The 57,020-nt window shown below is 72.1% G+C and carries 49 protein-coding genes (1 of these 49 running past the window's edge); 14 read left to right on the forward strand and 35 right to left on the reverse strand.

Going from position 1 to position 57,020, the window contains the following annotated elements; genetic code table 11:
* Positions 1-49 precede the first annotated feature (49 nt).
* On the forward strand, positions 50-937 hold the full coding sequence (locus AC07F3_RS06985) for a YceI family protein (RefSeq protein ID WP_479111224.1): 888 nt from the start codon (positions 50-52) through the stop codon (positions 935-937).
* Between the two features lie 148 nt (positions 938-1,085).
* Here the strand turns inward: AC07F3_RS06985 and AC07F3_RS06990 are convergent, their stop codons facing one another.
* On the reverse strand, positions 1,086-1,334 hold the full coding sequence (locus AC07F3_RS06990) for a hypothetical protein (protein WP_479111226.1): 249 nt from the start codon (positions 1,332-1,334) through the stop codon (positions 1,086-1,088).
* Positions 1,335-1,413: 79 nt separating this feature from the next.
* Between AC07F3_RS06990 and holA the strand changes: the two genes are divergently transcribed.
* Complete coding sequence (gene holA / locus AC07F3_RS06995; protein WP_114035312.1) at positions 1,414-2,400, forward strand: DNA polymerase III subunit delta; 987 nt, start codon at positions 1,414-1,416, stop codon at positions 2,398-2,400.
* A 280-nt stretch (positions 2,401-2,680) separates the two neighbouring features.
* Here the strand turns inward: holA and AC07F3_RS07000 are convergent, their stop codons facing one another.
* From AC07F3_RS07000 to AC07F3_RS07025, 6 genes are read right to left on the reverse strand one after another with little or no spacing between them, the layout of a single operon-like run.
* Complete coding sequence (locus AC07F3_RS07000) at positions 2,681-2,866, reverse strand: acyl-CoA carboxylase subunit epsilon (RefSeq protein WP_479111228.1); 186 nt, start codon at positions 2,864-2,866, stop codon at positions 2,681-2,683.
* Positions 2,867-2,875: 9 nt separating this feature from the next.
* Positions 2,876-4,450, reverse strand: a complete 1,575-nt coding sequence (locus AC07F3_RS07005; RefSeq protein ID WP_479111913.1) for an acyl-CoA carboxylase subunit beta — start codon at positions 4,448-4,450, stop codon at positions 2,876-2,878.
* Positions 4,443-5,513, reverse strand: a complete 1,071-nt coding sequence (locus tag AC07F3_RS07010; RefSeq protein ID WP_479111230.1) for a Gfo/Idh/MocA family protein — start codon at positions 5,511-5,513, stop codon at positions 4,443-4,445. Before AC07F3_RS07010 ends, AC07F3_RS07005 begins: the two co-directional genes overlap by 8 nt.
* Positions 5,506-6,963, reverse strand: coding sequence for an NDP-hexose 2,3-dehydratase family protein (locus tag AC07F3_RS07015; RefSeq protein WP_479111232.1), 1,458 nt, complete (start codon positions 6,961-6,963; stop codon positions 5,506-5,508). Before AC07F3_RS07015 ends, AC07F3_RS07010 begins: the two co-directional genes overlap by 8 nt.
* Before the next feature lie 50 nt (positions 6,964-7,013).
* Positions 7,014-8,315, reverse strand: coding sequence for a lipopolysaccharide biosynthesis protein RfbH (gene rfbH, locus AC07F3_RS07020; RefSeq protein WP_479111234.1), 1,302 nt, complete (start codon positions 8,313-8,315; stop codon positions 7,014-7,016).
* 39 nt (positions 8,316-8,354) lie between these two features.
* Positions 8,355-9,380 carry an NAD-dependent epimerase/dehydratase family protein gene (locus tag AC07F3_RS07025; protein ID WP_479111236.1) on the reverse strand — a complete coding sequence of 342 codons (1,026 nt, stop codon included), beginning with the start codon at positions 9,378-9,380 and terminating at the stop codon, positions 8,355-8,357.
* A 122-nt stretch (positions 9,381-9,502) separates the two neighbouring features.
* On the opposite strand from AC07F3_RS07025, the gene AC07F3_RS07030 reads away from it, so the two are divergent.
* A complete protein-coding gene (locus AC07F3_RS07030; RefSeq protein WP_479111238.1) occupies positions 9,503-10,126 on the forward strand; it encodes a dTDP-4-dehydrorhamnose 3,5-epimerase family protein in 624 nt (207 codons plus the stop codon).
* Positions 10,127-10,575: 449 nt separating this feature from the next.
* On the opposite strand, the gene AC07F3_RS07035 is transcribed toward AC07F3_RS07030, so the two are convergent.
* The 5 genes from AC07F3_RS07035 to AC07F3_RS07055 all read right to left on the reverse strand — a co-directional run bounded on the left by AC07F3_RS07035 (position 10,576) and on the right by AC07F3_RS07055 (position 16,136).
* Positions 10,576-12,180, reverse strand: coding sequence for an FAD-dependent oxidoreductase (locus AC07F3_RS07035; protein WP_479111240.1), 1,605 nt, complete (start codon positions 12,178-12,180; stop codon positions 10,576-10,578).
* A complete protein-coding gene (rfbB, locus tag AC07F3_RS07040) occupies positions 12,177-13,193 on the reverse strand; it encodes a dTDP-glucose 4,6-dehydratase (protein WP_479111242.1) in 1,017 nt (338 codons plus the stop codon). Before rfbB ends, AC07F3_RS07035 begins: the two co-directional genes overlap by 4 nt.
* Complete coding sequence (locus AC07F3_RS07045) at positions 13,190-14,257, reverse strand: glucose-1-phosphate thymidylyltransferase (RefSeq protein WP_479111244.1); 1,068 nt, start codon at positions 14,255-14,257, stop codon at positions 13,190-13,192. Before AC07F3_RS07045 ends, rfbB begins: the two co-directional genes overlap by 4 nt.
* A gap of 82 nt (positions 14,258-14,339) precedes the next feature.
* Complete coding sequence (gene ssuE, locus AC07F3_RS07050; protein WP_479111246.1) at positions 14,340-14,915, reverse strand: NADPH-dependent FMN reductase; 576 nt, start codon at positions 14,913-14,915, stop codon at positions 14,340-14,342.
* 78 nt (positions 14,916-14,993) lie between these two features.
* A complete protein-coding gene (locus AC07F3_RS07055) occupies positions 14,994-16,136 on the reverse strand; it encodes a MupA/Atu3671 family FMN-dependent luciferase-like monooxygenase (RefSeq protein WP_479111248.1) in 1,143 nt (380 codons plus the stop codon).
* Positions 16,137-16,734: 598 nt separating this feature from the next.
* Here AC07F3_RS07055 and AC07F3_RS07060 point away from each other — a divergent pair.
* Together AC07F3_RS07060 and AC07F3_RS07065 are read left to right on the forward strand one after the other, a co-directional pair.
* Positions 16,735-18,258, forward strand: coding sequence for a class I adenylate-forming enzyme family protein (locus AC07F3_RS07060; RefSeq protein WP_479111250.1), 1,524 nt, complete (start codon positions 16,735-16,737; stop codon positions 18,256-18,258).
* Positions 18,259-18,298: 40 nt separating this feature from the next.
* Positions 18,299-18,562 carry a phosphopantetheine-binding protein gene (locus AC07F3_RS07065; protein WP_479111252.1) on the forward strand — a complete coding sequence of 88 codons (264 nt, stop codon included), beginning with the start codon at positions 18,299-18,301 and terminating at the stop codon, positions 18,560-18,562.
* A gap of 1,036 nt (positions 18,563-19,598) precedes the next feature.
* On the opposite strand, the gene AC07F3_RS07070 is transcribed toward AC07F3_RS07065, so the two are convergent.
* The 10 genes from AC07F3_RS07070 to AC07F3_RS07115 all read right to left on the reverse strand — a co-directional run bounded on the left by AC07F3_RS07070 (position 19,599) and on the right by AC07F3_RS07115 (position 33,321).
* On the reverse strand, positions 19,599-20,765 hold the full coding sequence (locus AC07F3_RS07070; RefSeq protein WP_479111254.1) for a nucleotide disphospho-sugar-binding domain-containing protein: 1,167 nt from the start codon (positions 20,763-20,765) through the stop codon (positions 19,599-19,601).
* Positions 20,653-22,485 (reverse strand): MFS transporter, encoded by a 1,833-nt coding sequence (locus AC07F3_RS07075; RefSeq protein ID WP_479111256.1) that lies wholly within the window; start codon positions 22,483-22,485, stop codon positions 20,653-20,655. Before AC07F3_RS07075 ends, AC07F3_RS07070 begins: the two co-directional genes overlap by 113 nt.
* A complete protein-coding gene (locus AC07F3_RS07080) occupies positions 22,482-23,651 on the reverse strand; it encodes a nucleotide disphospho-sugar-binding domain-containing protein (RefSeq protein ID WP_479111258.1) in 1,170 nt (389 codons plus the stop codon). The genes AC07F3_RS07075 and AC07F3_RS07080 overlap by 4 nt, the downstream gene beginning before the upstream one ends.
* Positions 23,639-24,805, reverse strand: coding sequence for a nucleotide disphospho-sugar-binding domain-containing protein (locus AC07F3_RS07085; RefSeq protein WP_479111260.1), 1,167 nt, complete (start codon positions 24,803-24,805; stop codon positions 23,639-23,641). Before AC07F3_RS07085 ends, AC07F3_RS07080 begins: the two co-directional genes overlap by 13 nt.
* Positions 24,793-27,948, reverse strand: coding sequence for an AMP-binding protein (locus AC07F3_RS07090; protein WP_479111262.1), 3,156 nt, complete (start codon positions 27,946-27,948; stop codon positions 24,793-24,795). The genes AC07F3_RS07085 and AC07F3_RS07090 overlap by 13 nt, the downstream gene beginning before the upstream one ends.
* The gene (locus AC07F3_RS07095) at positions 27,945-29,147 is read right to left on the reverse strand and encodes a nucleotide disphospho-sugar-binding domain-containing protein (protein ID WP_479111264.1); all 1,203 of its coding nucleotides are present in this window, start codon (positions 29,145-29,147) and stop codon (positions 27,945-27,947) included. Before AC07F3_RS07095 ends, AC07F3_RS07090 begins: the two co-directional genes overlap by 4 nt.
* A gap of 137 nt (positions 29,148-29,284) precedes the next feature.
* A complete protein-coding gene (locus AC07F3_RS07100; protein WP_479111266.1) occupies positions 29,285-29,998 on the reverse strand; it encodes an ABC transporter permease in 714 nt (237 codons plus the stop codon).
* A complete protein-coding gene (locus AC07F3_RS07105; RefSeq protein WP_479111268.1) occupies positions 29,998-30,924 on the reverse strand; it encodes an ABC transporter ATP-binding protein in 927 nt (308 codons plus the stop codon). The genes AC07F3_RS07100 and AC07F3_RS07105 overlap by 1 nt, the downstream gene beginning before the upstream one ends.
* A 43-nt stretch (positions 30,925-30,967) precedes the next feature.
* Positions 30,968-32,134, reverse strand: coding sequence for a nucleotide disphospho-sugar-binding domain-containing protein (locus AC07F3_RS07110; protein ID WP_479111270.1), 1,167 nt, complete (start codon positions 32,132-32,134; stop codon positions 30,968-30,970).
* The gene (locus AC07F3_RS07115; RefSeq protein ID WP_479111272.1) at positions 32,119-33,321 is read right to left on the reverse strand and encodes a glycosyltransferase; all 1,203 of its coding nucleotides are present in this window, start codon (positions 33,319-33,321) and stop codon (positions 32,119-32,121) included. The genes AC07F3_RS07110 and AC07F3_RS07115 overlap by 16 nt, the downstream gene beginning before the upstream one ends.
* 216 nt (positions 33,322-33,537) lie before the next feature.
* On the opposite strand from AC07F3_RS07115, the gene AC07F3_RS07120 reads away from it, so the two are divergent.
* The 3 genes from AC07F3_RS07120 to AC07F3_RS07130 are packed head-to-tail and all read left to right on the forward strand — an operon-like array spanning position 33,538 to position 36,103.
* Positions 33,538-34,605: a ketoacyl-ACP synthase III family protein gene (locus AC07F3_RS07120; protein WP_479111274.1), complete on the forward strand. Its 1,068-nt coding sequence runs from the start codon at positions 33,538-33,540 to the stop codon at positions 34,603-34,605.
* A 34-nt stretch (positions 34,606-34,639) separates the two neighbouring features.
* The gene (locus AC07F3_RS07125) at positions 34,640-35,401 is read left to right on the forward strand and encodes an NAD-dependent epimerase/dehydratase family protein (RefSeq protein ID WP_114035335.1); all 762 of its coding nucleotides are present in this window, start codon (positions 34,640-34,642) and stop codon (positions 35,399-35,401) included.
* 33 nt (positions 35,402-35,434) lie between these two features.
* Positions 35,435-36,103, forward strand: a complete 669-nt coding sequence (locus AC07F3_RS07130) for an antibiotic biosynthesis monooxygenase (RefSeq protein WP_479111276.1) — start codon at positions 35,435-35,437, stop codon at positions 36,101-36,103.
* A 65-nt stretch (positions 36,104-36,168) separates the two neighbouring features.
* Here AC07F3_RS07130 and AC07F3_RS07135 read toward each other — a convergent pair whose 3' ends face one another.
* The 7 genes from AC07F3_RS07135 to fabG form a co-directional block, all read right to left on the reverse strand.
* Complete coding sequence (locus AC07F3_RS07135) at positions 36,169-37,431, reverse strand: FAD-dependent oxidoreductase (protein WP_479111277.1); 1,263 nt, start codon at positions 37,429-37,431, stop codon at positions 36,169-36,171.
* On the reverse strand, positions 37,428-38,258 hold the full coding sequence (locus AC07F3_RS07140) for an aromatase/cyclase (RefSeq protein ID WP_479111279.1): 831 nt from the start codon (positions 38,256-38,258) through the stop codon (positions 37,428-37,430). Before AC07F3_RS07140 ends, AC07F3_RS07135 begins: the two co-directional genes overlap by 4 nt.
* Before the next feature lie 11 nt (positions 38,259-38,269).
* Positions 38,270-39,301: an aldo/keto reductase gene (locus tag AC07F3_RS07145; protein WP_479111281.1), complete on the reverse strand. Its 1,032-nt coding sequence runs from the start codon at positions 39,299-39,301 to the stop codon at positions 38,270-38,272.
* A 44-nt stretch (positions 39,302-39,345) separates the two neighbouring features.
* A complete protein-coding gene (locus tag AC07F3_RS07150; RefSeq protein WP_479111283.1) occupies positions 39,346-39,963 on the reverse strand; it encodes an antibiotic biosynthesis monooxygenase family protein in 618 nt (205 codons plus the stop codon).
* Positions 39,964-39,979: 16 nt separating this feature from the next.
* Positions 39,980-41,503 (reverse strand): class I adenylate-forming enzyme family protein, encoded by a 1,524-nt coding sequence (locus AC07F3_RS07155; RefSeq protein WP_479111285.1) that lies wholly within the window; start codon positions 41,501-41,503, stop codon positions 39,980-39,982.
* Complete coding sequence (locus tag AC07F3_RS07160; protein ID WP_479111287.1) at positions 41,496-42,446, reverse strand: aromatase/cyclase; 951 nt, start codon at positions 42,444-42,446, stop codon at positions 41,496-41,498. The genes AC07F3_RS07155 and AC07F3_RS07160 overlap by 8 nt, the downstream gene beginning before the upstream one ends.
* Positions 42,447-42,521: 75 nt before the next feature.
* Positions 42,522-43,319: a 3-oxoacyl-ACP reductase FabG gene (fabG, locus tag AC07F3_RS07165; RefSeq protein ID WP_479111289.1), complete on the reverse strand. Its 798-nt coding sequence runs from the start codon at positions 43,317-43,319 to the stop codon at positions 42,522-42,524.
* 166 nt (positions 43,320-43,485) lie between these two features.
* On the opposite strand from fabG, the gene AC07F3_RS07170 reads away from it, so the two are divergent.
* Entirely contained in the window at positions 43,486-43,929 is a 444-nt protein-coding gene (locus AC07F3_RS07170) for a nuclear transport factor 2 family protein (RefSeq protein WP_479111291.1), read from the forward strand.
* Positions 43,930-44,312: 383 nt separating this feature from the next.
* Here the strand turns inward: AC07F3_RS07170 and AC07F3_RS07175 are convergent, their stop codons facing one another.
* The 6 genes from AC07F3_RS07175 to AC07F3_RS07200 all read right to left on the reverse strand — a co-directional run bounded on the left by AC07F3_RS07175 (position 44,313) and on the right by AC07F3_RS07200 (position 49,772).
* Positions 44,313-44,570: an acyl carrier protein gene (locus tag AC07F3_RS07175; protein ID WP_114035343.1), complete on the reverse strand. Its 258-nt coding sequence runs from the start codon at positions 44,568-44,570 to the stop codon at positions 44,313-44,315.
* Positions 44,571-44,610: 40 nt separating this feature from the next.
* Positions 44,611-45,858, reverse strand: coding sequence for a ketosynthase chain-length factor (locus AC07F3_RS07180; RefSeq protein ID WP_479111294.1), 1,248 nt, complete (start codon positions 45,856-45,858; stop codon positions 44,611-44,613).
* Positions 45,855-47,126: a beta-ketoacyl-[acyl-carrier-protein] synthase family protein gene (locus AC07F3_RS07185; RefSeq protein WP_479111296.1), complete on the reverse strand. Its 1,272-nt coding sequence runs from the start codon at positions 47,124-47,126 to the stop codon at positions 45,855-45,857. Before AC07F3_RS07185 ends, AC07F3_RS07180 begins: the two co-directional genes overlap by 4 nt.
* Positions 47,127-47,186: 60 nt before the next feature.
* A complete protein-coding gene (locus AC07F3_RS07190; protein ID WP_479111298.1) occupies positions 47,187-48,026 on the reverse strand; it encodes a thioesterase II family protein in 840 nt (279 codons plus the stop codon).
* A complete protein-coding gene (locus AC07F3_RS07195; RefSeq protein ID WP_114035347.1) occupies positions 48,023-48,793 on the reverse strand; it encodes a cyclase family protein in 771 nt (256 codons plus the stop codon). The genes AC07F3_RS07190 and AC07F3_RS07195 overlap by 4 nt, the downstream gene beginning before the upstream one ends.
* A 160-nt stretch (positions 48,794-48,953) precedes the next feature.
* On the reverse strand, positions 48,954-49,772 hold the full coding sequence (locus tag AC07F3_RS07200; RefSeq protein ID WP_469834167.1) for an AfsR/SARP family transcriptional regulator: 819 nt from the start codon (positions 49,770-49,772) through the stop codon (positions 48,954-48,956).
* A gap of 297 nt (positions 49,773-50,069) precedes the next feature.
* On the opposite strand from AC07F3_RS07200, the gene AC07F3_RS07205 reads away from it, so the two are divergent.
* The 5 genes from AC07F3_RS07205 to AC07F3_RS07225 form a co-directional block, all read left to right on the forward strand.
* Complete coding sequence (locus AC07F3_RS07205; RefSeq protein ID WP_479111300.1) at positions 50,070-50,234, forward strand: hypothetical protein; 165 nt, start codon at positions 50,070-50,072, stop codon at positions 50,232-50,234.
* Positions 50,234-52,516 carry a TOMM precursor leader peptide-binding protein gene (locus AC07F3_RS07210; protein ID WP_479111302.1) on the forward strand — a complete coding sequence of 761 codons (2,283 nt, stop codon included), beginning with the start codon at positions 50,234-50,236 and terminating at the stop codon, positions 52,514-52,516. Before AC07F3_RS07205 ends, AC07F3_RS07210 begins: the two co-directional genes overlap by 1 nt.
* A 57-nt stretch (positions 52,517-52,573) precedes the next feature.
* Positions 52,574-53,215, forward strand: coding sequence for a hypothetical protein (locus tag AC07F3_RS07215; protein ID WP_479111304.1), 642 nt, complete (start codon positions 52,574-52,576; stop codon positions 53,213-53,215).
* 386 nt (positions 53,216-53,601) lie between these two features.
* Positions 53,602-55,665: a sensor histidine kinase gene (locus tag AC07F3_RS07220; RefSeq protein ID WP_479111306.1), complete on the forward strand. Its 2,064-nt coding sequence runs from the start codon at positions 53,602-53,604 to the stop codon at positions 55,663-55,665.
* Between the two features lie 66 nt (positions 55,666-55,731).
* Positions 55,732-57,020, forward strand: the 5' portion of a protein-coding gene (locus AC07F3_RS07225) for a sensor histidine kinase (protein WP_479111308.1). 1,195 nt of this gene lie beyond the right edge of the window; 1,289 of the gene's 2,484 nt are visible here — the first part of the coding sequence; its start codon is at positions 55,732-55,734; its stop codon lies off the right edge, out of view.

Consider the following 57,020-nt stretch of genomic DNA (forward strand, 5'->3'; position numbering starts at 1 on the left):
CCCCCTGCGCGGCCCGGCAGATACTTCTTCGCACGGGGGTGCGTGCACAGTGTTCAGCCGCTGGTTCGGCAAGAGCTCGGCCGGTTCTCCGCTCCGTACCGGGCCCCTGGCCGGGCTCACCGTCCCGTCGACCGCGGGCGTGCTCAGCTGTCGTGTGCTGGATCCGGTCAGCGAGCCCGTGCAGCGGGCCGAGTTCGTGGTCAGCGACGCGTCCGGGCGCAGGGTCGTGGGCGGGGAGACCGACCCGTTCGGGACGGTGGTCACGACGGTTCCGGCGGGTGAGTACCGGCTGGCCGTCACCGCCGAGGGCTATACGCCCTTCCACGGCAACGCCACGGTCACCGCGGGCGGGCTCGCCGCGCTCGGCGACGTCACGCTCCAGGTGGCCGCCCCGCCCGCGCTGCCGGACGCGGGCGAGTGGGAGCTCGACCCGACGCACTCTCAGATCGGCTTCACCGCGAGCCACATCGGACTGGCCCGCATCCACGGCCGGTTCAACACGTTCGCGGGGGCCATCCGGATCGGGGAGCGCATGGAGGGGTCCGCGATGCACGTCATCATCGACACCGCCTCCATCGACACCGGCGTCAAGATGCGCGACGACCACCTGCGGTCGGGCGACTTCCTGGACGTCGCGAGCTATCCGACGATGGAGTTCTACAGCGACCGCTTCGTGCACCGGGGCGGTGGCCGCTGGGCGATCATCGGCGGGCTCACACTGCACGGCGTGAGCCGTACGGTGACCCTGGACACGCAGTACCTGGGCCTGGGGACCGGGCTCGGCGGCGAGACCCGGGGCGCCTGTCGGGCCAGTACCGAACTGCACCGCGAGGACTTCACGCTGACCTGGCAGACCATGCTGGCCCGCGGGATCGCGGCGATCGGTTCCTCGATCTCGATCGACCTCGACATTCAGATCGTGCCGAAGGCGGGCTGACGCTCGACGTCCAGGTCGGCCGCGCCGTCCGCGCCGTCCGCGTCTGCCGTGCGGTTCGGGTCGTCCAGCCCGGTCGCGGAGGAGACCTGCGCTCGGTTTCCGGACCGTGCCGAAGTCGGCAGGCACCCAGGTCGTACCGGCGGGCGGATCAGGGGGATTCGAGCCAGCCCTCGTGCTCGGCGGCCAGGGCGTCCAGGGCCTCGGGGTCCAGGCGGGCGGCGGGATCCTCCACGACGACCAGCCATTGGGCGTCCTCGGCGTCGTCCTCGCCGGCCAGGGCGTCGCGGACGAGCTGGGGCTCCTCGGGGAGGCCGAAGAGGTCGGTCAGCTCGGTGGCGACGTCCTCGGCGGCGTCGCGGTCCGGGAGCACCAGTACGTGTCGGGTCACATCGTTCACCTGGCCATTCTCCGGTACGGGGGCGGCGGAGGCGGGAGCGGGCCGGGACTGTCAGTGGCCCGTGGGATGCTGGACGGCGATGGCCACCAGGAAGAACTCCACCGACGATCCGCTCGCCCCCGTCACGCTCGCCGTGGGCCAGGAGGACCTGCTGCTCGACCGCGCCGTGCAGCAGGTGGTGGCGGCCGCCCGGGCCGCCGACTCCGACACCGATGTGCGCGACCTGACCTCCGACCAGCTGCAGCCCGGCACGCTGGCCGAGCTGACCAGCCCCTCGCTCTTCGCCGAGCGGAAGGTCGTGATCGTACGCAACGCCCAGGACCTGTCCGCGGACACGGTCAAGGACGTGAAGGCGTACCTCGACGCCCCCGCCGAGGAGATCACCCTCGTGCTGCTGCACGCGGGTGGCGCCAAGGGCAAGGGGCTCCTCGACGCCGCCCGCAAGGTGGGGGCGCGGGAGGTCGCGTGCCCCAAGACCACGAAGCCGGCCGAGCGGCTCACCTTCGTACGGCAGGAGTTCCGGGCGCTGGGGCGTTCGGCCACCCCCGAGGCCTGCCAGGCGCTGGTCGACTCCATCGGCAGCGACCTGCGCGAGCTGGCCTCCGCGGTGTCCCAGCTCTGCGCGGACGTGGAGGGGACGATCGACGAGGCGGTCGTCGGGCGGTATTACACGGGACGGGCCGAGGCTTCCAGCTTCACCGTCGCCGACCGGGCGGTGGAGGGGCGGGCCGCGGAAGCGCTCGAAGCGCTGCGGTGGTCGCTGTCCACCGGGGTCGCCCCCGTCATGATCACCAGCGCGCTCGCGCAGGGGGTGCGGGCGATCGGGAAGCTCTCCTCCGCGCGGGGGGGCCGGCCGGCCGACCTCGCGCGGGAGTTGGGCATGCCGCCGTGGAAGATCGATCGGGTGCGGCAGCAGATGCGGGGGTGGACGCCGGAGGGGGTTTCTCTGGCCCTGCGGGCCGTGGCTGAGGCGGATGCGGGGGTGAAGGGGGGCGGGGATGATCCCGAGTACGCCCTCGAGAAGGCGGTGGTCACCATCGCTCGGGCGGCCCGAGCGGGGCGGTAGTCGCGCCCTGGTCCACCTCGCGGTTCCGGGTACGCCGGGGCTTCGCCCCGGGCCCCTCCGTCTGTCGGCTGCGGGTCGTCGGTGGCTGGTCGCGCAGTTCCCCGCGCCCCTGTAGGGCCCGGGCTGTGCCCGGCCCTCAGCCGCCGGTGTCCCCCACTGGGGCTTGTGTCGGGTGCTGGCGGTCGTCGGTGGTTGTTCGCGCAGTTCCCCGCGCCCCCTGGTAGGCCGGGCTGCGCCCGGCCCCAATGGCTGGGGCTCGTCGTCCGGGGCTCCGGACGGTTCACGCTGCTCGTTGCCAGCTCACTGGGGGGTGGTAGGGCTGGCGGTGCCAGGCGGCCAGGGGGGTTACCGGGGGCAGTTCTTCGGGGGGGTCGGTGGTCAGGGCGAGGAGCACCACCGTCACGGCGGCCAGTTCGGCCTCCGTGGGGTTGCCCTTCAGTACGCGGAACAGGGGCTCGTTCGACACGGTCGCTCCTTACTGCGGGGGGTTGCCGTGCTTGCGGGACGGCAGGTCTGCGTGCTTCGTGCGGAGCATCGCGAGGGCGGCGGCGAGGACGGCCCGGGTCTCCGCCGGGTCGATGACGTCGTCCACCAGGCCCCGCTCGGCGGCGTAGTACGGGTGCATCAGCTCCGACTTGTACGCCGCGATCTTCGCGGCGCGGACCGCCTCCGGATCGTCCGAACTCGCTATCTCCCGGCGGAAGATGACATTGGCGGCGCCCTCGGCGCCCATCACCGCGATCTCGTTGGTGGGCCAGGCGTAGGTGAGGTCGGCGCCGATGGACTGGGAGTCCATGACGATGTAGGCGCCGCCATAGGCCTTGCGCAGGATCAGCGAGATGCGCGGGACCGTGGCGTTGCAGTACGCGTACAGGAGCTTCGCGCCGTGGCGGATGATGCCGCCGTGCTCCTGGGAGACGCCCGGCAAAAAGCCCGGCACGTCGACCATGGTCAGCAGCGGGATGTTGAAGGCGTCGCAGAGCTGGACGAACCGGGCCGCCTTCTCCGAGGCCTCGATGTCCAGGACCCCGGCCAGGAACTGCGGCTGGTTGGCCAGGATGCCCACCACGCGCCCGTCGATCCGGGCCAGCGCGCAGATGATGTTGCGGGCCCAGTGCTCGTGGACCTCGAGCAGGTCGCCGTGGTCGACGATCTCCTCGAGGACCTTGCGCATGTCGTACGGGCGGTTGCCGTCCGAGGGCACCAGGTCGAGGAGGACGTCGTTGCGGCGGTCCGCCGGGTCCTCGCCCGGCGGCAGGGCCGGGGGCGTCTCGCGGTTGTTGGAGGGGAGCATCGAGATCAGGTAGCGGACCTCGGCCAGGCACGTCTCCTCGTCGTCGTGGACGAAGTGGGCCACGCCCGACACCCCGGCGTGCACGTCCGCGCCGCCGAGCCCGTTCTGGGTGATCTCCTCGCCCGTCACCGCCTGCACCACGTCGGGGCCGGTGATGAACATCTGCGAGGTTTCCCGGACCATGAAGACGAAGTCCGTGAGGGCGGGCGAGTAGGCGGCGCCGCCCGCGCACGGGCCCAGCATCACCGAGATCTGCGGGATCACCCCGGACGCTTTGGTGTTGCGCTGGAAGATGCCGCCGTACCCGGCGAGCGCCGAGACGCCCTCCTGGATGCGGGCGCCCGCGCCGTCGTTCAGGGAGACCAGCGGAGCACCGGCCGCGATGGCCATGTCCATGATCTTGTGGATCTTCGTGGCGTGCGCCTCGCCCAGCGCACCGCCGAAGATCCGGAAGTCGTGGGCGTACACGAAGACCGTGCGGCCCTCCACCGTGCCCCAGCCGGTGACCACACCGTCGGTGTACGGCTTCTTCGCCTCCAGGCCGAAACCCACCGCGCGGTGCCGGCGCAACTGCTCCACCTCCTGGAAGGTGCCCGGGTCCAGGAGCAGGTCGATGCGCTCGCGCGCGGTCAGCTTGCCCTTGGCGCGCTGCGCCTCGGTCGCCTTCTCGCTGGGGCCGAGCCTGGCCTGCTCGCGCAGGACGTGCAGTTCGGCGACGCGCACCGCCGCGGTCTGCGGCGGCGGCTGCTCAGTCACGGTCACGGTCGGTCCCTTCCTGTCGCACAGTCGAGGTGGAAATCGAGGTGGAAGTCGAGGTCGAAGCAGAACGCGGGCCGGAGGGCGGCGTGGGCGTGGCCCGCGCGCGGACCGCGTCGAGCAGGCTCGCCTGCTCCAGGCACTGCGCCGCGTCCGGCGAGCGGAGGGCCCCGGAACGCACCGCGCGCACGAACGCCTGGACGGTGGCGGCGACCTGGTCGTGCGGCGCCAGCATCAGTTCGCGCGGCCCGTGCGCGTCGGTGATCCACACCGCGGGCTTGTGGTCGGCGGCCGGGGTGAACGCGGGCTCTACGCGGATGCGCCCCTCGCTGCCCCACAGTTCGTACGCCGAGCGGTAGGCGTGCTCCATGCCGAAGGCCAGCTGGCCGAGGACGCCGGAGGGGGAGCGGACGAGCACCGCGCCCGACGTCTCCACCGCCGAGCCGTCCGGGCTCTCCAGCGCGGCGCCGACGATCTCCAGGCCCGCGCCGAGGAAGTACAGCGCGGCCCGCACCGGGTAGTAGCCGACGTCGAGCAGGGCGCCGCCGCCGAGTTCCGGGCGGTGCCTGATGTTCCCGGCGGGCAGCGCCGGGATCGCGAACGCGGCGCTGAAAGCCCGGAGTTGACCGATCGCGCCGCTCGTCACGAGTTCTCGTACGACCGAGTGCTGGGGGTGGTGGACGAACATGACGTTCTCCATCAGCACCAGGCCCGAGGCGTGCGCCAGGTCGAGCAGCGCCTCGGTGGTCGGCCGGTCGGCGGTGAGCGGCTTCTCGGCCAGCACGTGCTTGCCCGCGCGCAGCGCCCGGCCCGCCCACTCGGCGTGCAGGGAGATGGGCAGGGGCACGTACACCGCGTCCACGTCGTCGCGCGTGAGGACCGCGTCGTACGACGCGACGGCCGCGCAGCCGAACTGGGCCGCGACCTCCCGAGCGCGGCCGCCGTCCCGGCTCGCCACCGCGGTCAGCTCGATGTCCGGGTCGGCCGCCATGGCGGGCAGCACCCGGCGGCGGGCGATGTCGGCGGTGCCGAGGACGGCGATGCGCAGGGGTCGATCAGTCATCCGTCAGGTGTCCCATGGCGTTGAGGCAGGCGAGGAGCGTCCTGGCCTGCACATTGACGTAGTGTCCGTGCTTGATCAGCGCCGTCAGCTGACTGATCGTCACCCACTGGTATCCGGCCGGCGGCTCAAGGGGCGCGCTCTCCTCATCGGCCTCGATGACCAGATAGCGGTTCTCCGCGTACAGGAACCGGCCGCCCTCCTCGGAGTGGACGGCGTCGTAGCGGATGCGCTCGGCGGGCGCCGACATGACCAGGTCGAGGAACGGCGGGCGTACCTCCAGGCCGTCGAAGTTGTCCGGGGAGCACTGCACGGTGGGGGCGAGTTCCACGGTGTCGAGGAAGCCGCCCTCGACCTTGGCGTTGGCCAGGACGTGGAGCACGCCGTCGAAGGAGCGGGCCAGGAAGGCCGCGATGCCCCGGCTGCACGGCTCGATCAGGGGCTGGGTCCAGCTCGTCACCTCGCGGTTGCCCGCCTGCACCTCGACCGCGACCACGTTGAACCAGCGGCCGTCGTCCTTGCCGATGCGCGACGCGTCACGGGTCCAGCCCGGCACGTCCTTCAGCGGTATCCGGCTGGCCCGCACGTCGTAGCGCGAGCGCTCGGTGGTGAACCAGGACAGCAGGTCGACGTCGGTGAGCAGGGCGCCCGCCTCGGGGTCGCGCGAACGGCTCAGGGCCTGGCTGAAGCCGTCCCCCCGCACGGCGTCCGCGCGATGGGCGGGCAGACAGGCCAGAACGGTGCGCGAGTCCATGTTCACCAGGTTGTCCCGGTGCAGCAGCTCGGAGATCTGACCCAGCGTCAGCCAGCAGAAGTCCTCGTCGAGCGGGACGTCGCCGTCCACCTCGACGATCATGTTGCGGTTGCTCTTGTGGTAGAACCACGAGCCGTGCTCGGACTGGAGCACATCGGCGAGGATCCGGCCCCGCCCGCTGCCCGTGAAGTACTCGATGTACTTCACGTCCGTGCCCTGGTGGACCTTGGTGTAGTTGCTGCGGGTGGCCTGCACGGTCGGGGAGAGCTGGAGCAGATTGCGGTTGCCCGGCTCCATCTTGGCCTGCATCAGGAAGTGCAGTACGCCGTCGAACTCCTTCACCAGGATGCCGAGGATGCCGACCTCGGGCTGCTTGATGATCGGCTGGTACCACTCCCTGTGGGGGCCGTCGTCCGTCGTGACGTGCAGCCCCTCCACGCTGAAGAAGCGGCCGCTGGAGTGCACCAGGTTCCCGGTGTCCGGCTCGAAGGACCAGCCGCGCAGCTCGGAGAACGGGATGCGCTCGATGTGGAAGCGGCCCGCCTTCGCGCGCTCGGCGAACCAGTGGTGGAACTCCCCGGTGGTCAGGAGCCCGCCGGTGGCGGCCGCGGACGCAGCGATCCGGTCGGCGACCGACGCCGGCTCACGGGGCTGGACCACCGGCTGAAGCTCAGTCAGCTCCGCTAGTGTCGACGACATGTACGCTCTCTCCTCGTCAAGGATGCTGGGGTGGAGGGGTGTCGCAGCCGTCACCAGCCGGCGACGAAGTCCCGGATCGAGGCCGTCATGAAGTCCGTGTGCTCGTCGGTGAGGCCGGGGTAGACGCCGATCCAGAAGGTCTGCTCGGTGATGATGTCGGAGTTGGTGAGGTCGCCCACGATCCGGTGCGGGGCGTCGACGTAGGCGGGCTGGCGGGTCAGGTTGCCGGCGAACAGGTTGCGGGTGCCGATCTTCCGCTCCTCCAGGAAGTTCACCAATTCCTTGCGGCGGAACGGGGCGTCGGGGTCGACGGTGATGACGAAGCCGAACCAGCTGGGCTCGGAGCCGAGCGTGGCCTCCGGCAGGATCAGGTGCGGCACGCCCTCCAGGCCCTCCCGCAGGCGCTGCCAGTTGTGGCGGCGGGCAGCGGTGAAGTCGTCGACCTTGTCGAGCTGGGTCAGGCCGAGCGCGGCCTGGAGGTCGGTGGCCTTCAGGTTGTAGCCGATGTGCGAGTAGATGTACTTGTGGTCGTAGCCGGCCGGCAGGGTGCCCAGCTGGTACTGGAAGCGCTTGAAGCAGCGGTCGCTCTCGCCCGGCTCGCACCAGCAGTCGCGGCCCCAGTCGCGCAGCGACTCCACGATGCGGGCGAGCGCCAGGTTCGAGGTCAGCACGCAGCCGCCCTCGCCCATCGTCAGGTGGTGCGCCGGGTAGAAGCTGACCGTGGTCAAGTCGCCAAAGGTGCCGGTGAGTTGACCGTTGTAGAGGGAGCCGACCGCGTCGCAGTTGTCCTCGACGAGGAAGAGGTCGTTCTCCTCGGCGATCTGCGCGACCTCGGCGACCTCGAAGGGGTTGCCGAGCGCGTGCGCGACCATGATGGCCCGGGTCTTGGGGCCGACGGCGGCCTTGATGCGCTCGGCCGTCGTGTTGTAGGTCTTCAGCTCGACGTCCACGAAGACCGGGATGAGGCCGTTCTGGAGGATCGGGTTGACGGTCGTGGGGAAGCCCGCGGCCACCGTGATGACCTCGTCGCCCGGCTTGAGGGCGCGGTCCTCCAGGTGCGGCGAGGTGAGCGCCGACATGGCGAGCAGGTTGGCCGACGAACCGGAGTTCACCAGGTGGGCCTTGCGCCGCTTCATGTAGCGGGCGAACCGGGACTCGAACTTGCGGGAGCTGGTGCCGGCGGCTATCCGCATGTCCAGCGCCGCCTCCACCAGAGCCACCCGGTCCGCGGGCTCCAGGACAGCGCCGGACGGCCAGATCTCGCTGACTCCCGGCACGAACTCGCGGGACGGCTCCTTCTCCAGGTGGTACTCCCGCACAGAATCGAGAATCCGTGCCTTGGTGTCACTCATTTTGGCTGCCTCCATGGTCGTCAGTTCGGCACGAAGCCCTCAGCGGTGATCCGACACGGCCATCGTTGTGCGGGCGACTTGAAGGGCACTGGACAACGACTCGCGATGGACCGCATCGCGGGCATGGGCCAGCAGATCGCGCAGCGACTCGTCCAGGCTCCGCCGCGGCGACCAGCCGAGGAGCTCCCGCGCACGCCCGATGTCCATGCGCTGCCACTCGGCCTCGGGCGGCCGTCCGCCCGCGCTCGGCGCCTCGACGATCTCGGCGGCGGCGCCCGCCAGCTCGGTCAGCCGGGCCACCAGGCTGCGCACCGAAGTGGCCCGCCCGCCACCGATGTTGAGGACCTGCCCGGTCGCCTGCGAGCGGGCCGCGGCGAGCGCCGCTTCGGCCACGTCCCGTACGTCCACGAAGTCGCGGTGGGCGAGCAGCGGAGCGAGCCGCAGCGGTTCGGGCGACCCGGTGGCGAGATGGTGCGCCACCATGCCGAGCAGGCTCGCCCGGTGCGTGCCGGGCCCCGACACGTTCGAGACGCGCAGCACCAGGCCCTCCGCCCCGCCCGCCGCCGTGGCGTCGAGCAGCGCGCGGGCGCCCGCCAGCTTCGAGCGGCCGTACGGGGTGACCGGGGCGGTCGGGGTGTCCTCGGTGATCCCCGTGCGCGGCACCGGACCGTACTCGTGCACCGAGCCGAGCTGGATCAGCCGGGGCCGCTCCGCCAGCCGGGCGGTCGCCGCCACCAGATGCTCCACCAGGTCGGCGTTGGCGCGGTTCATGTCGTCCTCGGTGGTCTGCCACACCGCGCCCGCCGCGTTGACCACCACCCCCGCGCGGCGCTCCGCGAGCAGCGCCGCGATCCGTCCCGGCTCCGCGTCGACCACGTCGAGGGGGACGATGTCGTACGGAGCCGGCGGACCCAGGACGCCGCGGGCGACACCGGTCACCGTCCAGCCCGCGGCCCCGAACACCTCGCAGATGTGCCGGCCCACGAACCCCGTGGCGCCCAGCACCACCACCGATCCGGCCCCGCCGCCGCCCCTGCCGCCTGCTCTTCGGTCGTTCACGGACACCGTTGCTACCTCCTGTATGCGCGGTTTGAGCGGCACTGTGGCGGGTCGCGCTCGGGGGCCGCTGGACAGGTGGTCATGTGGCGCTACCGGAACTTGAGTCGGGGCGCCTACCGTCCGGGGCCATGAGGATCGAAGAGACCGCCGTACCGGACGCGTACCGCATCATGCCGAAGCTGCTGACGGACTCCCGCGGCAGTTTCCACGAGTCATACCGCTACGACCTGCTCGCCGCCGAGACCGGGCACGCGTTCGTGCCGCGCCAGGTCAACTACTCGGCCTCCTCGCGCAACACGGTGCGCGGACTGCACGGCGTGGCCATCCCGCCGGGCCAGGCGAAGCTGGTCAGCTGCGTGCGCGGGGCGCTGCTCGACGTGGTCGTCGACGTACGCGTGGGATCGCCCACGTTCGGCGAGCACGTGACCACGGTGCTGGACGCGCGGGAGGGGCGGGCGGTGTTCGTGGCGGAGGGACTCGCGCACGGGTTCGTGGCGCTGACCGACGACACGTGCATCAGCTATCTCTGCTCCACCGAGTTCGTGCCGGGTACGCAGATCGATCTGCGGGCGTTCGACCCCGAGTTGGGGCTGCCGTGGTCGCGGTGGCTCACGGGGGAGCCGCTGCTGTCGGAGAAGGACGCGGGGGCACCTACGGTGGGTGAGGCCTTGGAGCTCGGGTCGCTTCCCGCGTACGCGCAGTGCCTTTCCCTTTACGGGAGGGGTTCGCGGGAGGGCCAGGCCGCGGCCTAGGTGCCGGGGCTCTGCCCCCGGGCCCCGGGGCTCTGCCCCCGGGCCCCGCTCCTCGAACGCCGGGGGCTGTCGTCGACGGGTCGCGGGGCCTGTCATTCGGCTGCGGACCGTCGGTGGCTGGTCGCGCAGTTCCCCGCGCCCCTGTAGGTGGCCCGGTCTCGAATCGCGTGCGCGCCTGTAGGTGAACCGGTGTCGGGTTGTGGCGCGCCTGTAGGCGGTCTGGTGCCGAATCGCGTGCGTGTCTGTAGGTGGCCCGGTGTCGAATCACGTGCGTGTCTGTAGGTGGTCCGGTGTCGGGTTGTGCGCGCGCCCGCAGGGGATCCGGTGTCGAATCACGTGCGCCCCTGTAGGTGGCCTTGGCCCTGGACCCGTGTCCCGTGCCCCCGTCGGTGAATACACAGCACTAGGGCCCGCTCCCGGAATTCCGGGGGCGGGCCCAAGTCGTGGTTTTAGTGGGTCAGTTGGGGGGATTCGGCGGGGTGGATTCCCAGGGAGGTCAGTGTGGTCGACGGGGACTCCTTTGCTGTGCCTCGTGCGGCCAGGTAGCCGTCGGGGCGGATCAGGAGCCAGGTGCCCTCCGGGGCACCCAGGGCGGTGGACAGGTGGCCGGCCGGGTCGGACAGGGTGTCCGGGCCCGGGGTGTTCACCGTGCGGACGCGTACCGAGGGGCCGTAACGGTCCTCGGGCGCCTCGCCGAAGGTGAGCAACAGCCATTGCGGGCGCTGGAGTTCGACGATGAACTCCTGCCAGCCGGGGCTGGTGGCGAGGACCGGCGCCGTCACCCGGGCCACGCGCTCACCCGGGCGTACGCCTTCCGAGGGCGGCGACGGGTGGGCCAGCGGGCCCGCCGCGTAGCCGAGGCCGAGCGCCGACATGCCGCCCATGATCTTGCGCTGGATGCGGCCCTTGAGCGGCGGCAGCGAGCGGAGCACCGTGAACGCGGCGCGCAGGGCGGCCGCTGCCCGGCGGCTCCTGAGCTGGACCAGCATCGTCGCCATCTTGGTGGTGCGCAGCAGCTCCGCGCCCACCGGGACCCGCTCGTCGCTGTAGCTGTCCAGGAGCGCGTCCGGGGCCTCGCCGCGCAGGACGGTGGCGAGCTTCCAGGAGAGGTTCACCGCGTCCTGGACGCCGGTGTTCATGCCCTGCCCGGAGGCCGGGCTGTGCACGTGGGCCGCGTCGCCCGCGAGCAGCACCCGGCCGTTGCGCATCTGGCCGATCATGCGCTGCTGGATGGTGAACACCGAGACCCAGGACGGCGATTCGACCACGGCGGGACTGCCCGTGCCCGTGCTGATCTTCGCCGAGAAGCGCCGGGCCACCATCGCGTCGTCGCCGCCGTAGGACGTCTCGGCGGTGTCGAGCAGGCGCCACTTGCCGGGCTCGGGGAACGGCACCATCATCACGGTGCCGGTGGGCGTGCGCATCCAGTGGATGCTGTCCTTGGGCAGGTCGCAGTGGACGGTGGCGTCCGCGATCAGCCAGGTCTCGCTGGACTCGCCCTCGAGCTTGAGGCCCAGCTGCTTGCGGATGGTGCTGTGGCCGCCGTCCGTGCCGACCAGCCAGTCGGACGTGACGGTCTCCGTCCGCCCGTCGGCGTGGACCAGGTGGGCGCGTACGCCGTCGGAGCCCAGGTCCTCGAACTCCGTGAGCCGTACGCCCCATTCGACCGCCACGCCCCGGCGGGCCGTGGCGTCGCGCAGCACCTCCTCGGTGATGACCTGGTCGACCATCAGCGTGAACGGGAAGCGGGTGGGCAGCCGGCTGTAGTCCGTGTCGAAGCGGATCAGGCGGCGGCCGTTCTGGTGGAGCGTGAAGTGCTCCACCCGCTGGCCGCGCGGCAGGAGCTCGTCCAGGATGCCCATCTGGTCGTACGTCTCCAGGGTGCGGGCATGGGTGGCGAGCGCCCGGCTGGTGGTGGCCGGGCCGGGCGCCGCGTCCACGAGCCGGACCCGCACACCGTGCCGGGCCAGCTCGTGGGCGGCGCTCAGCCCGACCGGCCCGGCGCCCACGACCAGCACCTGGGGTGCGGGCGCCGATTCGTTGAGCAGCGTCACTTCTGGCCCTCCTGCGGCGCGTGCTTGACCGCCTTCCACCAGCCCGGGTTGTCGCGGTACCAGGCGGCGGTCTCGGCGAGACCGTCCTCGAAGGAGATGCGCGGGGCGTAGCCGAGCTCCTCGGCGATCTTCGCCTCGCTCAGCGAGTAGCGCAGGTCGTGGCCCTTGCGGTCGGCGACCCGGACCACCTTCGACCAGTCGTTGCCGGTCAGCTCCAACAGGCGCTCGGTGATCTGGCGGTTGGTCTGCTCGTTGCCGCCGCCCACGTTGTAGATCTCGCCCGCCCGGCCCTTGGTGAGGACGAGCTGGATGGCGCGGCAGTGGTCGTCGACGTGCAGCCACTCGCGGATATTGGCGCCCTCGCCGTACAGCGGGACCGTCTCGCCCTCCAGGAGGTTGGTGACGAAGCGCGGGATCAGCTTCTCGGGGTGCTGGTAGGGCCCGTAGTTGTTGGAGCAGCGGGTGATGGACACGTCCAGGTCGTGGGTCCGCCAGTAGGCGCGGGTGATGAGGTCCGAGCCCGCCTTGGAGGCGGCGTAGGGGGAGTTGGGCAGCAGCGGCCACTCCTCGGTCCAGGAGCCCTCGTCGATGGAGCCGTACACCTCGTCGGTGGAGACGTGCACCACGCGCCGGACGCCGGCGCGCAGCGCGGCCTCCATGACGTTCTGGGTGCCGCCGACGTTGGTGGCGATGAACTCGGCGGCCGACTCCAGGGAGCGGTCCACGTGGGACTCGGCCGCGAAGTGGACCACCGCGTCGTGGCCCGGGAACAGATCGAGGAGCAGGTCGAGGTCGCAGATGTCGCCCTGGACGAAGGTCAGGCGGGGGTGCTCGGCGGGCAGGTTCTCGCGGTTGCCCGCGTAGGTGAGCTTGTCGAGGACGGTGACCTCGGCGTTCTCGTACCCCTCGTAGCCGCCCTCCAGGAGGGTGCGGACGTAGTGCGAGCCGATGAAGCCCGCGCCGCCGGTGACCAGGATCTTGTTCATGGCGCTCTTCTCCGTGGTGTTCGTCATGCCGCGACCTCCACGCGGGTGTGGTCGCCGACCACCAGGCGGTGGTGGCGGCTTGCCAGATCGATGCCGGTGACCGCGGCGGACCTGCCGAGCAGGGAGCCGTGCAGGCCCCGTACCGAGGAGATCGTCGCGCCGTCCAGGGCGATCGAGTAGTCGAGATGGGTGCCGGACAGGACGCAGTCCCGGCCGATGGACGTGTGTGGTCCGACGTGGCTGTCCTCCAGGACGGTGCCCGCGCCGATCACGACGGGGCCCTCCACGAAGGACCGGGTGATCTTCGCGCCGGGCTCGACGACGACCGCGCCGATCAGCACGCTCTGGTCGTCGACCTCGCCCTCCACCCGGCGCTCGATGCCGTCGAGGAGCATCTGGTTGCACTCCAGGACGTCCTCGACGCGGCCGGTGTCCTTCCAGTACCCGCGGTACTCCTGGGCCCGGACGGTCGAGCCGTTGGTCACCAGCCACTGGATGGCGTCGGTGATCTCCAGCTCGCCGCGCGCGCTCGGCACGATCGAGTCGACGGCCTGGTGGATGGCCGGGGTGAAGAAGTAGACGCCGATGAGCGCCAGGTTGGAGCGCGGCACTGGGGGCTTCTCGACGAGGCGCTCGACGACACCGGTCGCGTCGACCTCGGCCACGCCGAAGGCGCGCGGGTCCTCGACCTGGGCGACGAGCACCTGGGCGGCCGGGCGCAGCGCGTGGAACTCGGCGGCGGCCTCGGTGATGCCCTCGGGGAGCATGTTGTCGCCGAGGTACATCACGAAGTCGTCGTCGCCGAGGAACGGCTGGGCGAGCTGGACGCACTGGGCGAGACCCCGCGGGCTCTCCTGCGGGATGTAGGTGATCTCGACGCCGAGCCGGGAGCCGTCGCCGAGCGCCTCGGCTATCTCCTCGACGTGGTTGCCGACGATGATCCCGATCTCGGTGACACCGAGGTCACGGATGTTGTCGAGCACCCGCTCCAGGACGGGCTTGTTGGCGATCGGGATGAGCTGCTTGGGCATGGAGTAGCTGAACGGGCGCAGTCGGCTTCCCGTACCGCCGCTCAGAACCAGAGCCTTCATGGGGTCCTCTTCTGTGGTGGTTCCGTCGTGGTCGACACATCAACAGGCACATGAATGGGGGACGTTGGGACAGCGGAGTGGGTCAGGCGGCGGGTACCAGCCGGACGGTGGGGGCGGGGGCCTCGGTGAGGCTCTCCACCAGGTCGGCGAACTTGTCGGTGGCCTCGTGCAGCAGCGCGTCCGTGTCGGGCTCCAGGCCGGCGAAGCCGCCCGGGCCCTTGCGGATGCCGCCCGCGTGCACGAAGAAGCTCTCGGAGACCGCACGCGGCTTCATGGACATCAGCACCGGGCGCAGCCCGTAGTCGAGGGCGAGCACATGGGCGAGCGAGCCGCCCGTGGCCAGCGGCAGCACCACCTTGCCTTCGAGGGCGAACTGCGGCAGTACGTCGAGGAAGGACTTGAGCAGCCCCGAGCAGCCCGCCTTGTAGACCGGGGTGGCCAGCACCACGGCGTCGGCCCGCGCGAACTGGGCGGCGGCGTCGGCGAGTTGGGGGTGGTTCAGATCGGCCCGCAGGAGCTCGGCCGCGGGCAGGGTGCGCACGGCGAGCGTCTCCACCCGGTGGCCGCGGCCGGCGAGCCGGTCCGCCGCGAGGGTGAGGACCTGGTGGGTGCTGGAGACCGGCGATGGACTGCCGGAGACGGCGAGGATCGTCGGCATGGACAACCTCCTGATAACGGATCCTGGTCAAGGGTGGGGAGGGGCGCTTGAGCGGGGCCGGGGCGGATGCGCCCGGCCTCAGGCGGCCAGTACCGGCTCGGCGTGGGCGGCGGCCTCGCGGCGCACCGCGGCGACGCGCTCCAGGGAGGCGAGCACCAGGGCCGGGTCGGCGACGAAGTCCACCAGGCAGGCGATCTCGTCGACCCCGGCCGCGCGCACCCGGCGGGCGGCCGCGGTGCACTCCTCGACCGAGCCGATCAGCGAGTTCCCGGACAGGTAGCGGTTGAGACCGAGCTCGGCGAGCTTGCGCTGGGCCTTGACCGCGGACAGCACGTCGCGGCCCTGCTTGTTGCCGCTCATCCGGCCGCCGGCCTCGACCGCGAGGGCCTCCAGGTCGATCGCCGAGAGCAGGTAGTCGCGCAGGGCGCCGCCGCCCACCTCGCGGGCCTCGGCCGCGTCGTCGGCGACATAGGTGTGCATCATGACGGTGACCGTGCCCGGGCCGTCCCAGCCCGCTTCGGCGCGAGCCGTCCGGTACAGGGCGATCTTGTCGGAGAGGGACTCGACGTCCTGGTTCTCCAGATGGGTCAGGATGTTGCAGCCGAGCCGGCCCGCCTCGCGGAAGGTGCCCTCGCTGCGGGACGCGGTCACCCACACCGACAGGTCGTCCTGCACCGGGCGCGGGAAGACGGGCAGCGTGGTCTCGGCGCCCAGCGGGTTGGGGCCGGTCCAGTGGCCGGTGCGCCAGGCGGTCCTGATGTCCGCGACATCCTTGATCATCTGCTCGCGCCGGGTCTCGTACTTGTCCGGTGCGATCACGAAGTCGTTGACGTTCCAGCCGGAGCCCACCGAGATGGCGACCCGGCCGCCCGAGATGCCGTCCACCATCGCGAAGTCCTCGACGATGCGGGCGGCCGGGTGCAGCGGCGTCACGACGCTGCCGGCCCGGATCTGGATGCGGCTGGTCACCGCGGCGATCGCCGCGGAGGTCACCGCGGGGTTCGGGAAGGCGCCGCCGAAGCGGTGGAAGTGCCGCTCGGGCGTCGACACGAAACCGAAGCCGAGCTCGTCGGCGCGGCGGGCCGCGTCCAGCATCAGCCGGTAGGTCTCCTCGGCCCGGTCGCCGACCGCGGCGAAGAAGAAGACACCGAAGTCCAGCGGCCGCTCACCTGCCGAGCCGTCCGCGCCCTGGCTGCCGGTCTGTCGGGAATCCGCGTTCATTTAGCGCTGCCTCCTTCCCCGTCGGACGTCGTCGCGGCGGGGTCGTCACCATGGGGGCTTGCTGCCCGGCGACACCATGGGGCGGCCTCCTCGCACCGGACTTGAGTCCCGGGCAGGCCACAGCTGCCCCAGCACGGCCCGAGTGCGGCTCAAGTCCCGAACGAGTGGGGCGCGTTGTGATGGATCCACCGGAATTCGAGGGCGACTCCAAGGGGGAGGTACTCGCATGCTGCCAAAGGCGCGGGCCCCGTATGTGCCGGAGCCGCGATGCCCGCGTCCGGCCAAGGGGCGCGGGGCCGTGACACGTGCGGCTCCGCCGCGATGCGGGTCCCCCCCCTGTTCGAGCGAAGCCGAGAGCTCGGGGGCGACCGGCCGCGTGCGGCTCCGCCGCGATGCGGGTCCCCCCTGTTCGAGCGAAGCCGAGAGCTCGGGGGAGCGACCGGCCGCGTGCGGCTCGCGGTCGAAGACCGCACTGTCCGGGGGGGGCTGGGTTCCGGGCCCGCCGGGCCGGTGTCCACCGGCGCTCGACCCGGGGTCGAGGCAACCCCCGCACGCTCGGGGTGACCAACATCCGTTCCGATGACCACGAGGTTGCTGGATGACGACTCAGACGCTGGTTGCCGCGGACACCGGCACCGAAACCGTCCACGGGCTGCTCGCGGCGGCCGTGGCCGCCCGGCCCGACGCCCCCGCGGTGCGCGACGCCTCGGGCACGTGGACCTACGCGGAACTGGACGCCTGGTCACGGGCGTACGCCGACTGGCTCGCCGCCCAGGGTGTGGGGCACGCGGACCGGATCCTGGTCCGCGTCGGCAACACCCGCGAATTCACCGCCCTGATGTTCGGCGCGCTGCGCCGCGGCATCGCCTTCGTCCCGGTCAACCCCGCGATGAAGCGCTTCCACCTGAACACCGTCGTACCGGACTGCGAGCCGGTCCTGGTGATCGCGCAGGACAACGAAGACGCCACCGTGCTCAAGGAGTTGACGGACCGTCCGGTCTTCGAGCTCGACGAGGTGCGGCGCGGCGCCGAGGCGCTGTACGACCCCGCGCCCGCCGCCGTCGACGAGGCGCCCGTGGCCCCCGGCGACCTGGGTCTGCTCATCTACACCTCGGGCTCCACCTCGGCGCCCAAGGCCGTGGTGAGCACCCACGCCCCGATCGTCTTCGCCGCCCGCGCCATCCAGGCCCGGCTGAACTACCGCGAGGACGACGTCGTCCTGGTGGCCGTGCCGGTCTCCTTCGACTACGGGCTCTACCAGATCCTGCTGTCCGTCATCGCGGGCGCCCAGGTGGTGCTCACCTCCCCGGACCGGCACGTACGACTGCTCTCCACCCTGCACGAGCACGGCGTCACCGTCGTGCCGCTGGTGCCCTCGCTCGGCGAGATGCTGCTCACGCTCTCGAAGCGAGACCGCCGCGAGGCGCCCCCGGTACGCCTGTTCACCAACACCGGCGCGGCCCTGACCGGCCCCGTCATCGCCCAGCTGCGCGCGGCCTTCCCGCACGCCCAGGTCTCCCCGATGTTCGGCACCACCGAGTGCAAGCGCATCACCGTGCTCGAACCGGACGGCGACATCGAGCGTCCCGGCTCGGTCGGACGCGCCCTGGACGGCACCGAGGTGCTGATCCTGGACGACGACGGGCGGCTCCTGCCCGCCGGCACGGTCGGCGAGATCTGTGTGCGCGGACCGCACATCATGACCGGCTACTGGCGGGCCCCGGAGCAGACCGCCCTGCGGTTCCGCCCCGACCCGGTGACCGGCGAGGTCACCCTGCACACCGGCGACTACGGCCACCTGGACGCGGAGGGCCACCTCTACTTCGAGGGCCGCCGCGACGACCTGTTCAAGCGCAAGGGGGTCCGCATGGGCACCCTGGAGATCGAGACGGCCGCCCTGGACATCGAGGGCGTCTCGGCCGCCGCCGCCCTGGCCCCGGCCGAGGGCCACGACCTCACCCTGTACGCCGTCACCGAGCTGACGGCCGACGAGGTGCTCGCCGAGCTGACGGAGCGCCTGGAGGCCGCGAAGGTCCCGGCCGCCTGCCATCTGCTCGACGAGCTCCCGCTCACCCCGAACGGCAAGACCGACAAGCAGCGCCTGCGCCGCGCACAGAAGTGACCGACTCCCCGAGTCAGTACCACGTTAAGGAGATTGAGCCATGACCACCACTGACGTCTCGTGGGACCCCGGCTTCGAGCAGCTGCTGACCTCGGTCCTGCCGCGGGTCACCGGGCCGCTGGACCCCGCGCTCGACCTCAAGGCCGTCGGCCTCGACTCGATGGCCACCATCGAGCTCCTGGTCCGCCTTGAGGACCAGTACGACGTGGAGATCCCCGAGGACAAGCTCACCGGCGCGACCTTCGCGACCCCGGCCGCGCTGTGGGCGGTGCTCGCCGCCCAGCGCGCCGGGGCCCACGCCTGACCCGTACCCAGAGTTTCCGCCGCACCATCCAACCCCCCACCCATCAACGTCCTTTGGAGGACACCATGAGCCACCTCATCATCGGTCTCGCCGTCACCGTCGTCGTCTGCCTCGTCGTCAAGTTCGGGGGGGACGCGCTCAAGAAGCGGCGCGGCTGAGTCTGGCGGGCTGCCTGGCCCGAGGGGGCCCCGACCACTGCGGTCGGGGCCCCTTTCCCATGGGCCCGCCCCCGGGCGTCGGACGGTACGGGCCGATCCCTGGGGCGCTTGCCCCAGCCCCCGGGGGGTTTGCCCACCCGCCCGCCCGTGCAGGGGGTTGGACGGCCCGGCCCCCGGGGCTCCGCCCCCGACCCCAGGGGGTTTTCCCACCCGCCCGCCCGTGCAAGGGGTTGGACGGTTCTGCTCCTGGGGCTGCGCCCCAGGCCCCCTTGAGGGGCTCCGCCCCTCGAACCCCGGCGGGGGCTCCGCCCCCACACCCCCGTTCGCGCCTGAACGGCGCTCGTCCTCAATCGCCGGACGGGCTGAAGATGCCAGCACTGGCCCGCCTCAGTACCGCCAGGGGCGCGGGGAACGGCGCGAGAAGCGACCACGGTCCGCACACGACCGAGGGGTTAGGGGCGCGGGGAACTGCGCGCCGAACGGGCCCGGTCCGCAGGGTCGAGGGGCCGAGGATGCCCCGTGCGGGTCGGCATGAGTACTGATAGGGGCGCGGGGAACTGCGCGAGAGCGGGCCCGGTCCGCAGGGTCGATGGGGCCGAGGATGCCTCGTGCGGGCTGGCATGAGTACTGCCAGGGGCGCGGGGAACTGCGCGAGACGCGACCACGGTCCGCACATGGCCGAGGGGTTAGGGGCGCGGGGAACTGCGCCAAACGCGGGCACGGTCCGCACATGACCGTGGGGTTTGGGGCGCGGGGAGTCGGCACCGCTCGCAGGGCCGGGAGGGGGGCGCGGGACCCCGGGAGTGGGGGCGGCCCGTAGGGGGCCCGCATGCGGAGGGCCCCCGCCTGGTGGGCGGGGGCCCTGGACGCGGGGGAGTTCAGGCGGAGGCCAGTCGCTCCAGGTCCTCCACCACGCGAGCCGGGCTCGGCATGGCGTCCATGTCGGCGCGCAGCTCCTGGGCGCTCTTGAGGTAGCGCGGGTCGTCCAGCACGTCCCGGATCGCCTCGCGCACCTGGGCGGGGTCGTTCTGCGGGGCCGCCTCGCCCAGGACCCGGGCAGCGCCGGCCGCGGCGAGGAGTTCGGCCGAGGCGAACTGGTCGACGATCTGGGGCAGCACCACCTGGGGCAGGCCGAAGGAGCACGACGTGAGCGTCGTGTTCGCGCCGCCGTGGTGGACGACGGCGTCGCAGTCCCGCAGGAAGAGGTTGAGCGGGACCGGCTCCACCACCCGTACGTTGGTGGGGAGTTCGCCGAACCCGGCGTGGAAGGCCGGGTCCGCCGTCACCACCGCCTCGACGTCGTCCAGGCCCTCGAACGCCGCGATGATCGAGCGGTACAGGCCGGTGCCGTTCAGCACCAGCGTCTGACGGCCCAGGCACACCACGACCCGCCGGATGCCGTCGGCGGCCGGCCGGTGGAGCCGGTCGGGCACGGTGCCGGTCCCGTTGAACGGCACGTACCCGATCGGCGCGCCCGGCGCGGCGCTCGGGTGGCGCAGCGCGGGCGGGCACGGGTCGAGCAGCACGGTGGGGTCGGGCAGCCCTTCGAGGCCGAGCCGCTCGGCCGTCCCGTACAGGAAGTTGCGGGCCGAGGCGCGCGAGGGGCCGCTCAGCGGGTCGACGCCCCAGCGGTGCTGCACGCTCGGGATGCCGAGCGCGCCCGCGACGAGCTGGCCGGCCAGCTCCATCTGCTCCGAGACGATCAGGTCGGGCCCCCACTGGCGGGCGAACTCCAGATAGGAGCTCACCAGATAGCGGGCGTGGGTCTCCCACAGTTTGGTCGTGCCCGCCATCTTCTCCGGCGGTGTGGGACCCATCAGCTCCAACGGGCGTACCCCGTCCGGGAGATGGCGCTGGAGGACGTCGAGACCGTGGAAGCGGTCGCCGATGTCGACGGCCGAGATCCCGGCGGCGCGGGCCGCGTCGGTGACGTCAGGCTGCGCGGCGACGATCACCTCGTGACCCGCTCCCATCAGCGCCCAGGCCAGCGGCACCATGGGGGTGAAGTGGGTGGGGAAGGGGGTGCTCAGCATCAGTACGCGCATCGTCGTCGTCCTCCTCGGACTGTCGGGCGGCCTCTTCGGCGGCCTCTCCGGCGGGTTCTGGGGTGGTGGCGTCGGCGGACCGGTCCTCGGCCTGGTTCTCCTGGTCCACGATCCGGTCCTCGGCCTGGTCTTCGGCCGGGTCCCCGGCCTTCTCGGCCAGGGCGTTCACGTCGACGTCCTTCATGACCAGCGCGGTCGCCAGCGCGAGCAGCAGGAGTCCGGCGGCCACCAGGAGCAGCGTGGACGTGGCGTGCGCGAAGGCGTCCGTCACCAGGTGGCGGCGGGCCGCGTCGAGCCCGGCGAGCTGCGCGGCCGCGGTGTCCGGGTCCTTGATGCCGGAGGCGCCCGCGGCGGAGGCGAAGCTCTGGCTCAGGACCGCGCCGAGCACGGTGCCGCCGATCGTGGTGCCCAGCATGGTGGCGAACCGCGAGGTGGTGGTGACCACGCCCAACTGGTCGGCGGAGGCCGCCGATTGGGTCATGAACAGGGCGATCGAGGTGACGCCGCCCAGGCCCACGCCGAGCAGCAGGAGCAGCACGTCGAGTTCCCAGACGGGCGCGTCGGTCACGGTGAATCCGAGCCCGGCTACCGCGGCGGCCGCCGTCGCCGTCGTGGTCACCAGGACCGCCTTGCACTTCCCGGTACGGGTGATGATCTTTCCCCAGCCGAGGAACACCAGGACCACACCGACGGCGAGCGGGATCAGATGGAGGCCGACGGCGTCGAGGGACACCCCCCGCACGATGTTCAGGTAGTTGATGAAGAACACCGGCAGCGAGAGCAGCGCGAAGCCGCCCACGAACTGGAGGATCGCGGCGGGCCGGAACACCTTGTCCTTGAACAGGGTGAGCGGCATCAGCGGGTCGGCCGCCTTCAGCTGCCGGGTCACGAACGCGCCGGCCATCAGTACGCCGCCGTAGAAGTAGGGCAGCACCGGGCCCGAGAACGACTTGTGGTCCCCGTACGCCTTGACGCCGAGCAGCAGGGCGCAGGTGGCGGCCGCGATGAGGACCGAGCCGAGGACGTCGACCTTCTGCCGGGTGCCCTTCACCGGGAGCCGCAGGGCCCAGGCCACGCCCACGAGCGCGAGCCCGGCGACCGGCACGTTGAACAGGAAGATCCAGCGCCAGGACAGGTTCTCGCTGAGCGGCCCGCCGATCATGGGCCCGGCGATGATGCCCGCGGCGATGAGCATGCCGCCCGCGTTCGAGCGCCCGGCCCGGGACTTGGGCGGGTACAGGGTGGCGATCACGATCAGCGTCATGCTCATGAGGCCGCCGCCGCCGAGCCCCTGGACCGCGCGGAAGGCGATCAGCTGGGTGAGCGAGTGGGCGGTCGCGCACAGCGCGGAACCGGCGAGGAAGGTGGCGAGCGCCGCGAGGTAGACGCGGCGCGGCCCGTAACTGTCGCTGAGCCTGCCGTACAGCGGCTGGGCCGCCGTCGCGGCCAGGAGGTAGGCGGTGATCAGCCAGGGGAAGCGGTCGATGCCGTGCGCCGGGTCGAGGTCGCGCACGATGGGCAGGACGGCCGAGGAGATGATCGAACCGTCCAGCAGGGCCAGCGTCATGATGGCCATCGCGCAGACCATGAACACCAGGACCTTGATGTCGCTCATGCCGTACGGATTGGGCTTCTTCTCCTTCACGGCCCTGTCGGCGCTGTCGCTGGCTTGGGCGGTGGTCTCGCCACCGGTGGTTTCGGCGGTCACATCCGTGCTCACGCCAGTACCTCCTGACGTGTCGTCAGCTCTTCGAGCAGGGTGACGGTGTCGGCCGGGGACGGCATGCCCTGGATCTCGGTGCGCAGCCGCCCGGCGGCCGATGTGTAGGCGGGCTCGGTGAGCAACCGGCTGATGGCGCCCGTCAGTTCCGCGACGCTGTTCTGCGTCTCGGCGCTGTCCAGGCTGATTCCGGCGCCCGCCGCGGCGATCCGGTCGCCCGCGACGAACGTCTCGTCGAGCTGCGGAAGGACCAGCTGCGGGATGCCGAGCGCGGCGGCGGCGAGCGTGGAGCCGGGTCCGCCGTGGTGGACCACGAGGTCGGCGCCGGGGAACAGGGCCCCGGGCGCGGTCTCCTCGGTGTACGTCATGCCCTCGGGCAGCGTCCCGATCGCGGAGCGGTGTCCGGGGGCCGCGGAGACGACCGCCTCCACGCGACCGGTGGCGGCCAGCGCGTCCAGGACCCGGCGGAGCAGCGGGGCGCCGTCGAGGTCCAGGGTGTAGCCGCCGAGCGCCACGGCGACCCGGCGTCCGGGGGCGGACGTGTACGTCCAGGGCGTGCCGTCGCCGGTGTGCGGCTCGGGGCGGATCGGGCGGGCGGGCGGCGCGTCGGTGGCGGCGAGCGCGGGCGGCGCCGGGTCGAGGATCAGGTCCGGCTCCGGCACGGAGTCGAGGCCGAGCCGTCCGCACAGCGGGCCGAGCCACATCCGGGTCTGCTTGAGCATGAACTCGCTGGTGGGGGCCACGCCCCAGCGGTGCCAGACGCTCGGGACGCCGAGCACCTTCGCGACGATCGGACCGGCGAACTCCAGGTGGTCACCGATCACGAGGTCGGCGCGCCACTCGCGGACCAGGTCCAGGTAGTCGTACAGGAAGTAGGGGGCGTGGTTGCGCCACATCTGGGCGGCGCCGTCGATCTGCTGGGCCGGCGGGCGGCCCACCACCTCGATGGGGCGCAGGCCCTCGGGCCGCCGGCCGCGGCGCAGATCCATGTAGTGGAAGGCCTCGCCGAACGTGGCGGTGGCGAGGCCTGCCGCCTCGGCGGGGCCGGTGACGTCGGGCTGCCCCGCGACGAGCACCTCGTGACCCGCGCCGGTGAGCGCCCGGGCCAGCGGCAGCATGGGCAGGAAGTGGGTGTCGACGGGGGTGCTGATGATCAGTACGCGCATCGGAGGTTCTCCAGGTCACGGACGACGGCGGCGGGGCTGGGCATGGCGGCCATGGTCTCGGCGAGGACGCCGGCGCCCTTGGCGATCCGCTCCTCGGCGAGCAGGGTGCGCACGGCCTCGGCCACCTGGGCCGGGTCGTTCTGCGCCTCGGCCGTGCGCAGGGTCAGCCCGGCGTCGGCGGCGGCGAGCAGGTCGCCGCCCTCGAACTGGTCGACCAGCTGCGGCATGATCAGCTGCGGTACGCCGAAACTGGCCACGGCGAGCAGGGTGTTGGCGCCGCCGTGGGTGACCACCGCGTCCGTGGTGTCGAGGAAGCCGTTGAGCGGCGTCGGCGGGATGATGCTCACGTTGGACGGGATGGTGCCGAGCTCGTCGACGAACTCCTCCTGCACGGTCATCACGGCCTCGGTCTCCGGCAGGTCGCCGAAGGCCTGGACGATGCCGCGGAACATCGGGAGCCCGCCCAGCGAGATGGTCTGGCGACCCATGGTCACGCAGACCCGGGGCTTGTCGCCGCGCCGGCGCAGCCAACTCGGCACGTGGCCCGTGCCGTTGAAGGGGATGTGCCGGATCGGCGCGCCGGCCGGTGCGCCCGCCACCAGGAGCTGCGGCGGAGCCGGGTCGAGCAGGAGGTCGATCTTGGGCAGACCGCCCTCGATGCCGAGGCGCTCACAGGTCCCCTGGAGCAGGTCCTCGGCGGTGGCCCGCATCAGGTGGCTCATCGGGTCGACGCCCCAGCGGTGCGAGACCACCGGGATCCTGTGCACGCCGCCGATGAGGCAGGCGACCCAGTCGAAGATCTCCGAGATGACGAGGTCGGGCTTGAACCGCTCGGCGACCTCCAGGTACTTGGGCGCCATGTAGCGGGTGTGCAGGACCCACACCCGGGAGCCGATCATGGTCATCTTCGGGGTGAGCGGACCGACGACCTCGATGGGCCGCTTGCCCGGCGGCAGCGGCGGGCTGAGCAGGTCCTTGCCGAAGAACTGCCGCCCCACGGTGACCGTGTTCAGGCCGGCCGAACGGGCCATCGGGATGATGTCGGGCTGCCCGGCGACCAGGACCTCGTGCCCGGCGCCGCGCAGCGCCCAGGCCAGCGGCACCATGCAGGTGAAGTGGGTGGACTCGGGGCTGCTCAGGATCAGTACACGCATGAGGTGTCCTCGGATGTGATGGGGGAGGCTGGGGCTTCGGCCCCGGGGCCGCGGCGCAGGCCTTCGGCGTACGCCGTCACCACCCGGTCCGCGACCTCGGCCGGGATCCGGTCGGTGCGTACCGAGGCGGTGATCAGGGCGCCGTCGGCGGTGGCGCGCACGTCCAGCTCCAGTTCGGTGAACATGGTGGGCGCGCCGATGCGGGACAACCGGGCGGTGCAGCCGGGCAGTTCGAGCCTCGGGTCCGGGTCGTCCTGCATCAGGAAGCTCGGCATCGGGCGCAGCGACTCGCCGCCGCCGGTCAGCACCACGGTGCGGGCCAGCTGGGCGCCGCCGGTCTCCTGGGCGGCCAGCGCCTGGTCGACATGGGCCACCGCCTGCTCCAGGAGCCCGGAGCCGTCGTCCTTGTGCGGCGGCCAGAAGCGCAGGAACAGCAGGTCGACCCGGCAGCTGACCGCGGAGGCGAGCACCTCGCTGCCGCGGCGGGCCACCGGCACCTTGACCGAGATGTCGGCCTGACCGGTCAAGTCCCGCAGGACCAAGCCGAATTGGGCCGCGAGCAGCGCGAAGCGGGTGGTGCCGAGCCGGCGCGCCCGCTCGTCCCAGCGGGCGAGTTCGGCGTGGGTCACGGTGAGCGCGGGGGAGTAGCCGGGCCCGGCGTTGCGGTCGTTGTCGGTGCGGCCCGGCAGTTCCAGGGGCTCCTGGAGCTCCAGATGGTCCTCCCAGTACTCCGCCTGCGCCGCCAGGTCCACCCGGGAGATCACCCTGCGGTGGTCGGCGGACACCTCGGCGAGGGTCGCGGCCGGTGCGGCGAACTCGGGTGCGCGCCCGGCGAGGCGGGCGGCGTAGGCGAAGGACAGGTCCGCCGCGAGCACCGTCTCGGAGGCCCCGTCGAACGCCACGTGGTGGGCGACCAGGCCGAACAGCGTGCGCGCGGTGTCCTTGGCGCGCACGACCGCGCACCGCCACACCTGTGCGTCGCGGACGGCGAGCGGGGTGAGCGCCGTCGCCAGCCAGGCCGCGACGGCCGCCTGTTCGTCGGCCGCGTCCGGCAGCCGGATCAGCTCGGCGTCGGCCGGCCGGTCCGGCACCACCGCGTACCCGATCTCGTTGTTGCGGATCAAGTACCTTGCGTGCAGCGCCTGGTGGCGCAGATGGACGTCGCCGACGGCCGCCTGGAGGGCGTCGACGTCGAGGGGCCCCTCGATCCACCAGGTCATCCGGCACAGCCCGCCGAGGCCGTCCTTGTCGTGCGCGGCGGCGAACAGGAAGCCGGACTGCTCGGGAGGCAGCGGTATCTCGCCGGGCTCCAGGCCCGGCACCGGCGCCTCGGCGGCCTCGGCCGACTGCGCGGTGGCGTCCAGCCAGTCGGCGAGCCGGCGCACGGTCGGGGTGCGGAAGATCTGCGCGGGCTGGACGGCCGCGCCGAGCGCCGTGTCGAGGTGCTGGCACAGCTGGGCCGCCTCGAGGGAGCTGCCGCCGAGCTCGAAGAACGAGAGGTCGCCCGGCACGCGGTCGCTGTTCAGCACGGCCCGGAAGCCCTCGGCGACCACGCCCGCGGTGCCCTCGAACGACTCGGCGGGCGTCTCCTCGGCGCGGTCGTGCTCCGGCCGGACCCGTGCGGCCAGCTCGCGCCGGTCGACCTTGCCGTTCGCCAACTGGGGGAAGCGATCGAGTAGTTGGACACGGCGCGGCACCAGGTACTCCGGCAGCAGCTCGGCGAGCCGCTCGCGCAGCTCCTCGGGCCCCGTGCCGCCCTCGCCACGCGTGTAGAACAGCGCGAGGCCCTGGTAGGAGCCGTCGGGCTTGGGCACCGGCACGACGGCGGCGCCGGTCACCGTGGCCACCCGCTCCACGGTGCGCTCCACCTCGGCGGGCTCGATCCGGTGCCCCCGGATCTTGATCTGCCGGTCGCCGCGGCCGGTGTAGTGGAACACGCCCTCGGCGCCGCGGTTGCCCAAGTCGCCGGTGCGGTACAGGCGGTGGACCCTGCCGTCGATCTCCGCCTCGACGAAGACGGCCCGCGTGAGACCGGGGTCGCCGAGATAGCCGCGGGCGAGTCCGGGCCCGCCCAGGCACAGCTCGCCGGTCTCGCCCGGCGCGCACACACGGGTGCCGTCCAGGACGTACACGTCGGTGTGGGCCAGGGCGCGGCCGAGCGGGATGCCCGCCGGGTCGTCGCAGTCCTCGGGCCGCACCTCGTGGGCGGTGACGACCGCCCCGCACTCGACGGGCCCGTACACGTTGAGGAGCCGGATGCCGGGGTGCTCGGCGAGGAAGGCGCGCACCCGGGTGGGGGCGGCCCGCTCGCCGCCGATGGAGAGCCACTTCATCCCGGCGAAGGCGCCCACGTCGGTGGTGACCAGCATGTTGAACAGCTGCGTCGTCATGAACGCGGCGTTCACGCCCTCCTCGGCGATCAGCGCGCGCAGGGTGCGCGGCACCAGGACCGTCTCGTCGAGCAGCACGGTCCGCCCGCCCGTCAGGAGCATGCTCCAGCAGTCCAGGGTGAAGCCGTCCCACGTCGGGGGAGCGGTCTGCGGCATCACGGTGCCGGGGCCCAGGTCGGCGTAGAAGTCGCCGTCGAACAGGCGCACCGCGTTCTCGTGGCTGGACACCACGCCCTTGGGGGTGCCGGTGGAGCCCGAGGTGAAGAACACCGAGCAGGCGTCGCCGCCGCTCACCGCGACCGGCGCCGGGGCGAGCCCGCGCGCCGCGGTGACCGTCAGGTCCTCGGCCGGGGGCGTCCACACCGGCACCGGCCAGTCGCCTTCCACGGTGGTCACCAGGAGCGGCGCGTCCAGCTGGCCCATCACTCCTTCGAGCCGGTCGACGGGCCACCGGGCGTCCAGGAACGAATAGGCGGCCCCGCACTTGAACAGCGCGAGCAGGACCGCGATCAGCGGGGTGCCGCGCTCCATGAGCACCGGCACCAGGTGGCCGCGGCGCACGCCGTGGGCCTGGAGCAGCGCCGCGTACCCGTCGGAGGCGGCGTCCAGCTCGCGGTAGGAGACCCGGGCCCCGCGGTGGGACAGGGCGATCGCCTCGGGGAAGCGGCGGGCCGCGTCCTGGAACAGGCCGTGCATCGTCTCGCCCCGCACGAAGCGGTTCGTGCCCGTCGTGGGCTCAAGGAGTACGGTCATCGTCTTCCTGTCTCCTCAGGTGTGGGAACGTCGGTGCGACCGGCTCTCACGCACTCCTCCAGGAAGCCCACGAGCTGGTCGGGGGTGGGCATCGTGTCGATCTCGGCGCGCAGCGCCCCGGCGCGCTCCCGGTAGGAGGGCCGCGTCAGGAGGTCCTGGACGGCCGAGCCGACCGCGCCCTGTTCGGCGTCGGCGGGCAGGGCGGTGCCCGCGCCGGACGCGCGGACCAGATGGGACCAGTGCTCCTGGAAGGCGTTGCGCGGCAGCAGCAGCTGGGGCAGGCCGTGGGTGACGGCGATGAGCCCGCTGCCGACACCGCCGTGGTGCACCAGGGCGTCGCAGTGCGCGAGCAGCACGTCGAGCGGGAAGGACTCCACCATCCGTACGCCGTCCGGGAGTTGGCCGGTGTTCGCGGCCTGCTCGGGGGTGACCGCGAGGACCACGTCCGTGTCCAGGTCGAGCAGCGAGCGCACCACGTGGTCGCGGACCTCGTCCAGGGCGCTGGTGGTCACCCCGCCGGTGACGCACACCAGCGGGCGGCCCGAGGGGCGCTCGGCGCGCAGCCACCCGGGCAGCGCGGCCGGGCCGGCGAACGGGACGTAGCGCATGTTGGCGCGGCGCACCCCGTGCGGCGGGCGCAGGCCCGGCGGGCACGGGTCGATCCACACCGAGGGGCCGATCACCGGGTCGGCGCCGAAGCGCTCGAAGAGCCTGGCGTAGGAGGGGCGGAGCTCCGCCTCGCTCTCGCAGTGCACACCGAGCGAGACGCCCCATGTGTGACCCACCGCCGGGACCTTGATCGCGGCGGCGGCCACCAGGCCCGCGGCGGCCGCGGTGTCGTGCACCACGATGTCCGGGCGCCAGAAGCGGGCGAAGTCGACGAGGTCGTCGGTGAGGGTGTCGGCGACGGCGATCATCTTCTCGACGAGCGCCTCGCTCAGATCGGCGTCGAGTACGGCCACCGACTCGGCGGCCGCCTTCAACCGCCCGGGGCCGAGGCCGAGTTGGCGGGCCGCGACCTCTGCGGTGGCGGCCTCGTCGCCGACGGGCACGGCCACCAGACCGGCCCGGGTGACCGGGGCCACGCACTGGGGCCGCACCGCCACCCGCACCTCGTGGCCGGCAAGGCGGCAGGCCCAGGCGAGCGGGATGATCCAGGGGACATGGGCCGGGCCGTGCCCCACGAACAACACGCGCATTCAGTTGCCTCACTCCATCGCGTACGGTCAGTGGCAGGGCAAGGGTGGGGGCACCCGCTCGAATGCGACTCGCGTCCGGTACGAACACGAAAGTGCCCGCGGGGTGGTCCCCGCGGGCACTGCGTGAGCGGTACGGATCAGGCGCGACGGCCGCCCCTGCGGTAGGCGAAGGCGGCGAAGGCCGCGAGCAACGCCGTCCACAGGGCGAGCACACCGAGGCCGGTGCCGCTCGGCGCGGAGTTGGCCGCCGCGTCCCACGACAGCTGGGCGTAGCGGTAGACCGGGGTCTCCCTCGACAGCGGCTGGAGCCACTGCGGCAGGCTGTCGGTCGGCATCATCAGACCGCCGAGCAGCGTCAGCGTGAGGTACGAGACCGTGCCGGCGATCTGCGCGAGCTGCGCCTTGAAGAGGTAGCCGATGCCGATGCCGAGCATCGCGAGCGGGGCGATGCCGACCCAGAGCAGCAGGAAGATCTCCAGCCAGGTGCCGGGCGAGAGGTCGACGCCGCGGTAGAACTTGCCGATGAGGCCGATGACCACGATCGGCAGGATGCCCAGGCACGTGGCGACGGCGCCGCGGGCGATGACGACCTGGACCGGCGAGAGCGGGGTGAGGCGCAGCTGGCGCAGCCAGCCCAGCGCCCGGTCCTCGGCGATGCCGGTGCCGTTGGTGATGACCACGCCGAGCGCGCCGAACGCCGCCGCGCCGACCATGGCGCGGACCAGCGACTCCTGGTCGGGGCCGCCGCCCGCGAGGGTGACGTACAGGCCGACCGGCATGATGAGGCTCATCATCAGGTAGCCGCCGTTGCGGACGAGACGCAGGATTTCGAGGCGGATGTAACCGAGCATCAGCTGGTCCGTCCTTCCGGAGCGGGCGCGTGGCGGGACTGGTGGGTGAGCGCGATGAAGGCCTCCTCCAGGCCCACGCCCGAGACCTCCAGGTCGGTGAAGGCGTCGGCGCGCGACAGCGCGTGCACCGTCGAGTCGGAGTCGCTGGTGCGCAGGTGGATCCGGCCGCCGCGGAACTCCACCGAGCTGACGCCCGGCAGCAGGTCGAAGCCGTTGTGCGTGCCGCGCGGCACGAAGCTGACCGTACGGCCCTCGATCATGGACTTGATCTGCGAGGTGGTGCCGTCGGCGACCACCCGGCCCGATGCGATGACGACGACGCGGTCGGCGCTGTCATCGGCCTCTTCGAGGTAGTGCGTCGAGAAAAGCACGGTGTTGCCGCGCTCCGCGTACCGCTGCATCGCGGCCCACAGCTCGCGCCGCGACTCCACGTCGAGGGCGGCGGTCGGCTCGTCGAGCACGACCAGGTCGGGGTCGCCGGCCAGGGCGAGCGCGAACCGCACCCGCTGGGCCTGACCGCCGGAGAGCCGGTCCACGTTGCGGCCCGCGATCTTGGTGAGCTCGGCGAGCTCCAGGACCTCCTGGAGCGGCAGCGGCTTGCGGTAGGTCTGGCGCACGAAGTCGACCAGCTCGCGCACCGAGACCCGGGGAATCATCTTCCCCTCCTGGAGCATGGCCCCCAAGTGACCGGCCCGCATGGCGAGTTCGGGCTTCTTGCCGAAGACCTCGATGGTGCCCTGGTCCGGCGGGAAGAGCCCGAGGAGCATGTTGATGGTGGTGGACTTGCCGGCGCCGTTCGGGCCGAGGAGGGCGACCGTCTCACCGCGGCCGATCGTCAGATCGATCCCGTCGACGGCACGGACACTGCCGTACTCCTTGACGACACCCTTGAAGACGACCGCGGGCGGGCCGTGCTGTTCTGCCATGGGGGGTGGCACCTGTTCCCTTTCCTGAGTGAGTGAGCGCATGTCAGATCAGCCCTTCCAAGGTGTGGACCAGTTCCGTGGGGCCTGGCAGGCATTCGATCTCCGCGCGTACGTCCTGCGCGGCCTTGCGGTGGCGTTCGTTTTGGAGGAGGCCGGCGAGGGCCTCCCGGACGAGCCGGGGATCGTGCTGCTCGGCCTCGGTGGCGAGACTGAGCCCGGCTCCGGACTCCTGGACGAGCCGGCCGGTGGTCTGGAGGAACGGCTTGTCGCCGGGCAGCACCAGCTGCGGGACCGCCGAGGCGAAGGACGTCATGCTGGTCCCGCTGCCGCCGTGGTGCACGGCGAGGGCCGTGTGGCGCATCACCGGGCCGATCGGGAAGCGGTCGACGACCTTGACCGAGGACGGGATCCCGGCGAGCGCCGGGTGGTACTGGGCGTCGATCGGGAACAGCACGTCCAGGCCCTGCTCGGTGCAGGCGTCCAGGACGTGGCGGAAGCCCAGCGGCAGTTCGCCGGTCTCGGCCAGTACCCGGCCGTGCCACATGCCCAGGCAGAGCAGGGCGCGTGGCCGCTCGGGCCGCCGGACCGCCCAGTCGGGCAGCTCGGCGGTGCCGCAGTACGGGACGTACCGCGAGAGCAGGCCGGGGGTGTTGTCGCCCTCGGGGAGCAGCGAGGCGGGGCTCGGGTCGATGACGAGCGCCGGGTCGGGGAAGCCGTCCGCCCCGAACTCGGCGCACAGGTCGTGGAGTTGGACCTTGGCCTGGCGGAGCAGCGGGCTGGTGAAGTCGTCGGGGCCCCAGCGGTGGATGACGCCGGGCACACCGAGCGCCGCGGCGACGACGAGCCCGCCGAACTCGACCGGGTCGGTGATCACCAGGTCGGGCTCCCAGGCCCGGCCGAGGGCGACCAGCTCGTCGATGTAGCCGCCGAGCCGGGTGCGCCAGCGCTCGCCGACGGCGTCCCACTCGGAGTCCGCGCGGCGGTCCATGCCCGCGCGGTCGGGCATCGCCACGGCGCCGGGCCGGGTGAGGCGCTGACGGGTCTCGCCGCCGCCGACCGGCCGGGTGTCGAGGCCCGCGGCGGACGCGAACTTCACGAGCTCGGCGTCACCGGCCACCAGGACCTGGTGTCCGGCCGCCCGCAGCGCCCACGTCAGCGGCACCATCGGCACGATGTGGCTGGGGACCAGAGCGGTCACCAGGACGCGCATGTCTCCTCCTGGGCGGTAGCGGCGACGAGTTCTTCGAGGTCGGTGACCAGTTGCTCCACCGGCGGGCAGGCGAGGACCGAGCGCCTCACGGCCGCCGCGCGGAGCCGGAACGACGGCTCGGTGAGCAGCCGCTCCAGCGCCTCGGTGACCGCCTCGGCGGTGACCCAGTAGGCGGGCAGGCTGATGCCGCTGCCGACGTCGGCGACGTGCTCGGCCGAGTTGGGCTGGTCGTCGTACATGGGCGTGACGAGCATCGGCGTACCGCTGCGCAGGCCCTCGCGGATGCTGCTGTGGCCGCCGTGCGTGATGAACACGTCGGCCGCCTCCAGGAGCACGTCCTGCGGGACCCACTCGGTGAGCAGCCGCACGTGGTCCGGCACCGCGCCGAACTCCTCGGGGTCGCGGCCCACGCCGATCGAGACGAGGGCCGTGCAGTCGAGGTCGGAGACCGCCTCGATCACGGCGTGCAGCACCTCGTCGGACTTCCACGGCATGGACGGCGCCATCGTCCCGATCGACGCGTACACCACCGGCTTGTCGTCGGGCAGGTCGGCGAGCCAGGGCAGTGCCTTGTCGTCGCTGCGGTACGGGGCGGTCTGGCGGTAGTGGCGCAGGGTGCGCGGGTCCAGGTCGGCTCCGGTGCACTCGGCGGGCAGCCAGCTGATGAGACCGTGGCGGTAGGCGGAGTTGTCCTCGGGGGCGGCGGGCAGGCCGAGTTCGGCCCGCAGTTCGTTCAGCGGCGCGTGCGTCACGGCGGGCGGCAGCAGATGGGTCGAACCGCCGGCCACCGCGACGTGCGGGATGCCGAGCGCCTCGGCGGCCAGCAGGCCGCCCATCTCCTCGCCCTCGCGGACGATCAGGTCGGGCTTCCACTCGGCGGCGACGGCCAGGATGTCGCGGGCCGCGGCCAGGGCGGGCGGCCCGAGCACACACTCCACGAGACCCTCCTCGTACGCCTCCTGGTCGGCCCGGAACAGCGGGAGCGCGATCGCCTCGATGCAGAAGGGGTCCTTGGCCCAGTCGAACCCGGCCGGGAAGAACGCGAGCCCGTAGCTCACGCTCTCCTCGCGCATGGACTCGTCGTCGGCCACGGCGACGGTGTGCCCGGCCCGGACGGCGGCCTGGGCCAGGGGGATCAGCAGGCGCAGATGCGACTTGCCCGCATGGGCGGTGAACAGGATGCGCACGGCGGGTCTCCGATTGGGGGGCGGGGGCGGCCCTCCAGGGCCGCCCTTCGGTCATGTCCAGGAGCGTGACCGCCACCACTCGAATAGGACTTGAGCGCCCCTCGGCCGGACCTTCCCGTGCCGCACTCAAGTCCGATTCGAGAGCCGGTGGCGACCTTGGGCGCATGCCGTATGCCCGAAGGAATCGACCGAACCGCCGAACAGGGGAGTAGCTGGATGCGTTGGAACGAGATCTATGTCGCCTCGCTCGGCAGCTGGCTGCCCGAGCCCGTCCCGGTGGCCGAGGCCGTCGCGGCCGGGGAGTGCGGCCAGGAGTGGATCGACGACTTCGGATACGAGTCGGTGCGGATCGCCCGCGAGAGCGAGGAGGAGGGCTGGACCGCGCCGCCGGACATGGCCGTCGCCGCGGGCCGCGCCGCCCACCAGCGCTCCGGCCTGGACAAGTCCGCGTACTCCCTGCTCCTGCACGGCAGCACCTGGTTCCAGGGCCTGGACATCTGGCCCGCCGCGTCCTACATCGCCAAGCGGACCGTCGGCGCCACGGTGCCCGGCCTCGACGTGCAGCAGCGCTGCAACATAGGCATCAGCGGACTCGACCTGGCCGCCGCCCACCTCACGGCGGGCTACGGCAGGGGCAGCGCCGTCATGCTCACCACCGCGGACCGCTTCGGCGGCCCCGGCGCCAACCGCTGGCAGCTGCGGCACGGCAACGCCTACGCCGACGGCGCCACCGCCACGATCCTGTCCACCGCGGGCGGCTTCGCCCGCCTGGTGGCCACCGCGACGGTCGCCGACAACTCCCTGGAGCCGATGGCCCGCGGCGACGAGCCGTTCGGCCCGGTCTCGCGCGCCGCCGAGCGGCAGATCGACCTGACCGCACGCGGCGACGCCCAGAAGGCCGTCAGCGACGAGACCATGACCAACATCCGCTTCGGCAAGGTGATGCAGGAGGCCAAGCAGGCCGTCCTCGACGACGCGGGCCTGGAGATGGACGACATCGCCTACGTCATCATCCCCTCCACCGGCCGGATCAAGGGCCCCTTCCAGATCCACCACCTGCTCGGCGTCGACGAGTCCGAGACCACCTGGGAGTTCGCCCGCCGCAGCGGCCACATCGGCGCCGGCGACTGGGCGGCGGGCCTTGAGAACCTGCTGCTCACCGGCGCGTTGGAGCCCGGCGACCACGTGATGCTCTACGGCGGCGGTGCGGGCTACACCATCACCACCGCCGTGCTCGAAATCCTGGAGATCCCGGCCTGGGCCGCTGAGTCCGCCGCCGCCTGAACAGGCCGCCCACCACAAGGAGTTGGCACACCCCATGGAGATAGTCGGCAGGGGATTCCTGGCCGGACACCTGGCAGGCATCGCCGAACACCACCCCGACGTGGTGGCGCTGGCCGCCGGGGTATCGGCCGCCGGTGACATCCCGCCCGAGCAGTACACCCGGGAGTCCAAGCGCCTCTACGAGGTGCTGCGGCACTGCGAGAGAACCGGAAAACGCCTCGTCTTCTTCTCGACGGCGTCCGCCGGGATGTACTCGGTCCCCGACGCCTCGCCCGGCCGCGAGGACGGCCCCGTCTACCCGGCGACCCCCTACGGCCGCCACAAGCTGTCCCTCGAAGCGGTCGTCAAGTCCTCGGACGTCGAGTACCTGATCCTGCGCCTGTCGCACGTCGTCGGCTTCCACCAGCCCGCCCACCAGCTACTGCCCGCTCTGGTACGGCAGTTGGTGAGCGGCAGCATCCAGGTCCACCGCGGGGCGCAGCGCGACCTGATCGACGTCGAGGACGTCATCAAGATCGTGCACACGCTGCTCGTCGACGGCCGCACCCGCGACGTCGTCAACGTCGCCTCGGGCCACGCCCCGCACATCGAGGACGTCGTCACGCACATGGAGCACCTGCTCGGCACCCGTGCCGAGAAGTCCTACGTGGAGGCCTCGGGCGCCCAGCCCGTCTCCATCGACAAGCTCTGCCGTCTCGTGCCGCCGGTGTACGGGCTCGGCTTCGGCCCCGACTACTACCGCCGGGTCCTCGACAAGTACGTCCACGCCTATGCGCACCAGCCGGTCGCCGCGTAACCCATCCATCCCAGCATCGGAAGGCCACACCCCATGAGCGAGAACAGCCCCGTCGTCGCGGTCGCCCACTTCGTCCTCAAGGAGAAGCACAAGGCGAAGGGCGCCGAGTTCGAGAAGGCCTACCTCAAGTACAAGGAGGCCGTCGGCGCCAAGGACGGCCTGCTGCGCACCGCGCTGCTGCGCGGCATCAAGGAGCCCGACAACTTCGTCATCCTCACCTGGTGGCGGGACGCGGACGCGCACCGCACCGTCGTCGGCGACTGGCAGTTCTTCACCGCCGTCAGCAGCCGCTTCGTCTACCTCGCCGCCATCACCAGCGTGCACGGCCCGGTCCTGGCCGGCCAGAACGCGGCCGACGGCCTCGGCGAGTCGGCCGTGCCGTCCGCGGACGCGGCCGTCGCGCTGACCACGTTCACCCTGCGCGAGGGCGCCGACCAGCAGGCCTTCGAGGGCTCCTTCCTCGGCCACCTCTCCTTCGTCAAGGGCCACGAGGGCTTCCTCGGCCACCAGCTGGTGCACTCCAACCGTGAGACCGGCGCCTACGTCAACATCGGCTGGTGGAGCGGCCCGCAGGCCTACCTGCCGGTCCTCCAGAGCCCGGAGATGGCCGCCGACGCCAAGACCATGGCCGTGCACGCCGAGGTCAAGGGCGGTCTCTACAAGGCGGTCGTCGACTCGGCCCGCACCGAGGTCGCCGTCTGAACCACCGCACACCGAAAGGCGGGCCGGGTCTTGCGACCCGGCCCGCCTTTCGCGTCGTACGCCTCTCAGCAGGCGGTGAACAGCACCTCGGCCACCTCGATCGACGGGTTGCCGAAGGCGATGGTGCGCAGCACCTTGCGGTAGAGCGGGGTGTGCTTGACGACGGCCGCCAGCTTCGGCCGCACCCGCGTCGCGAACGTGCCGGTCGACAGCATCGCCTTGGACTGCATGCCCTGGAGCCGCATCATCGTGGCGATGTCGGGCGCCCGGCGCTCCTCGAAGCGGGACAGGAACGCGGCGCTCGCGTCCCCGCGGCCCACCGACTCGACGAGCAGCGGGTGCAGGACCACCGCGTCCTGTACCGACAGGTTGATGCCCTGGGCGCCGATCGGGCTGTGGGTGTGCGCGGCGTCGCCCATCAGGACCAGGCCGTCGGCGGCCCAGCGCTCGGCGCGCCCCGAGAACACGTCCAGCAGACTGAGGTCGCGCAGCGAGGTGATCTGCTCGGCGATCAGCTCCGCGTACGCCGGGACCGCCTTCGACAGCTGGGCCTTGACGTGGTCGAGGCCCTCGGCGACGACGTTCTTGTACCCGCCGTGCGGCAGGGTCCAGCCGACCTGGATCCGGTCGGGCCAGGACCCGTACGCCAGCACCGGGCTGGTGCCCGCGCTTCTGAACACCCGTACGTCATGGGCGGCCTGCCGCTCCTGCCGGGTCAGCTTGAACCACAGCACGTCCTGGTCGAAGGCCTCGGTGCGGCCCGCCTCGATCCCGGCGAGCCGGCGCACCTTGGAGAACCGCCCGTCGGCGCCGACCACGACCTTGCTGTGGAAGACATGCCCGTCGGCGGCGGCCCCGGTGATCCGGCCCCGCTCGTCGCGCAGCAGCGCGTTGACGCGGCAGCCGTCGACGTACTCGAAGCCGGTGAACCGGGCGCAGTGCAGCAGGAGTTCGGTCAAAAGGTGGGACTGGGGGATGGACAGCAGGTGGTCGTACGGGGCGGGCAGCGCGCGGTAGTCGATGTCGAGCAGCACCCGGTCCTGCTCCACGAGCCGGAAGCGGTCGTGCTCGTGGCAGCCCCGCTCCCGGGCCCCGGCGAGCACGCCGAGCCGGTCCAGGACCGTCATCGCACCGGGCTGGAGGATCTCGCCGCGGAACTCCCGCTGGTGCGAGCGCGAACGCTCCACCACGGTCACCCGCAGGCCGGACTTCAGGAGCAGCAGGGCGAGGGTCAGACCGGCGGGGCCCGCCCCGACGACGCACACGTCACTGCGGTGCTCCTCGTCGGCACGGGCCCCCGCGCGGACCTCCTCGGCGGCCGCGGTCATCGCTGCCCGGCCAGCGCGAGGGCGGCGCGCACATCGGTGGTGGCCAGCTCCAGGACGCGGTCGCGGCCGGTGGACGCCACCGCCAGCACGTCCGCCGTCACCAGGACCCCGCCGGGCGCCTCCACCAGCCGCCAGCGGCGCCGGTAGAGCTCGGCCGTGCCGGGCGGCGTGAGCAGCTTCTGCACGAGGGTGTGCCCGCCGTGCTCGATCTGCACGGTCGCAACGCCGCTCTCGGTGCCGAACCAGGCGCTCTCGTCGCTGTCGCGCCAGGGCAGCGCGTCCAGGAGCCGGGCGTGCACGGAGGCCACCGAACCGGGCAGGACCGCGCTGTCCTGCACCCGGATCACGTCGGTCGTCAGGGAACCGGGCCGCTCCGTCTTGGACTTGAGGGTGCGCATCTGGAGCCCGCCGTGCCGGTCGAGCTCGCCGGCCGTCTCCGCGGGGTCGGCGTCGGTGGTGAACCAGTGCCCGGACACCACCCGGCAGCCGCCGTCGGGGCGGGGCAGGAAGTCCCAGGTGCCGCCCAGCTCCTTGATCGGGCCCACCGAACCCTGCTGCGCGAAGTCCATGCGCAGCGCCACCGGGTCCAGGGTGCGCCGCGAGGTCCAGACGCGCAGGCCGCCCTCGGGGCCCGGGCGCACCGCCCAGAACTTCACCTCGTCGTCCTGCCCGACCTGGGACAGGACCTCGGTGTGCGCGATCCAGGGGTAGAGCAGCGGCCAGTCGGCCACATCGGTCAGGGCCCGGTAGACGGTGTCCGCCGAGGCGTCGACGTCGATGCCGGCCCGGGTCCGGTGGATCTCCCTGTCGGTCGTGGAAGTGCTCACAGCAGTACCTCTCAGAGGGTGGCGGGGGAGGGGGTGGCGGCGGCCTTCGCCCGGAGCATGCGGCTCAGGGTCAGCCCGGGGTCGGTGACCACGACGGGTCCGAGCGCGGCGTCGACGCGGCCGAGCAGCTCCGGGTCGAGCACGGCCTCGGTGGCCGCGAGGTTGCGGCCGATCTGCTCCGGCGCGGAGGCGCCGATGACGGCCGTGGCGACCTGGGCGTTTTGCAGCACCCAGGCCAGGGCGAGTTGAGGCATCGTCAGACCGGTCTCGGCGGCCAGTTCGGCGACGCGGCCGACGGCGGTGAGGACCTCGTCCGACAGGAAGCGGTAGCGCTGGATCGAGACGTCGCCGCCCTTGGCGGCCACCGCCCGGGACCCCGCGGGCGCCTGCCGCCCCGGCTTGTACTTCCCGGTCAGTACGCCGCCGGCCAGCGGCGACCAGACCATCTGCCCGATGCCGAGCGGCGCACAGGCCGGGACGACCTCGGCCTCGATGACCCGCCACAGCATCGAGTACTGCGGCTGGTTGGAGACGAGCTCGATGCCGAGTTCGCGGGCGAGCGCGGCGGCCCGCTCGATCTCGTCGGCGGCCCACTCCGAGACGCCGACATAGCGGATCTTGCCCGCGGCCACGGCGTCCGCGAAGGCGCCCATCGTCTCTTCGAGCGGCGTCGAGTCGTCGTACAGGTGGGCCTGGTACAGGTCGATGTGCCCGGTGCCGAGCCGGCGCAGCGAGGCGTCCAGGGACTCGGCGATCCTGGCGCGGGACAGCGCGCCCGGCCCCGGCCCGCCGCCCCTGCCCACCTTGGTGCAGATCACGACGGCGTCCCGGTCGACGCCCGCGAGGGCCCGGCCGAGGTGTTCCTCGGCCCGGCCCTCGGCGTACGCGTCGGCGGTGTCGAACGTGGTGATGCCCGCGTCGAGCGCGGCCCGCACACAGGCGGAGGCGGCCCGGTCGTCCAGCTGGTTGCCCGCGGTCAGCGAGTTCCCGAACGCGACCCGGCTGACCACCGGTCCCGAGGCACCGAGACGGCGGTACTCCATGGTGAATCCCTTCTGTTACTGGGCGGGGCCCGCCTCCGGAGCCGTCAGGCCCCGGCCGGGGCGAGCTCGGCGCGGTCGCCCGCGACAGCGGTGGCGGGCACGGTGCGCACCTCGGCGAGCGCGGCCAGGGCCGCGTACTCGGGCAGACCGGTCGCGGCCTGCGCGGCCTGTGCGGTGCGCCAGCGGGTGAGCGCGGTGAAGCCGCCCGGCCGGGCGAACAGCGACCTGGCGAGGTCGGCGGTGACGAACCCGTCGAGGGCCGCGGCCGCCCGCGCGTGGGCGCGGTAGGCCGCCACGAAGGTGTCCTGGTCGCCCTCGACGGTGAAGAAGTCCGCGAACAGGACGTCGCCGGGCCCGCCCGCGACGCCGTCGAAGCGCACGAGCCCCATCGAGGGGTCGGCCTCCACGGAGACGATCTTGTGGAACTCCTCGGCGTGCTCCTGGAACGTGGCGCTCGCGAGGACCTTCTGGAAGTCCTCGGGCCGCTCCCACCAGCCGAGGTTGACGTACACCTCGGGCCGGTCGGACGAGCGGACCGCCTGGTGGGCCAGGAAGCCCGGCTGCGCGCGCATCCACTCCACATGGGTCAGGAAGCGCGCCTCGAACTCCTCGGCGCCCGCCGGGTCGAGCAGCGTGAACGTGTTGATGACGGTGAAGGACATGCGGTGCCTCTCCGGTTCAGCTCGCGACGGGCTGACGGCTGGTCAACTGCTCGGCGAGCACGCGACGTTGGATCTTTCCGTTGCCCGTGCGCGGGATCGCGTCGAGCGTCCTGGCGTCCCGGACGTGCTGGTAGTACGGCAGGGCGTCGTTGGCCCGGGCGACGACGTCGGCCAGGTCGTCCGGGTGGGCTCCGGCGAGCACCACCAGGGCGCCCGCGACCGCGCCGTGCTCGACGTCGGCGAGCTCGACCACGACGACATCGGCGACCCGCGGGTCGCGGCGCAGCACGCGCTCCACGTCCGAGGGCGCGACCAGGAAGTTGTCGCACTTGAAGACGTCCTTGAGCCGGTCCACCAGGAACAGCCGGCCGTCTTCGTCGACGCGGCCGACGTCCCCGGTGCTCAGCCAGCCGTCCGGCTCCAGGCCGGTGCCGTCGGGCCCGCCCGCGTACCCCCGCATCACCTGCGGGCCGCGCAGCTGCACCTCGCCGACCGAGCCCGGTGCGAGGACCGCGCGCGAGTCGATGTCCACGACGCGGCACTCGGTGCCGGCGACCGGGGTGCCGACCGAGCCGTGCACCGGGTGGTCGGGGTCGTCGCTGTGGGTCAGCGGGGAGGTCTCGGCGAGGCCGTACCCCTGGAAGACCGGCACGCCGAACCGCTTGGAGAGGCGCCGGGCGGCCGGCACCGGCAGGTTTGAGCCGCCCGAGGCGATCCGCTTCACCGTCGTCATCGAGACGGAGTCGAGGTCCGGGTCGGCCGCGAGCCGGGCCAGCCGCACCGGCAGGCTGTAGAGGATGGTGGCCCGGTGCCGGTTGGCGGTCATCAGCGCGGCGTACGGCTCCGGCGCGGCGCAGAGCACCTGCGTGGCACCGGCGGCAATGGCCGAGTTGAGGTGCATCGGGTGGTAGGTGGGCAGGTGGTTGAGGCTGACCGTGTCGCCGTCAAGCCGGTGCGCCCGTGCGATCTGCGCCGCGTTGACCGTCACGTTGCGGTGGCTGAGCCGGACCGCCTTGGGGCGGCCGGTGGTGCCGCTGGTGAACTGGAGGGCCGCGGTGTCCCCGGGTCCCTTGGCGTGGGCGGTGAGCGGCCGGTCGGAGGCGAGGGCGTCCAGGCCGTCCGTGCCGGCGCCGATCAGCACGACCTCGCGCAGCCCGGGCAGCCGGTCGCGGACGTTCTCCAGACGGGCGTTCAGGACCGGGTCGAGCAGGACCACCGAGGCCCCGCCGAGGCCGAGCACGTGCAGCAGGTCGTCCTCGCGCAGCAGCGGATTGACCACCGCCACGGTGTGCCCGGCCCGCACCGCCGCGTAGTACGCGACGGCGACGTCCGGATGCAGCACGGTGCCGACCGCCACCACGGTGGGCTCGGGGGCGAGCGCCTGGAGCCCGGCGGCGACGGCGGTGACCCGCGCGTCGAAGGCGGCGTAGTCCATCGCGAAGTCGTCGGTGACCACGGCCCGGCGCGCGGGGTGCGCCGCGGCCGCCCGGGACAGCAGCTGGTCGAGCCGGTCCGGCACCTCGGGCAGGGTGTCAGCCACGGAGCGCCTCCGCGTAACTCCGGGCCAGCTTCAGGGTGTTGGTGGAGTTGGTGGACAGCGCGCGGTGCACGTAGGCGCGGGCGTCGGCGACGGTCTTGCCCTCGCCGAGGTACTTCTCGATGGTGTCGGTCCGCAGCGTGACGGTGTGCCGGGACGTCACGTCGACACCGCCCTCGACCTCGACGATGGTCCAGCGGCCGGTGTGGGCGGTCATCAGGCCGGGCACGGTGGTCTGCTTGTAGACGATGCGGTCCGGCGCGAAGACCACGCGGATCGACTCGGTGGTGTGCACCGAACCGTCGGCGGTGCTGGTGTCCATCGCCATGACCTGCACACCGGGCTCGTCCTCGGTCAGGTCCAGGCGTGCCACGTGCGGCAGCCGCTCGGGCCACAGGTCGGCGCGGTTCAGGAAGTCGAAGACGTCCGCGGCGTCCGCCTCCATGCGGACGGTGTCGTCGAAGGTGAAGACCAGCTCGTCCAACTGGGCATGCCGCTCGGCGAGTTCCTTGATGTTGTTCAGCTCGGCCGCGCTGTTGCGGTCCACGGCCCGGTTGATCCAGTCCACCGCGTCCGGGGCGTCGTCGACGGCCTCGAAGTCGTGGTGGAGCTCCAGCAGCGAGGTCTCGGCGTCCACGGGCGAGACCACCCAGGCGCCGCCCATGCCGGCCACCGGCGGCGTGGAGACCTCTTGGCGGAAGTCGACCCGCAGGCGCTCCGGGTCGAAGGTGCGGCGCGAGATCCAGTTCTTGACGGCGCCGTTGGCGGTCGCCCAGATGTGGATGCGCTCGGAGCGGTCGTCCTGCTCCAGGTGCTCGACGTGCACGTTGGGGCCGAAGTACTGCGGCCACTTGCTGACATCGGCGACGATCCCGTACACGACCTCGGCGGGGGCGGCGACGGCGACGCTGTGGAGGGTGTGGTGCTTCGTTCCGGTCACGGACACGGGAAATTCCTTCGGTGGTCGGGGAGTTGAGGGGAGCCGTCGGGCTCGTCGTCGGCGCCGGCCGGCGCCTTCGGGTCAGAAGTTGCCGAGGCCGCCGCAGACGTTGAGGGCCTGCGCGGTGATGGAGGCGGCGGTGTCGGTGGCCAGGTAGCCGACGAGACCGGCGACCTCCTCCGGCGTGGAGTAGCGGCCCAGCGGGATCTTCGCCGTGAACTTGGCCATGATCGCGTCCTCGGAGGTGTCGTACGCCTGCGCGTAGCCCTGCCGCACGCGCTGCGCCATCGGCGTCTCGACGTAGCCGGGGCAGACCGCGTTCACGGTGATGCCGGTCGGGGCGAGCTCGTTGCCGAGCGCCTTGGTGAAGCCGACCACGCCGTGCTTGGACGCGGAGTACGGGGCGCCGAGCACCACGCCCTGCTTGCCCGCGGTGGAGGCGATGTTGATGATCCGGCCCCAGCCGCGCTCGCGCATGCCGCCGACGTTGAGCACCTCGCGGGTCACCCGGAACACGCTGTTCAGGTTGGTGTCGATGACGTCGTCCCACACCTCGTCCGACACGTCGGCGGTCACGCCGCCGCCGCTGCGGCCGGCGTTGTTCACCACGACGTCGACCCGGCCGTACGCGGCGACGGCGGCCGCGACGAGCGCCTTGACGGAGTCGGCGCTGCGGACGTCGGCGGTGGTGCCCGACACCTCCAGGCCCTCCTCGCGGAGCTCCTTCACGGTCAGCTCGACGGACTCGGAGCCGCGCGCGCAGACGAACACCGCGAGACCGGCCCGGCCCAGCGCCCGCGCCGACGCGAGACCGATCCCGCTGGTCCCGCCGGTGATGAGCGCGACCCGGCGCTCGCTGCTGTCCTGGGGCTGAGTCATACGAATCTCCTCGGATGAGTGGGTGTACGGGGGCCAACGTGCCCAGGGCCACTCGAACGGGTATCGAGCGGGGCTGGACCTCGGCGCCCCGACCGGGCCCCCAGCGGCGTTCGAGCGGGGGCCGCCAGGCTGCGGAGGCAGGAAGATCCAGGAGGAGAGGACCCCCATGAGCGTCACCGAGCTGCCGCAGGCCGCCACCACCGCCGGGCTGTACACGGAGATCCAGCAGTTCTACGCGCAGCAGATGCATCTGCTCGACGACGGCAAGGTCGAGGAGTGGGCCCACACCTTCACCACCGACGGTGTGTTCGCCGCCAACGCGCAGCCCGTCCCGGCGGTCGGCCGCGAGGCCATCACCGCTGCCGCCGCCGCGGCCACCGAGGCGTACGCAAAGGCGGGTGTCCAGCGCCGCCACTGGCTGGGCATGGTCTCGGTCGAGGCGGCCGACGGCGACGTCGTCAACGCGCGCTGCTACGCCCTGGTCATCGAGACCCCGCGCGGCGGGCGCCCCGAGATCAAGGCGAGCACGTTGTGTGAGGACCGGATCGTGCGGGTGGGTGGGGCCTGGCAGATCGAGGACCGCCAGATCACCCGGGACGACCTGATCTGACCTCCTCCGCCGGGGTCGCCCCCCGGCCCCCGTGGCAAGTGCCCGCACGCGAATCCCCCGGCGTGCGGGCACTTTCGCGTGCGCGGGCGGGTCTCTGGGGGCGCGCTTCGGCCGCCCCCGGTGGGCCGTCCTGGGGCTCCGCCCCAGACCCCGGGAGGGTCGCGCCCCCAACCCCTCGGTCGTGTGCGGACCGTGGTCGCTTCTCGCGCAGTTCCCCGCGCCCCTTAACAGGACGGTGCTGGTCAGCATGGACATCTTCAGCCCGTCCGGCGATTGAGGACGAGCGCCGTTCAGGCGCGAACGGGGTCTGGGGCGGAGCCCCAGGGCATGGGGAGGGCCGCCCACACCGGGAGGGGTGGGCGGCCCTGGGGTGGCGGGGCGGGTTACGCCGCGGCCGTCGCAGTCGTCAGGCACTCGTTGATGAACTCCAGCAGAAGACGCGGCGTGGACGCCTCCGCCACCGTGTCGTCGGACAGCTGGATCTGGTAGTCCCGCTCGATGACCCCCGTGACCTGGAGGATCGCGAGGGAGTCGTAGCCCAGGTCGTCGAAGGGCACGTCCAGGACGTCACCGTCCAGGTCGATCCCCTCGCCGACACCGGCGCACTCGCGCAGCAATGTGGTCAGTTCCTTGAGATTCATGAAGCTCGCCTCTCTCAATCCTGAATGAAAACAGTGGAGTTCAGTGGGCCGCGGTCACGACGGCCGCGGCGTTGAAGCCGCCGGTCCCGCGGGCCAGTACGAGTGCGGTGCGGACCGGGCCGCGCCGGGCCTCGGTGACCAGGTCGAGCGCGTCGGCCGCGACCGGGGATGTGACGTTGACGGTCGGCGGGATCACCGCGTCCCGGATGGAGAGCAGCGCCGCCGCCAGGTCGAGCGAGGCGCCACCGGCCGACAGCCGGCCCGTCATGGTCTTGGGGGCCGTCACGGGCACCCCGCGGGGGCCGAACAGCGCGGTGAGCGCCGCCTCCTCCTGGCGGTCGAGCTCCGGCACCCCGGACGCGTCGGCGAAGACGACGTCCACGTCGGACGCGCTCAACCCGGCCTCGGCAAGGGCGAGTTCGGCCGCACGGCGCAGGCCCGGCTCGCCGCCGCGGGCCGGCGCCGGGTCGAAGGTGGCCGCGTAACCCGAGAGCTGCCCGTAGATCCGGGCGCCGCGCTCGCGGGCCGCCTGGGCGTCCTCCAGGACGAGGATGGCGCCGCCCTCACCGGCGACGTAACCGCTGGCCTCGCTGTCGAAGGGCAGGAAGGCGCGCGCCGGGTCGGCGACGGAGCTCATCCGCCCGCCCGCGAGCTGCGCGGTCCAGCCCCAGGGGCAGACCGCGCCGTCCACGCCGCCGGTGACGATCAGCTTGCTGCCCTTGCGCAGCTGGCGCCGGGCCTGGGCGACCGCGTCGAGGCCGCCCGCCTGCTCGGTGACCAGGACGCCGCTGGGCCCGCGCAGACCGTGCCGGATGGAGATCTGGCCGGTGTTGACGGCGTAGAACCAGGCGTACGACTGGTAGGCGGAGACGTACTGGCCGCCCTTGCTCCACAGCGCCTGGAGCTCGCGCTGGCCGAACTCGAAGCCGCCCGCGGAGGCCGCGGTGACCGCGCCCGCCGAGTACTGCGGCATCTCGGCCGGGTCGGCGCCGGAGTCCTCCAGGGCCTCCTTGGCGGCGGTCAGGGCGAGCCGGGTCATGTGATCGGTCTGCGGGAGCAGCCGGCTCGGGATGTGCTCTTCCGCGTCGAAGCCGGGCACCTCGCCCGCCAGCGTCGCCGGGTAGCCGGAGGCGTCGAAGCGGGAGACCGGGCGGATGCCGCTCTCGCCCGCCACGGTCGCCTCCCACCACGCCCGCGTACCCAGGCCGTTGGGGGCGGTGACGCCGATGCCGGTGAACACCGCGGTGGCGGAGCGCACCGCCGTACGTTCGAGCAGCTCGCTCGTCATGCCGTCTTCCTCCGCTCGGGCTTGGTGAGCACGATCGCGCTCTGGAAACCGCCGAAACCGCTGCCGACGCTGAGCACGGTGCTGATGTCGCGCTCGCGGGCGTGGATCGGGGTGTAGTCGAGGTCGCACTTGGGGTCGGCCTCGTGCAGGTTCGCGGTCGGCGGCACCATGCCGTGCTCGATGGCCAGCGCGGACGCGGCGATCTCCAGCGAGCCGATCGCACCGAGCGAGTGCCCGATCATCGACTTGATGGAGGAGACGGGCGTCGCGTACGCGTGGTCGCCGAGGCTCTTCTTGAACGCGGCCGTCTCGTGGCGGTCGTTCTGGAGCGTGCCCGAGCCGTGCGCGTTGATGTAGTCGATGTCGGTGCCGGGGATCCCCGCCTCGTCGAGCGCCGCGCCGATGGCCTCGGCCATCTCCGCGCCGTCGGCCCGCAGGCCCGTCATGTTGTACGCGTTGGAGCGCGAGGCGAACCCGGCGATCTCGGCGTAGATGTGCGCGCCGCGCGCCACGGCCTGCTCGTACTCCTCCAGGACGAACACCGCGCTGCCCTCGCCGAGCACGAAGCCGTTGCGGGACTTGTCGAAGGGCCGCGAGGCGGTCTCCGGCTCGTCGTTGCGGTTCGAGGTGGCCTTGATGGCGTCGAAGCAGGCGACGGAGATCGGCGAGATGGGCGCCTCGGTGGCGCCGGCGATCATGACGTCGGCGCTGCCCTCGCGGATCAGCTCGACGGCGTGGCCGACCGAGTCCAGACCCGAGGTGCAGCCGGTGGAGACCACGGCGGTGGGACCCTGAGCGCCGAACTCCCAGGCCACCTCGGCCGCGAACGAGCTGGGCACGAAGTAGTCGTAGAGGTGCGGCACGGCCCGCTCGTGGTCGACGAGCCACTCGGCGCCGTTGTTGCTGACCGCCGCGTACTCGTAGTCGAGCCCGGTGGTCGCGCCGACCGCGCTGCCGATGGTGACGCCGGTGCGGAACGGGTCGATGCCCGTCATGTCCAGGCCGCTGTCCGAGACCGCCTCGCGGGCGCCGACCAGAGCGAACTGGGCGGCCCGGTCGAGGCGCCCGGCCTGCTCCTCGGTCAGTCCCTGGGCGACCGGGTCGAAGTCGACCTCGGCGGCGATCCTCGACCGGAAGGCCGAGGCGTCGAAGAGCGAGACGGCCCTGGTCGCGGTGCGTCCCGCGGTCAGCAGGGACCAGTACTCCTTGGTGCCGACGCCCCCGGGGGCGACCACACCGATTCCGGTGATGACTACGCGTCGGCTCACCTGTCCCCCTCGTGGGTCTTGGCCTGGGGGTGCGCCCCGGGAATGTGCAGCACGGCTGCGTCACCTCTCTGATAGGTCCGCTGTCAGATCCGCTGTCGGAAGGAGTCTCGTCCCGCTCTCTTGACGCCCGCTCGACTCGCCGCCGTACTCCCCCTTGAGCGATTCCCGCAGCTCCAGGGCCACCTCGCGCAGCAGCTCGGGCACCACGCGCTCGCGTACGAAGAAGTGGCCGCCGGGCATGGTCTGGAGCCGGAAGCGGGTCACCGAGTAGTCGGCCCACTCGGCCACCTCCCACAGCGGGGCGACGGGGTCGTCGCGACCGGCCAGCGCCATCAGCGGGGTGCCGACCGCCTTGTCCGCGTTGACCTGGCAGAGCGCCTCGCCCAGCCTGAGGTCGTCGCGGAGCGCCGGGATCACCTGGCGCTGCCACAGCGAGCGGTCCCGGCCCGCGGCCTCCGGCGGCGCGGCCTCCAGGTCGACCAGCAGGTCGATGAGTTCGTGGTCGGGCAGCCGGGCCCCGCGCAGCAGCGTGTTGCGCAGGTGCGGCGGCGGTACGGCGCCGATCACCAGGCGGGCCGGCGGCAGCAGCCCGTCGTCCTCCAGGGTCCGGGTCAGCGCGTGCGCGACCAGACCACCGAGGCTGTGCCCGTACAGGAGGTAGGGGCGGTCGAGCAGCGGGGTGATCAACTCCCGCAGTTCATCCATGAGTTCGGTGGCGTCGGTGATCCGGGCCTCCTTGGCGCGCGGGCCACGGCCCGGCAGCAGGACCGGCACCACCTCGGCCGTGTCGCCGAGGATCCGCTGCCACTTGGCGAAGGAGGAGATCCCGGCCCCCGCGTGGTGGAAGCAGAACAGCCAGGGCGTCACGGTGTCCTCGCGCGTGGTGCTCGCGGGTCTCATGCGTCGATCAGGGCGACGGCCCGGGTCCAGCCCGCCCCCGCTCCGGCGATCTTCACGGGGAAGCAGGACACCCGGAAGCCGTGCGTGGGCAGCGTGTCGAGCTGGGCGAGCCGCTCGACCTGGCAGTACTCGCGGCGCCGGCCGGCGAAGTGGGCGGGCCAGAGCACCGACTTGTCGCCGGTCTCCTGGAAGGTGCGGATCATGTGCCCGAAGGGCGCGTCCAGGCTCCAGGCGTCGGTGCCGATGACGCGTACGCCGAGGTCGAGCAGGAAGTCGGTGGCGGCGCCGTCGAGGCCCGCGAAGTCGGTGAAGTAGCGCGGGGTGCCCGCGTGTTGTGAAGCTCCGGTGTGCAGCATGACGATGTCGAGCGGCTGCGGGGTGTACCCGATCTCGGCGATCTGCTTCTCGATGCGCTCGACCCCGATGGCGCCGATGCCGACGTCGCTCACGTCGAGCACGACGGCCGGGCGCAGGAACCAGTCGAGCGGCATCTCGTCGATGTGCCGGGGCCGCCCGTAGTCGCCGACCGAGCCGTAGTGCGAGGGCGCGTCCACGTGTGTGCCGGTGTGGCTGGTCAGGGTGAGCGTGTCCAGGGACAGGAGCTCGCCCCCGGGCAGGTCGGCCGGGTCGAAGTCGAGCCCGAAGTGCTCCTTCATCTCCGCCGCCATGTGTGCGGCGCCCTCGGCGGGCGTCATGATCTTGTGGATGATCGGGTCCGGCTCCCAGCCGGCCGCGTCCACGGGCGAGGACAGATCGATGACTCGCAAGGTGAAAACCCCCAAGGTCGTTGGCGACGGTCGGGGGCACTGTGCGGGCGCCCGCTGGAGGGCGGATCGAGCCGCGCACGCGTCGGACCCCGCCCTGTGGGGGGAGAGGGCGGGGTCCGGACGCGTTGCTGCCGGGCGGTCCAGGCCGCCCGTGCGCCGCTCAGGCGGCGAAGAGGTCGAGCACCGGGCGTCGCCCGGCCTGGTGCGAGTCCAGCGCCGGGTCACCGGCGAGGACCGCGCGGTGCAGCTGCTGGAGCCGCGCCGAGGGGTCGAGGCCGAGCTCGTCGGCGAGCCCGCGCCGCAGGTTCTGGAACACGTCCAGGGCCTGCCACTGCCGACCGGACCGGTACAGCGCCACCATGCACTGGGCGTGCAGGCTCTCGTGCAGCGGGTGACGGGCCGTCAGGGAGGTGAGTTCGGCGAGCAGTTGCATGTGCCGCCCGAGCCGCAGATCGGAGTCGATCCGCTGCTCCAGGACTCCGAGCCGGCTCTCCTCCAGGCGGACCAGCTCGATCTCCAGGAGCGGCCCGAGCCGCACGTCCACCAGGGCCGGACCGCGCCACATGCCGAGCGCCTCGCGGTAGAGCGCGGCGGCGCTCTCGTCGTCACCGCGCTCGGCGGCGCCGCGCCCGGTCGCCACCAGCCGGTCGTACTCGTGCACGTCCACCGAACCCGGCGTGACCTCCAGGAGGTAGCCGCCGTGCCGGGTGGCGAGCACCTCACGGGCGGTGTACGGGCTGTCCGGGCCGAGCGCCCCCGCGATCAGCCGGCGCAGCTGGAGGATGTACGTCTGAAGGGTGGTCAGCGCGCTGCGGGGCATGTCCGCCCCCCAGATCTCCTCCATCAGCGTCGGAACGGGCATGACCTGGTTCGCGTACACCGACAGCAGCGCCAGTATCTGCCTGGGCTTGCCGGCGCTCGGGACGACCGACGTGCCGCCCGACTCGGCCATGAGCGGACCGAGAACCTTGATCTCCATGGGATTCCTCCGGGGTCGGATCTGCCGGATGACCCGATGGTTTCGGACCCGGCTCCAAGCACCCTCACAAGCTGTCATCCACGGCCGTTTCGGGGCAGTGCCGGGCTCCTGAACCCGGCATGTGCGTGTCCTGGAGAGAGGTATGAAAGTTTCATGTGCATCCCGTGACCGCGGCACTGGGGCGGATCCGGCCGACCCGGCAGAGTTCTGGACGTCGGCCCGACCAGGAGTCGAGTACCGACGGCTAGGGGGTCAGGTCCCCCGGCCTCCATCAGCTGTCTGCCAGGGGGAAGAACCATGAACGCGAACGTCGGCCTCGCAGTGTCCGTCCTTGATGACCTCGTGATCGAGGAGTTCGGCCGGCAGGCGGCCTTCAGCCAGGTTCCCGCCGGGACCTGGGGTTCGGGTGTCGCCCAGACCCCGGTTTCCATCGCCGCCGAGACCGCCCGGCGCACCGTCTGATGGGGGCCGTCCAGATCGCCGCCCCGCTCCTGGGATTCAAGCCGCACCTGCGGGTCGAGCAGGTGCCCGGTGAAGCGGTGTACCTGATCTCCGACCAGCGGGTGACCGCACTGCACGGAGAGCAGATCGCCCGCCTCGCCCCCCTCCTCGACGGCACCCGCCCCCTGGAGCGCATCGCCCAGGACACCGCGGACGCCCTCCCTTCCGGGCAGGCCGCCCGACTGGTGTCGCGGCTGACCGGCGCTGGGCTGCTCTGCGGCCGCGAGCACCAGGTGTCGCCCCAGGAGGCGGCCGAGCAGGCGTACTGGGAAGCGGCGGGACTGGACGGCAACCGGGCGGCGACCGCCCTCACGCAGGGCGTTGTACGTGTCGTGTCGGTTGGCAGCGCGGACGAGGGCGAGCTGTCCGGAGCCCTCGCCGCGGCCGGACTCGATACGACCGCGGAGGTCTGCGCCGACCTCACCCTCGTCCTCTGCGACGACTACCTCGACCCCGAACTCGCCGTCATCGACGCGGAGTTCCGCGCCTCGGGCCGCCGCTGGCTGCCGGTGAAGACCGAGGGCACCGAGATGTGGATCGGCCCCTTCTTCGGGGACGCGGACGGACCCTGCTGGGCCTGTCTGGCCGAACGCCTGTGGCGCAGCCGCCCGGTGGAGGCGCACGTCCAGCGCATGCTGGGCCGTTCGGGGCCGATACCCCGCCCTTCGTGCACGCTGCCCGCCGCCCGGCTCGCCGCCCTCCAACTGGCGGGGCTGGAAGCGGCCAAGTGGCTGGCGGGTTACCGGGACGCGAGCCAGCAGGCGCTGCGCACGCTCGACGGGCTCACCCTCACCGGGGAACTCCACCCCGTCGTGCGCCGCCCGCAGTGTCCCAGCTGCGGCGAGCCCGCGATGACCACCGCTCAGGTGCAAGCCCCGGTCGTGCTGCGCTCACGCATCAAGCGGGACACCGGGGGGAACGGCCACCGCAGCCTCACGCCCCAACAACTCCTCGACCGCTTTGTCCACTTGGTGGACCCTGTCACCGGTCTGGTGCGCGGCATCGTCCGCAACGAATGTGGTCCCGAGTTCTTCAACTCCTTCTCGGCCGGCCTCAACCCGGCCGCCGGAACCCAGGGTCTCGGCGCGATACGCGGCGGGCTGCGCGCCTCCTGCGGAGGCAAGGGGGCGACCGAGATCCAGGCCAGGGTCAGCGCGCTGGCCGAGGCCCTCGAACGTCACTCGGGCCACTTCGAGGGCGGCGAGGCGACGGTCCGCGGCAGCTACCGCGAACTGGCCGGCGACGCCATCCACCCCGACACGGTCCAGCTCTACGACGAGCGGCAGTACGCCGGTCGCGCCGAGTGGAACGAGGCGCACGGCCCCTTCCAGTACGTCGCCGACCCCTTCGACGAGGAGAGACCCAACGACTGGACCCCGCTGTGGTCGGTGACCGAGCAGCGGCACAAGCTGCTCCCGACCGCGCTCCTCTACTACGGGGCGCCCCAGGCGCCCGGCGCGTTCTCCTGCCTGGCCACCTCGAACGGCACGGCCGCCGGGGGAACGGTGGAGGACGCCGTGCTCCAGGGCTTCCTCGAACTCGTCGAGCGCGACGCGCTGGCGCTGTGGTGGTACAACCGCACCCGCCATCCGGCGGTGGACCTCGATGCCTTCGACGACCCGTGGATCGCCGAACTCCGGCGCGTACATGCCTCGTTGGGCCGCGAGGTGTGGGTCCTCGACCTCACCGCCGACCTCGGCATCCCCGTCATGGCCGCACTGTCGAGGATTGCGCACGCCGAACCGGGGCAGCGGCAAGACATCATGTTCGGCTTCGGCGCCCACTTCGACCCCGCGATCGCGCTCCGCCGCGCCCTGACCGAACTGAACCAGATGATGCCGCACGTGGTGGCACCCGACGGCAGCGTCTCCCGCGCGGCCGCCGAGGACCCCGACGTACGCGAGTGGCTGCGCACCGCCACCGTCGAGGGCCACCCCTATCTGCTCCCCGCCGACTGCGCCCCGACCGGGCCCGGAACGCACCCCTACACTCCGAGCGACGACCTGTACGAGGACATCGAGACGGTCGTGGAGCTGCTGCGCGGGAAGGGCATGGAACTGCTCGTCCTCGACCAGACGAGACCCGACGTCGGCCTGCCGGTCGTCAAGGTGGTGGTGCCCGGACTCAGACCCCACTGGGCGCGCTACGCCCCCGGACGCCTCTTCGACGTCCCGGTGCGGCTCGGCAGAGTGGCCGCGCCGACCCGGTACGAGGACCTCAACCCGGTCCCGCTCTTCCTCTGAACCAGTTGACCGCACGTCGCACGCGAACCACACCCTGCCGGTGGAAGGACCCCTCTCATGCGTATCGACCGCCTCGCGGCCCGCGAACTCGGTGAGTTCTGGTCGCTGCGCGAGGACGTCATGGTGCTCTTCGGCCAGAGCACCGTGCTGCGCACGCCGTGGGGGGAACTGCGCCTGGAGCGGCCGGGACCACTGCTGCGCGAGGCGCTGCACCGGATGCAGCTGGGCCCGGTGTCGCTCGGCAACGTGGTGCCGGGCTTCCCTGGCTACGAGGTGCCGAAGAGTGAGTGGAATGAGGCGTCGCGAGAGCTGCTCGACGCGCTGGAACCGCTCCAGCACCTGATCGTGCGACACCTCGCGATCGGTGCCTCGCCGCTCCTGAGCGTCGTGCCGCTTTCTCCGCGGGCCACGTTCCGCCCGCCGTCAACGGCGCCCGGGGCCGGGTTCCGGGTGCCCGAGGGGATGGTGCTGCGCAGGCCGGGAGGCGATCCGGTGCTCGCGCACGGGGGCTGTGACCACCGTGTCGAACTGCACGGGCCCGATGCGTTGCGGCTGCTGGATCATCTCCGGGAGGGCAGTGATTTTCAGCCATCGCTCGACGCTCCGCTGCCGCAGAACGTCGTCAGAGCGGCGCGCGCCTACACGGTTGCTGCGGGAATGCTCTTCGCGGCCGATCTCAAGGGCGCGGCCCAACTGTGAGAACCGGCTGGGCACTACAGGTCGGGCCGCCGGATTGCCTATGATCCGGTCCGGAGACGTGCTTCTGACCGGGCACCGAAAACCATGGGGGACAGTTGAAAGCAGAAGTAGCCGAGAGGGCCGGGAGGATATCCACGGACATCGGCACCGTGGAGCTTCCGCCTCGTAAGGCGATAGCGGTGACCGCGGCTGCGTTGCTCGGGTTTTTCGTGATCGACGGCGTTTTCGTCTGGGCCGAGAATCCGCCCTTGTGGGAACGCGTCGCCGCACTGTGCGGCTTCGCGGTGATCTTGGGCCTTCAGCTTTGCCATTCCTTCCCGCAGCTTTTGCCGAACCTCTACCGTTTCCGGTATGCGACCTGGTTCCTTCAAGCCGTTCTGGCCTACGTGCCGATCCATCTGTTCGGCTCCGCGTGGAGCGGCATGGCGGAATTCCTGACCGCCTCCTCGGTCCTGGTGTTCCCGGCGGTGATCGGCTGGCCCCTCTTCGCGGTGGGCGTGCTCACTTGTTGGTATTTGTACAGCGGGGGCCCCGCCAGCACGGTGGCGTACAACGTCCTCGAGGGTGCGCTGATCCCGCTGATCATCATCGGGCTCTCCCGCATGTCCGACCTGATCGTCAAGCTGCACCGTTCCCGCGAGGAACTGTCCCGTCTCGCCGTCGCCGGAGAGCGCTTGCGCTTCGCCCGCGATCTGCACGACGTCCTCGGATACAGCCTCTCGGCCGTCTCCCTCAAATGCGAGCTCGCCTACCGGTTGCTCGCGGACGCCCCTGCCAAGGCACAGGAAGAACTCGGCGAAGTGCTGCGCACCTCGCGCAAGGCGCTCGCGGATGTGCGTTCGGTCAGCCGTGGCTATCGCGAGATGTCGCTGGCGGGTGAGGCCAATGCCGCCGTCTCGATGCTGTCCGCCGCGGGTATCCGTACGTCCTTGAAATTCGAGGTCGGCGCGTTGCCGACAGCGGTCGACACCGTGCTCGCCACCGCGCTGCGCGAAGGCCTGACCAACATGCTGCGGCACAGCAAGGCCGAGAGCTGCGAGATCCGGGCCGAGCGGACGGAGGCCGGCGCCGTACTGGTTCTGGCCAACGACGGAATCGGTCGCGGGCGCCCCTCCAAGAGTGGCACCGGCAGCGGACTCGCGACGCTCGACAGCCGCGTGAAGAAGCTCGGCGGCACCCTCGAGTACGGCTGCGACGGCCAGGGTTGGTTCAGTCTCCAAGCCACCGTGCCGTTGCCCGACAGGGCGGAGCAGGATCAGGGCGCGGATCGCGTGGCTGCGTCGGACGGGCCCGAGCAGTCGGCGGCGCAGCCCCACGGCCACCGGGACCTCGTGCCCCGGGCCGCCTCGGCGATCGCGTTCACTGTCCTGGTGGGTTACTTCCTCGCGTACTCCCTGGTCGCCCTGTCCTACGAGCCGCCGCTCGGCAAGGCGGTGGTGGTGGAACTCTGCATGTTCGCCACGCTCCTCCTCCAGCTCCTGGTCTCTTTCCAGTGGCGGCTCAACCGGATGTCCGGCCGTCCCGGACTGCTGCGGTACGGCTCCCTCGTCGGGCTGGTACTGCTCCAGGCCGTGCCCTGGGGCTTCTTCGGCCCGACCTGGCTGGGCATGCCGGGCTTCGTCGTCGGCTCGGCGCTGCTCGTGCTGCCGACGGTCCCGGCCTGGTCCCTGGCCGTCGCGGTGACCGCCGCCGGCGACATCGCCCTCCACCAGACGGGCGGGGCCGCCACCGACCTGATCTACACGACCTGCTACACCCTCATCTGCGGTCTCGTCGTCTTCGGCCTCTCCCGCATGGCGCAGCTGGCGTCCGAACTGCACTGGTCCCGCACGGAGATCGCCCGCCTGGCGGTGACGACCGAGCGGCTGCGGTTCGCCCGTGACCTGCACGATCTGCTCGGGTTCAGTCTGTCCGCGATCACGCTCAAGTGTGAGCTGGTGCGGCGGCTGGCGTTGGACAGGCCGGTGCAGGCGCAGGAGGAGTTGACCGAGGTGTTGCAGATCGCGCGTCAGGCGTTGGCCGATGTGCGGACGGTGGCGGACGGGCGGCAGCGGATGAGTCTGACGGCGGAGGCGGAGAACGCCACCGCGATGCTGGCCGGGGTGGGGATCCGGGCGACCGTGGACACGGACTGCGGGGAGCTGCCCGGGGATGTCGAGACCGTGCTCGCGACGATGTTGCGCGAGGGTCTGACGAACATGTTGCGGCACAGCAAGGCCGCCCACTGTGAGATCACGGCGGTGCGCACCGCGGCCGGGGTGCGGCTCACGCTCGTCAACGACGGGGTGGACGGGTGCGCCGCGTCCGGGCTCGACTCGAAGGTCGACGGCGGCAGCGGGATCGGGAATCTGACCACGCGGGTCAACGCGGTGAACGGGCGGCTGGCGGCGGGGGCCCGGCCGGACGGCTGGTTCGAGCTGACGGCGGAAGTGGAACTGCTCGCCGCCTGAGCAGGGGGGCCACCGCGCGCCGCGCACCGCCACAACCGAAGAGGCAGGCAAGTTCATGGGGGAGACTTGGGGACCGATGCGGTCGGCCGCACCGACGGGGAACCGGTGTGGGGGGACGGGGGCGTGCTGCCGCGGCGTACGGCGGTCGCCATCACCGCGGGGGTGCTGCTCGGCTTCGTCGTCATCGACGGCAGTCACGTCTGGGCCGAACATCCCTCCGTGTGGCACGGGTCGGCCGCCGCGCTCGGCTTCGCCGCGATCATGGGGCTCCAACTGGCCCATTCCTTCCCCGGGTTCCTGCCGGGGCCCGGGCGCCTGCGCTACGCGACCTGGCTGCTGCTCGGACTGCTGGCGTACGCGCCGATCAGCGTGTTCGGGGCCGCGTGGGGCGGGATGGCGGAGTTCCTGACCGCTTCCTGCGTGCTGGTGTTCCCGGCGACGGTCGGCTGGCCGCTCTTCGCCTGTGCGGTCGTGGGGCAGTGCGCGATGTTCTGCCAATTCGGCTTCGGCACCGGGGAGTTCGTGTACGGCTGCGTCGAAGCGGTGCTGATTCCGCTGGTCGTCATCGGACTCTCGCGGATGTCCGACATGATCGACCGGCTGCACCGCTCGCGCGAGGAGCTCTCGCGGCTGGCCGTCGCGGGCGAGCGCTTACGGTTCGCGCGGGACCTGCACGAGGTGCTCGGCCTCAGCCTCTCGGAGATCTCCCACAAGTGCGAACTGGCGTACCGGCTGCTTGCGGACGCTCCCGCCCGGGCGTACGAGGAACTGGGGGAGGCGCTGCGCACCTCGCGCAAGGCGCTCGCGGATGTGCGCTCCGTCAGCCGCGGCTACCGCCAGATGTCCCTGTCGGACGAGGCGAAGGCGGCGGTTCCGGTGCTCTCGGCGGCGGGGATCGACACCACCGTGCGCCACCGCTGCGGCGACCTGCCCGCCCCCGTGGACACCGTGCTGGCCACGGTGCTCGGCGAGGGGCTGACGAACATGCTGCGGCACAGCAGGGCCGAGCGCTGTGTGATCACCACGGAGTGCGGTGGTGGTGTCGCCGTGCTGGTGCTCGGCAACGACGGCGTCGGCCGGACGGGAGCGCCGGCGTCCGGCGGCGGGCTCGCCGCGCTCGACTCCCGCCTGCGCGAACTCGGCGGCACTCTGACCCACGGCGCCGACGGCCGGGGCTGGTTCAGGCTGCGGGCGGTCGTGCCGCTGCGGCAGGACGCGGAGACTTCGGGGCCGCGGCGGCGTGCCCGGGCCGTCGGCGACCGGAGCAGGGCGGGCCGGCCGGGCAGCACCGCCATGATGCCCCGGGCCGCGGGCGCGATCGCCCTCGCGGTCCTGGTGGGCTACTTCCTGTCGTA

Source organism: Streptomyces sp. NPDC045846 (assembly GCF_056431605.1).

Excerpts from the sequence above, each read along its gene's own strand:
- holA (WP_114035312.1), top strand. The coding sequence starts at position 1,414 with ATGGCCACCAGGAAGAACTCCACCGACGATCCGCTCGCCCCCGTCACG.
- AC07F3_RS07010 (WP_479111230.1), bottom strand. The coding sequence starts at position 5,513 with ATGACTGATCGACCCCTGCGCATCGCCGTCCTCGGCACCGCCGACATC.
- AC07F3_RS07015 (WP_479111232.1), bottom strand. The coding sequence starts at position 6,963 with ATGTCGTCGACACTAGCGGAGCTGACTGAGCTTCAGCCGGTGGTCCAG.
- rfbH (WP_479111234.1), bottom strand. The coding sequence starts at position 8,315 with ATGAGTGACACCAAGGCACGGATTCTCGATTCTGTGCGGGAGTACCAC.
- AC07F3_RS07030 (WP_479111238.1), top strand. The coding sequence starts at position 9,503 with ATGAGGATCGAAGAGACCGCCGTACCGGACGCGTACCGCATCATGCCG.
- rfbB (WP_479111242.1), bottom strand. The coding sequence starts at position 13,193 with ATGACGAACACCACGGAGAAGAGCGCCATGAACAAGATCCTGGTCACC.
- AC07F3_RS07045 (WP_479111244.1), bottom strand. The coding sequence starts at position 14,257 with ATGAAGGCTCTGGTTCTGAGCGGCGGTACGGGAAGCCGACTGCGCCCG.
- ssuE (WP_479111246.1), bottom strand. The coding sequence starts at position 14,915 with ATGCCGACGATCCTCGCCGTCTCCGGCAGTCCATCGCCGGTCTCCAGC.
- AC07F3_RS07055 (WP_479111248.1), bottom strand. The coding sequence starts at position 16,136 with ATGAACGCGGATTCCCGACAGACCGGCAGCCAGGGCGCGGACGGCTCG.
- AC07F3_RS07060 (WP_479111250.1), top strand. The coding sequence starts at position 16,735 with ATGACGACTCAGACGCTGGTTGCCGCGGACACCGGCACCGAAACCGTC.
- AC07F3_RS07065 (WP_479111252.1), top strand. The coding sequence starts at position 18,299 with ATGACCACCACTGACGTCTCGTGGGACCCCGGCTTCGAGCAGCTGCTG.
- AC07F3_RS07070 (WP_479111254.1), bottom strand. The coding sequence starts at position 20,765 with ATGCGCGTACTGATGCTGAGCACCCCCTTCCCCACCCACTTCACCCCC.
- AC07F3_RS07080 (WP_479111258.1), bottom strand. The coding sequence starts at position 23,651 with ATGCGCGTACTGATCATCAGCACCCCCGTCGACACCCACTTCCTGCCC.
- AC07F3_RS07085 (WP_479111260.1), bottom strand. The coding sequence starts at position 24,805 with ATGCGTGTACTGATCCTGAGCAGCCCCGAGTCCACCCACTTCACCTGC.
- AC07F3_RS07090 (WP_479111262.1), bottom strand. The coding sequence starts at position 27,948 with ATGACCGTACTCCTTGAGCCCACGACGGGCACGAACCGCTTCGTGCGG.
- AC07F3_RS07095 (WP_479111264.1), bottom strand. The coding sequence starts at position 29,147 with ATGCGCGTGTTGTTCGTGGGGCACGGCCCGGCCCATGTCCCCTGGATC.
- AC07F3_RS07100 (WP_479111266.1), bottom strand. The coding sequence starts at position 29,998 with ATGCTCGGTTACATCCGCCTCGAAATCCTGCGTCTCGTCCGCAACGGC.
- AC07F3_RS07105 (WP_479111268.1), bottom strand. The coding sequence starts at position 30,924 with ATGGCAGAACAGCACGGCCCGCCCGCGGTCGTCTTCAAGGGTGTCGTC.
- AC07F3_RS07110 (WP_479111270.1), bottom strand. The coding sequence starts at position 32,134 with ATGCGCGTCCTGGTGACCGCTCTGGTCCCCAGCCACATCGTGCCGATG.
- AC07F3_RS07120 (WP_479111274.1), top strand. The coding sequence starts at position 33,538 with ATGCGTTGGAACGAGATCTATGTCGCCTCGCTCGGCAGCTGGCTGCCC.
- AC07F3_RS07125 (WP_114035335.1), top strand. The coding sequence starts at position 34,640 with ATGGAGATAGTCGGCAGGGGATTCCTGGCCGGACACCTGGCAGGCATC.
- AC07F3_RS07130 (WP_479111276.1), top strand. The coding sequence starts at position 35,435 with ATGAGCGAGAACAGCCCCGTCGTCGCGGTCGCCCACTTCGTCCTCAAG.
- AC07F3_RS07135 (WP_479111277.1), bottom strand. The coding sequence starts at position 37,431 with ATGACCGCGGCCGCCGAGGAGGTCCGCGCGGGGGCCCGTGCCGACGAG.
- AC07F3_RS07145 (WP_479111281.1), bottom strand. The coding sequence starts at position 39,301 with ATGGAGTACCGCCGTCTCGGTGCCTCGGGACCGGTGGTCAGCCGGGTC.
- AC07F3_RS07150 (WP_479111283.1), bottom strand. The coding sequence starts at position 39,963 with ATGTCCTTCACCGTCATCAACACGTTCACGCTGCTCGACCCGGCGGGC.
- fabG (WP_479111289.1), bottom strand. The coding sequence starts at position 43,319 with ATGACTCAGCCCCAGGACAGCAGCGAGCGCCGGGTCGCGCTCATCACC.
- AC07F3_RS07170 (WP_479111291.1), top strand. The coding sequence starts at position 43,486 with ATGAGCGTCACCGAGCTGCCGCAGGCCGCCACCACCGCCGGGCTGTAC.
- AC07F3_RS07175 (WP_114035343.1), bottom strand. The coding sequence starts at position 44,570 with ATGAATCTCAAGGAACTGACCACATTGCTGCGCGAGTGCGCCGGTGTC.
- AC07F3_RS07180 (WP_479111294.1), bottom strand. The coding sequence starts at position 45,858 with ATGACGAGCGAGCTGCTCGAACGTACGGCGGTGCGCTCCGCCACCGCG.
- AC07F3_RS07190 (WP_479111298.1), bottom strand. The coding sequence starts at position 48,026 with ATGAGACCCGCGAGCACCACGCGCGAGGACACCGTGACGCCCTGGCTG.
- AC07F3_RS07200 (WP_469834167.1), bottom strand. The coding sequence starts at position 49,772 with ATGGAGATCAAGGTTCTCGGTCCGCTCATGGCCGAGTCGGGCGGCACG.
- AC07F3_RS07205 (WP_479111300.1), top strand. The coding sequence starts at position 50,070 with ATGAACGCGAACGTCGGCCTCGCAGTGTCCGTCCTTGATGACCTCGTG.
- AC07F3_RS07210 (WP_479111302.1), top strand. The coding sequence starts at position 50,234 with ATGGGGGCCGTCCAGATCGCCGCCCCGCTCCTGGGATTCAAGCCGCAC.
- AC07F3_RS07215 (WP_479111304.1), top strand. The coding sequence starts at position 52,574 with ATGCGTATCGACCGCCTCGCGGCCCGCGAACTCGGTGAGTTCTGGTCG.